Here is a 53383-nt window from a genome sequence, read left to right as displayed (position 1 = left end):
GCGAACACCGCCTCGGGATCGCGGTTCCAGTGCCAGTGCCAGCGGGTCTTCGCGAGGCACTTGAGCTTGCGTCCCGTCGACAGCGACGGCTCCGACGAGAGCACGTCGTACTCCTCGTTGCGGATCACCGCGTGGTGTTCGGCGTACAGTACCGCCGCGAGCAACACCGGGAGCTGGCAGTCCTCGGGGAGATAGCGGATGCCGGCGACCCCCTCCCTGTATAGGTCCTCGGTTCGTCGCATCTCCTCGGCCATCGCGTCGCGGAACGACTCGGAGTACTCGAGGCGCTCGACCTGGCTCTCCGGAACGTCGTGGGCTCGAAGCGTCTCCAGGGGGAGGTAGATTCGGTCGCGCTCGAGGATGTCCTCGCGGACGTCCCGCAGGAAGTTCGTCATCTGAAACGCCTCGCCGAGTTTGACCGCGTGGGGGAGAGCCGTCTCGGGCTCGTCGGGCTCCATAATCGCGGTCATCATCACACCCACGGAGGCTGCCGAGCCCCGCATATACCCCTCGAGGTCGGCGTAGGTCTCGTACCGGTCGGTGTCGATGTCCGACTCCATCGCATCGAGGAAGGTGACGATCTCCTCGTCCTCGATTCCGTAGCGCTCGCAGAGTTCGCGAAACGCCTCGAGGACCGGATCGTCGGGCTCGGCGCGACCGAGGGCCTGTGCGCGGAGGGACTCGAGTTCGGCGCGCTGGTCGGCCGCCGGGACGTCCGCAGCGTCGTCGACGATCTCGTCTGCAATACGAAAGAACGCGTACAGAACGTGCGTCGCGTTGCGGACTCGCTCTGGAAGAAACCGCGTCGCGAGATAGAACGTCCTGCCGGTCCGCTTCTGGATCGCCTTGCCCGCGTCGATATGTTCCTGTTGCATTTGCGACTCCGTTCGTCCGACAGCTCCCGCCTCCACGGCGCTCCCGGACGACGAACAGGAATGGCTATACGTGAGATGCGTATAAAACTGCTAGCCCTCACAGGGCTGGGGTTCGGAATCGAAGGGTGTCGAAAGCGGAGGATGCTGCCGGCTCGAGCGGAGACTACTGCTCGTGGCTCCCCTCGAGGAGTTCGTCCGCGAGCATCGGGATGAACGCTCCGATGTCGGTGACCATCCCGATCGCCTGGGCACTACCCCGATCCAGTAGCTGGGTGACGGTCGCGGGGTTGATGTCGACGCAGACGGTCTTCGTGGTCGAGGGAAGGCAGTTGCCGACGGCCACGGAGTGCAACAGCGTCGAGAGCATGAGCACGAGATCGGCCTCCTGGGCCTGCTCGCGGATCGCGTCCTGGGCCTCGATCGAGTCGGTGATCGTGTCGGGCAGCGGGCCGTCGTCACGGATCGAGCCCGCGAGCACGTAGGGGACGCCGTTCTGGACGCACTCGTACATCACGCCCTCGTCGACGACCCCCTCCGCGACCGCTTCCTCGATTCCGCCCAGGCGGGCGATCTCGCTGATCGTGTAGATGTGGTGCTTGTGGCCCTTCCGGGGGTGCTCGAGGCTCTCCGTATCGACGCCCAGCGAGGTGCCGTACAGATCGCGCTCGAGGTCGTGGACGGCGAACCCGTTGCCCGCGCTGATCGCGTCGACGTAGCCCGCCCGGACGAGGGCGGCCAGCGCGTCCCGCCCGCCCGAGTGGACGATCGCCGGGCCACAGACCGCGAGGACGGTTCCGTCGTTGGCGTTGACCTCGCGCATCTCGTCGGCGATCTCCTCGATGAGCGACGCCGAGGGGCGCTCGCTCGAGACCCCGCCCTGCATGAACCCGAACGAGCCGCCACCGCCGTTGCGGGGGCGCTCGGGCGGGTCGACTCTGATCCCGGTTTCGCCGGTGACGACGAGGTCGCCCGCGTCGATCGCGTTCAACACCTTCGTCCGAACCCGCACCCCCTCCTCGCGGTCGACGACCAGCGCGCAGTCCATCTCGACGCCCTCGACGTCGTGCCACTCGCCGTCGACGCGGACGGCCGTCGGGTGGTTCGTCGTCGAGTAGAAGTCGACCGGGACGATTCCGTCTCCGGGCGCGGCCTCGAGGGTCGCGTCCCGAGGATCGGCTACGGTCGCCCCCTGCTGGTTGAGTTCGTGGAGGATCGCCCGCAACTCCCCCTCGGTGTCGGCCATCACCCGCATCCGGCAGTAGGTCTCGGCGTGTTTGTGTCGGCCGACGTCGAACTCCTCGACCTCGAACTCCCCGCCCATATCCATCACGGCCCCGAAACAGGCCCCCATCGTCCCCGAGTCGATGATGTGTCCCTCGAGCTCCACGGTTCGCGCGACTGTCATTGCCGTCCCGTTGGCGAGCGGGGACCGTCAATCTGTGCGTCTCGGCTCGCGAGCGAGTCAGCCCGGGATCAAGCTATATGGGACTCCCTCACGTACGGTACCGTATGGCATCCACACTCGGCAAGTCGCGGTGTCGAAGCTGCGGGTTCGAGGCGCCCGGCGGCGACGACGCCTGGGTCCGACTCGAGGTCCCGAAGCTCGGTCGGATGACCCAGTGTCCGGACTGCGGGAGCACAGACGTTATGACTCATCGGTGAGGGAGACAGACTCTTGGCCCTCACCATCCTACGGGGCCGTATGAGTAACGAACCCGACGTGCCGACCGACGAGGGGGAGTGGCAAGAGGAACTCACCGAGGAGCAGTACCGCATCCTCCGCGAGGCCGGCACCGAGGCGCCGTTCAGCGGGGAGTACGTCGACCACAAGGCGGACGGCAGCTACGCCTGCGTGGGCTGCGGTACTACCCTGTTCGACTCGGAGACGAAGTTCGACTCGGGCTGCGGGTGGCCGAGCTTCTCGGACGTCGACGACGACCGCGTCGAGACCCGTCCCGACAACAGCCACGGGATGCGACGGACGGAGGTCCTGTGTGCGAACTGCGGGGGCCACCTCGGGCACGTCTTCGACGACGGCCCCGAGCCGACGGGCAAGCGCTACTGCATCAACTCGGCGGTGCTCGAGTTCGACGGCGAGTAGCCCGAAGCGGGCGACGTCGCCCCGTAAACGGAGGGCCCGAAGCGAATGCAGGCACTACCCTTTTCGAACGCACGCTCCCACCACCGTCTATGTCGAGCGAACGCCCAACCGCCGAGGAGCTGCGACAGGGACTGACCGTCGAAATCGTACAGGAAGACCAGGACGTCCACTCCGAGGACACCGAGCCGCTGATCGGCGAGGTCGGCACCGTCTACGAGGACACCCCCGACGGGCCGCGCGTCGAACTGCAAAGCGGCGTCGTCGGCCACGTCCAGTCGATCGCCCCCGACGAGTAACTCTCGACGCTGTTTTACCTCGGGCCGCTCGAGTTCGTCCCGAGTAGTCGATGAGAGGATCACGCTGGCTCGAAGTGGGCCGTCACGTCGCCGCCGTCGCCAGACAGCGACAGATCAGCGTCAAGTCGGCGGGACTGGCCTACCACGCGTTCAACACGCTGGTCCCGCTCGTTATCCTCGTGCTCGTGGGCGCGACGCTCGTCGACGCCCTCGAGCCGATCCTCGAGGGCGTCGCCGAGACGTTCGGCCTCGAGGACGCGCTGGCCGACGCGGATCTCGAAGAGATCGCCGGCGACCGCGGCGACCGGATCCGCGCGGCGTTGCTCGCGCTCGCGATCTTGCTGTGGAGCGCAGCCCGTGCGTTTCAGGCGATAAACAGTGCGTTTACCGGTATCTACGGCTCTCGAGAGCACCAGTCGTACGTGGGGAGCGTAACGACCGTAACCCTCGTGACCGCGGTCAACACCCTGCTCGCGACGGTCACGATCGCGCTGGGAGTCGTCCTCGTGGGCGTCGTCGGGATCAGCCTCCCGGTCCAGGCGGGCGGGCTGCCAGCGGCGATCGCGAGTTCGATCGGGCTCCTCATCACCCTCCCGCTGGTCTTTTTCCCGATGTACTACCTGTTCCCGCAGACCGACGTCTCGGTGCGGGAGGTGTTGCCGGGGACGGCGTTCGCCGCCGTTACCTGGGCGGCGCTGGCGGTCGGCTTTCGGATCTACATCGCGACCTCCGAGAGCGTCGTCCTGTTCGGGATCGCCGGCGCCATCCTGCTGATCCTGACGTGGGTCTACCTCGGCGCGCTCTGTCTGCTGGTCGGCGCTATTATAAACGCGGTGCTCGCCGGCCGCGTCGATCCCGACGAGGAGTGGCTGCCACCGGAGGAACTCGAGCTCCCCGATCGCTGATCGCCGATCACGTCACCGATAGCGTCCCGCGCTCACACGCCGCTCCGACGGCGACCGACCACTCGTGGGTGCCCCGTCCGAGGCGCGTTCCCGCGTAGCTCGCGTACGCGTCGGCGCTCTCCCCGGGAGCCAGCGTCGGCGTCTCGAGTTCGTCCTCGACGCAGCCGACCTCGAGGGCGATCGGCGTCGACACGGTCTCCTCGCCGCGGTTGCCCACCGTAATCAGGAACTCGGCGCGTCCCTTCGGAGCGGGAATCGACCCCGGGAGCGAGACGGATAGCTCGAGCGCGGGCGCGGCGGTGGCGGGGTCGTCGACGGACTCGCGGCCCGACTCCTCGTCGGATCCCTCGAGCTCGTCACCGGACTCGTCGACCCGGCCCTCTTCGTCCGCCCCTTCGGCGTCCGTTCCGTTATCGTTCGAGTCCGCGTCGGCTCCGTCGTCGGCGTCCTCGTCGCCAGTGCCGACGGCGCTGATCGCGCTGCCGGCGACCAGCGCGAATCCGCCCGCGATCACGCTCCGTCGATACGGCTCTATCATACACGGCACATCTCAACTACCGCATATCAGTATCCAGTTAATACAGATGATTGGGATTAATAGAACAATTCACATAGGTTCGGAACCGAACACCAGTTCGGTTCCGCCCCGCCGAACCGCGTAAAACATCGTGAAACGAGTGAAACGGCCCGAATCGTTCCCGCGCTATCGGTCGGTTCCGCGAACCGCGGCGCGTATCGTCCGCGCTCACCGCGACCCGATCCCGTCGAGCGCCTCGAGGTCGTCGACGTCGTCGTGGGCGCGAACGGCGACGCTCACTTCGGACGGCTCTCGATCCTCGACGGTAACCACGAGGCGCGTGTCCGGCTCTACGGGGTCGGACCGTGAACGGCTGTCAGTTCGTCGGACCGATACGTTCTCACCGACGGGGACCGAAGCGACGACGAATGGCTTCCGTACGGACCCGCGGCGATTCACGGCTCCTCGTCGCCGAGACCGGCGCCGAGACGCCGATCGAGGATCGCGCTCGTGAACTCGAGCCGGGCGAGGTGCGCTCGGCTCCCGACGTCGGAACCGCACTCGAGACGTTGTCGGCGACCGAGATCGACTGCGTCGTTACCGCACAGCGACTCGACGGCGCGACGGGGCTCGAACTGCTCGAGCGCGTCCGCGAGCGCGATCCGGTGGTGCCGGTCGTGCTCGTTCCCGAGGCGGGCGACGAGGGGCTCGCGAGCGCGTCGGTCGCCGCGGGGGTGACCGAGTACCTCCCCCGTCGCGACGTCGACGACCTCGAGGCGACGATCGACCGCGCGCTCTCGACGGGAACCGCCGAGCGCCGACGTCGCGAGCGAGCCCGGCAGTTCGAGTCGATCTTCGCGGATCCCGACGCTTACTCGTGGATCCTCGAGCCCGACGGCCGGATCCGTCGAGCCAACGAGGTCGCACTCGGGGCGCTCGACGCCGGCCCCGAGGAACTCGAGGGGCGTTCGTTCTCGTCGCTGGCGTGGTGGGACCCCGACGGAGCGATCCGCGAGGCGATCGATCGCGCGGCGGCGGGAACGATCGCCCGCCGGGAGCTCGAGGTGACCCTCGACGCCGAGGGCGATGCGGAGCCCCGTACCCTCGACGTCACGGTGCGGCCGGTTCGGGACGAGAGCGGCGCCGTCGTTTCGCTGTTCGCCCGCGCGGTCGACGTCACCGAGCGCGTCCGCCTCGAGACCGAACTCCGTCGATCCGAGGAGCTCCACCGGGTAACGCTCAACCATATGACCGACACCGTCCTCATCACCGACGAGGAGGGGCGGTTCACCTACGTCTGTCCGAACGTCCACTTCATCTTCGGCTACACGGACGAAGAGATCCACGAGATGGGGACGATCGACGAGCTCCTGGAGCCCGATCTGTTCGACAGGGAGGAGCTCGCCGCCGAGGGGGTGCTGACGAACATCGAGTGTACGGCGACCGACAGGGCCGGCCGGGAACACAGCCTGCTGGTCAACGTCCGCGAGGTGTCGATCCAGGACGGCACGATGCTCTACAGCTGTCGGGACATCACCACCCGGAAGCGCCGCGAGGAGGCGCTGACGGCGCTGCACGGCACCGCCCGCGAGCTGCTGTATGCCGAGACCGAGCCCGAGATTGCCGACCGGATCGTCGCCGACGCGACCGACGTCCTCGACCTCGATGCCAGCGCGGCGCTGCGGTTCGACACCGACGAGAACGTGTTGCGGCCGGTGGCGGCCTCGCCGGGGATGGATCGGCTGCACGGTCCGCTTCCGACCAGGCGGGCGAACGACGACAGCATCACCGGACAGGTCTTTCTCGCCGGCGAGGCCCAGTTCTTCGCCGACGTTCGGGAGTCGCCGACGCTGTCGGATCCGACCACGGAGCTGCGGTCGGTGGGGTTCGTTCCGCTGGGCGATCACGGCGTTTTCGTCGTCGGCTCGCCCGAGGTCGGGGCCTTCGACGAGGTCTCGCGGGAGCTGACCGAGCTGCTCGCGGCGACCGCGGAGGCCGCCCTCGACCGGGTCGAACGGGAGCGACGTCTGCGCGACCGAGACCGGGAGCTCAAGCGACGGAACCGCCAGCTCACCCGCCTCAACCGGATGAACGAGATCATCCGGGAGATCGACGCCGCGCTGGTCGGCGCCGAGACCCGCGAGGAGATCGAACGCGCCGTCTGCGAGCGGCTGACGGCGGCCGAACGGTTCGCGTTCGCCTGGATCGGGACGGCCGACGCCGCCGGCGAAGTCCTCGAGTCGAACGCCCACGACGGCAGCGGTCGGGGCCGGGAGTACCTCGACACCGTCTCGCTCTCGCTCGCCGAACCGACCGAACCCGCGGCGCGGACGGCGGCCAGCCGGGCGGTGACCGTCGTCCCGAACGTCGTCGAGAACCTTCACGACGAGCCGTGGCGACGAGCCGCCCTCTCGCGGGACTACCAGTCGGCCATCAGCGTGCCGCTGGCCTACGACGAGTTCACTTACGGCGTGCTGACCGTCTACGCCGATCGACCCGACGCGTTCGACGACACCACCCGCGCGGTGCTCGCGGAACTCGGGGAGACCATCGCTGCCGCGATCGCCGCGGTCGAGCGCAAGCGAGCGCTGCTGTCGGACTCGCGGACCCGACTCGAGTTCGACGTCGCCGACGAGGAGTTCGTCTTCGCGCGTCTGGCCCGCCAGCTCGACTGCGTGCTCTCGTTCGACGGCGGCGTTCGCCAACACGAGGGGACGGTAGCGGTGTTCGTCACCGTCGACGGCGCTCCCGCGGCCGACGTCGCGGCGGCCGCAACCGATCTCGTCGCCGTCGAAAGCGCCCAGGCCGTCGGCGACGGCGACGGATCGACGGTGCTGCTCGAGCTCTCGCGGCCGTTCCTGGCGCTTCGGCTCGCCGACCACGGGATCGTCCTCCACCGACTCGAGGCCACGCCGGAGACCGCGCGACTGGTCGTCGACGTGCCGGGCAGCGTCGATCCCGCCGCCAGCGCCGACGTCGTCGCGAACGTCTTCTCCGCCGTCGAGCTTCGCTCGAAGCGCACCGTCGATCGAACGGCGCCGCGGGACCTGCGCTCGGAGCTGCTCGAGCGACTGACCGATCGCCAGCTCGAGGTGGTCCAGATGGCCTACTACGGCGGCTACTTCGAGTCGCCCCGAGAGCGCTCCGGGGCGGAGATCGCCGAGACGCTCGGCATCTCCTCGGCGGCGTTCTACCGCCACGTGCGGCGGGTACAGCGAACGCTCTTTACCGTGTTATTCGAGGAGATCGGCCTTCCGGCGGCGCCATCTGTAGGGGTTGAATAGTGAACCCCAACCGAGGTGAGGGGCTAGCTATCTGACGAACACGCTCATCCTAATATCCCTTTTATTGTTAGTATACGAGCTCGATCGAACCGCTCGTCACACCACTCATGAAGGACGTCAAACTCGATCCGAACGAGGAATCGACATACGAGTGTTTCGACTGCGGGACCGTCGTCGTCAGCGCGACGGCCCCCGGGAGCTGCCCCAGCTGCGGCGCGGACATGCGAAACCGAGGGACACCGCTCGAGTGAGCGACGGGACCGCTACCGGTCCTCGAGGTATTCGACCGCCTCCTCGTCGGTGACCTGGCCGAACTCCCGGTAGAACTGGCCGACGGCCCGGAAGTTCCCCGGAGCGACGAGCGCGATCACCGCGTCGGCTTCCGACTCGAGGTCGGCGACAGTGTCGGGCGAGCCGACCGGAACCGCGAGGACGACCCGTTCAGCGTCGGCCTCGCGGATCTGTCGCAGACAGGCGATCGCGGTCGCCCCAGTTGCGACCCCGTCGTCGACGACGACGACTCGTTTTCCCGCGAGTTCGGGCAGGGGTTCTCCCCCTCTGTAGCGATCGGCTTTCTCCCGCGCGTTCGTCGCTTCCCGCTCGCGGACGTCCTCGAGGTACGACTCCGGGACGCCGAGGCGATCGACGAGGTCGTCGTTCAGCCAGACGCTGCCGTCGCTTGCGACCGCGCCGATCGCGAGTTCGGGGTTCGACGGTGCACCGAGCTTCCGGGCGACGACGACGCCGAGATCGGCCTCGAGGGCGTCCGCGACGGGTCGCGCAACCGGGAGCGCGCCGCGGGGGATTCCGAGGACGACGTCGGCCTCGACCCCACGATCCTCGAGTTCGGCCGCGAGTCGGTCGCCGGCGTCGGATCGATTCGCGAACATAGCTGTTCTACGACGCCGACGTACTATGGCTTGTCGTCACACACGCTGACCGGTACGCCGGCGACCGGGAGACGCCTGCCGAACGGCTACCCCGCTGCCGACGAACGGTGAGGTATGGGACGACTGCAGCGGACGCTCTCGAACATTAGCGAGGAATCGGGGACGGACAACGGCTGCGTCGGCATCGTCGCCGGCGGCGTCGACTACCCGAACCAGCCAGCGGTCGTCGGTCGGGCCGCGCTCCGAACCGGCTCCGATCACGTTCGGACGGTGGTCACCGAGGAGATCTACGAGATCGTCGCGAGCCACGATCCGAACCTGCTCGCCAGCAAGTACGAGGGCGAGCGGTTCGACGCCGTCGCCGTCGAGCGCGTCGTCGAGGTCAGTGAGTGGGCCGACGCGATGGTGATCGGCCCCGGCTTCGCCGACGCCGAACCCGACGCGGTTCGCGAGGCGATCGATCGGATCGACGTCCCGATCGTCGTCGACGCGATCGCGATCGAACCCGCGCTCGAGGCCGATCTCTCGAACGCGATACTGACGCCCAACGAGTCGGAAGAGGACGCGATCACCGACGCCTACGACTCCCTCGAGGCGTTCACCAGGGAAACCGGCGCCGTCCTCACGTTCACCGGAGACACCGACGAGATCGTCGCCCACGGCGAACGGATGGAAAACCGGACCGGAACGTCGGCGCTGACCGTCGCCGGAACGGGCGACACGCTAGCGGGGATCACCGCCTCGCTGCTGGGACAGGGCTCCGACCGCGAGGAAGCCGCCGAGCTCGGCGCGTGGATCCTCGGGAAGAGCGGCGAACTCGCGACCGCCGAAAAAGGTCCCGGCGTCCTCGCGACCGACGTCATCGAGAAGATTCCGGATACGATCCGCTGATCGACTCGTTCGGAAGCAGGCTTTTGCCGTCCCGTCCTCGAGTCGAGGACGTCATGCTCGATCCGCAGGAGTCCGAAGAGATCGCTCACCCGTTGGTCGCAGCCGTCTACGACACCGTCGTTCCCGACCGACTGCTGTTCAGGAGCCACCGGGAGTACCTGACCGCGGAGCTCTCGGGTCGCGTCCTCGATATCGGGGCCGGTACCGGAGCGAACTTCCCGTACGTCGCCGACGGGAGCGACGAGATCGACTACGAGGCGATCGAGCCCGATCCACACATGCGCCGACAGGCCGCCGAGAAGGCCCGCGAGGTCGGCTGCGAGGTCACCCTGCGGGACGCCCGCGCCGAGTCGCTGCCGTACGCCGACGACAGCGTCGACGTCGTCCTCTCGAGTCTCGTCTTCTGTACGATCGCCGACCCCGACCGCGCGCTCGAGGAGGTCGCCCGCGTGCTGAAGCCGGGCGGCGAACTGCGCTTTCTCGAGCACGTCCGGGCCGACGGCTGGCGGGCGACGGGCCAGGAGCTGCTGAACCCGCTCTGGAGCCGTGCGGCGGGCGGTTGTCAGCTCACCCGAGACACCGTCGAACGGTTCGTCTGCGACGACGCCTTCGCCGTCGAGAGTCTCGAGCGCGTCGGGGTGGGGATCTTTCCCGCGACGCCGATCGTCCGCGGCACGCTTTCCCGGCGCCGCGGCGGCCTCTGTGGCTGACTCCGGGCCAGCTTTATTGCGACGGAACCCGGCCGTAGAGCCATGACCGACGACAGGCTGCGGATGACGCCGGGGCCTACCGAGGTTCCCGAGCCGGTCCGGCAGGCGATGGGGGAACCGACGCCGAATCCGGATCTCGAACCCGAGTTCTTCGAGTTCTACCGCTCGCTGACCGACAAGCTCGAGACCGTCTACCGGGCGGGCAACGAAACGGGGGGCGACGACCGGGACGTCGTCGTCCTCGGGGGCGAGGGGATCCTCGGACTCGAGGCCGCGGTCGCCTCGCTGGTTGGTCCCGGGGACCGCGTGCTCTGTCTCTCGAACGGGCTCTACGGCGACGGCTTCACCGACTTCGTCGAGAACTACGGCGGCGAGGCGGTGATCAGCGAGGTTCCGTGGCACGACACCCTCGACGGCAACGTCGTTGCGAACGTCCTCGACAGGGACGGCGAGTTCGACGTCGCGACGATGGTCCACTGCGAGACGCCGACCGGGTCGCTGAACGACCTCGAGGGGATCCTCGACGTCCTCGCGGACCACGACGTGCTCTCGATCGTCGACGCGGTCTCCTCGGTAGGCGGGACGCCGGTGCCGACCGGGAAGATCGACGTCTGTCTCGGCGCGAGCCAGAAGTGTCTCAGCGCGCCCCCAGGGCTGACAACCTGCGCCGTCAGCGACCCGGCCTGGAGGCGCATGGAGTCGGTCAACAACCCCTCGCTGTACGCCGACCTCGAGCCCTGGCGGACGGCCGCCGACGAGGAGTGGTTCCCCTACACCCACCTCGCCTCGAACCTGTACGGGCTCGACGCCGCCGTCGACCTGCTGCTCGAGGAGGGTCTCGAGGACGTCTTCGCGCGCCACGAGGCGGCCGCGTCGGCGTGTCGATCCCGCGCGGCCGACCTCGGTCTCGAGCCGTACCCGACCAGCGAGGCCGACTGCTCGCCGACCGTCACCGCGCTCGCGGTCGAGGGCCGGGCGACGGAACTCCAGCAGGCGGTCCTCGAGGAGCACGACATCCTGCTGGCGACGGGGCTTGGCGACCTCGAGGACGACGTTCTTCGAGTCGGCCACATGGGTCACAACGCACGAATCGATCGTGTCGAACGGACGATGGACGCCCTCGCGGACGTCCTCGGCTGACGGGTCGGCGGACACCGAACCCGGAGCCTGCAGGTGGAACCGTTTCCTCGGAACCGCCGCTATACCTACGCATGGACGAACCCGACAAGGAGCCGACGGAGAAACCGACAAACGACAGGGAGGAAGCCGAACGGGAGGGGAAGTGGATGGCTCGCAACTGGATCGGCATCGCCGTCGTCTCGATCCTCGCGTTGCTCGTGCTCGCTGTCGGTATGATGCAGGCGACCGGTCTCGTGGACGTCTTCGCGCCCGTTGCCGACTCCGAGACCGGACAGTGGGCCGCCTTCGGCGTGCTCGCACTGATCGTACTCGCGCTGGGCGGTTGGAGCTGGCGCGCGATCGTGAGCTAACCCCGACTCTTCTCCCGGCCGCGGATCTGATATGACGTTCCATGACACGCTGACGCCGGACAGAAACCCGTTTAGGCGTCGCCGCACCAGACCACGCAATGAGTTATCGGATCGGACTCGTCGGCAAACCCTCCGTCGGCAAGTCCTCCTTCTTCAACGCTGCGACGATGAACGACGTCCCCGAGGGGGCCTACCCGTTCACGACCATCGACCCGAGCGTCGGCGAGGCGTACGTCCGCGTCGAATGTGCCGCCCCGGAGTTCGACGAGGAGTGTACGCCGTCGGTCGGCTACTGCGACGACGGGACGCGGTTCGTCCCGACGAAGCTCGTCGACGTCGCCGGGCTGATCCCCGGCGCCCACGAGGGCAACGGGCTCGGCAACCAGTTTCTCACCGACCTCAACGAGACCGACGTGCTGGTCCACGTCGTCGACTTCTCCGGCGAAACCGACCTCGAGGGCGAACCCACCGAGGGCCACGACCCCCGCGACGATATCGACTTCTTAGAGGAGGAGCTCGACCAGTGGTACCTCGGCATCCTCGAGAAGGGGATCAACAGGTACGAGTCGGGGTATACGACCGAGGACGACGCGATCGAGGAGGAACTCGCCGAGCAGATGAGCGCGTTCAAGACCAACGAGGACGAGATCAAGCGCCTGATCCGACGGATCGGGATCGGCTTCGAGCCCGCCGAGTGGGACGCCGACGACAGGCTCGCGCTCGCCCGCGAGATCCGCACGGAGACCAAGCCGATGCTGATCGCGGCGAACAAGATGGACACGCCGGAAGCGCAGGAAAACTACGAGGAGATCACGAGCGATCCCGACTACGACCACCTGACGATCGTCCCCTGTAGCGCCCACGCCGAGAAGGCCCTGAAGTCCGCCGACAAGGCCGGCGTCGTCGACTACCGACCCGGCGACGACGAGTTCGAAATCACGGGCGATATCTCGAGCGAGCAGGAACAGGGCCTCGAGGAGATCCGCGACTTCCTCGATCAGTACGGCGCGACCGGGGTCCAGGCCGCCCTCGAGACGGCGCTGTTCGACGTCCTCGGCGTCGTCCCGGTGTTCCCGGGTGGCGCCAACGGTCTGGGCAACGAGCGCGGCGAGGTGCTGCCCGACTGCTACCTGATCCCGCCGGCCTCGACCGCCGAGGAGTTCGCCTACAGCCTCCACTCCGATATCGGCGACGGTTTCCTCCACGCCATCGACTGTCGGTCGAACCGCCAGCTCGGCAAGGACTACGCGGTCGAATCGCGGGACGTCCTCGAGGTCATCACGACCAACTGATCAGCGACCCCAGGCGAGCCGATCGCCGATCGAGCCGAGCCTGTCGGCGACCCCCGAGAGCCGGGCGCCCGGCGAGAGACGCCTGAGCTCGTCCTCGTCGACCTCGATGCGCGCCTCGCCGTAGGGGTCGCGCTCGGCACGCTCCTCATCGTCGCGGTCGGCGTTTGCCGCCTCGAGCGCGGTCGAGACCCCGCAGCGACCGCAGGACTCGCGTTCCTTGGCCATACGCGAGAGTCGGGCTCGAGCGACTAAAGCGTACTCGCTCGCCGAGTCCGTGCCGACGGACTTTTGCTCTCGGCGTGGTAGCTCCAACCATGGATACCGACGGGCCGCCGGAGCCCGACCTCGAGGAGCCGTCGGGCGAGCGCTCGGCGGAGGTTCCCGACTGGGACGACGAGTACGTCGACCGGGTGAGCGACCGGCTGTTGCACAACTACGACCTCGAGAAGGCGTATCGGGTCGACGGCGAGCGATTCACGCTGTACGGTCGGATGGAGCTGCGGAGTCAGAAACACTTCCTCCACCCCTCGATCTCGATCGGCGAGCACGGCTCGACCGAGCACCTGTTCGTGCGGCGTCTCGAGTCCGTCGACGAGCGGGCGCTCGATCGGTTCGTCGACCTCGGCGAGGGTCTGGCCGAGGAGTGGATCGACACCGACGAGGAACACTTCTCGACGGACTTCACGTTCGTCGCTATCGCACCGTCGATTCCTGACGACGTCCGCGAGCGCATCGACGACTTCGACGGTCGAACCCTCCTGAAGTTCGGCTACAACGGCCACTACGAGATCAACCTCGTCGCCGTCGCGCCCGACGACGAGGAGCTGGTCGCAAGCGAGAACGCCGACGTCGCGACCGCCTTCCGCCTCTGGGAGCCGATCGAGTACGAGGAGCCGGGTTTTCTGGATCTGCTCTCGAGGCGGCTACAGCTGTAGTCTGCTATCACCGCCCCCGATTTCACCAGTCTTCGAGCGCGGCTGCTGTCCGGATTCGAGGCCGAAAAAGTCGCGAGCCGGCGCTCAGTCGTCGTCGGCGCCGACGTCTGCCGCGACGCCGTCGTCGGCGTCCTCGAGCGCCTGCAGGTTGTCGTAGCCGATCTTGAACAGCGACAACGCGAGCCCGATGAGGATCGCGATGAGGACCAGCTGTACGACCGCCGACGCCTGCCCGAGCAGCCCCGTCTCGGCTTCGGCGGTGATACCGAGCAGCCGACCAGCGAGGATCTGGTAGAGACCGACCCAGCTGAGACCGGCCACCGTGATGACTCCCATCAGCGCCATCGGACCGCCGGTCGAGATCAGCTGTTTGGACCGGTCCCAGTTTGCGAGCCAAACGGTGCCGGTCAGCAGCGCCAGCGACGCCAGCAGCTGGTTCGCGCCGCCGAACAGCGTCCAGAGGTCCTCCCATCGACCGCTACCGAGCAGGAAGAACGCGACGACCGCGATGATCGACGTGTTGACGTAGCGGTTCGCCGCGTACTCCTCGACCTGGGTCTCCGGCGTGCCGACGATCTCCTCGACCATGTATCGCCCCAGTCGGACGGCCGTGTCCATGCTCGTCAGCAGGAAGCTCGCGAGCACGAGCGCCATAAAGGGCGCGGCGTACTGGAAGGGGATCCCCAGGGTAGTGAGGATCGCGCCGCCACCGGTCGCGAAGTTCGGCAACGCGAGTCCGATCCCGCCGTCGGCGGCGGGGATCGCCATGACCGCCACGGCACAGAGCGCGACCGCAGCCAGCAGTCCCTCCGCCAGCATGCCGCCGTAGCCGATCAGCTTGGCGTCGCTTTCCTTGTTCAGCTGCTTCGAGGTCGTCCCCGAGGAAACCAGCGAGTGGAAGCCGCTGATGGTTCCACACGCGATAGTGAGGAAGAGTAGCGGGAACAGCGGCATCAGCGGGATGAGCCCCTCGGCCGCGAGGGGACCGCCTTCACCGAAGAAGCCGTACCAGGCGCCGATCGCGATGTCGAGGTCCAGTTGCGCGCCCGTCTCGGGATGGACCGCGTCGGTCCCCATCCCCGTTATCAGGGTGCCGACGATAACCGCCAGCAGTCCCCCGCCGACCCCGGTGTACAGCAGGAACGACGAGAGGTAGTCGCGGGGCTGGAGCAACATCCACACCGGCAGGACGCTCGCGGCGCCGCCGTAGACGAGCATCACCAGCACCCAGGCGCCGATGTTGGTACTCTCGAGCAGCGCCGGGATAATCGCCGGTGCCGAATCGAGCAACACGATCGTTCCGTCGGGGTAAGCGCCGGCCTCGGCGGGCGGCACGAGCGCGAGCGGATACTGGATGCCGATCCAGACCGACGCGAAGACGCCCGAAACGAAGACTACCGTCCCGACCGAGAACGGCAGCCCGAGCTGGTAGAGCCAGACACCGAACAGCAACGCGAGCGTGATGTAGATGATGCTCGCGGTCGCGGCCTGGGGATAGGCGTCCAGCACGACCCCGATGACCAGCGCGAACACCGCCACCACCAGGATCGTCAGCAGGAACGCGAACCACAGCAGCATGTTCTTTCCGCGTTCGCCGACGTACTGACCGATGATGTAGCCGATCGACTTCCCCTCGTGTCGCAGGCTGCTCGACAGCGAGACGAAGTCGTGGACCGCCCCCATCAGCGGGTTGCCGATCGCGACCCACAGCACGGCCGGAAGCCAGCCCCAGATCAGCGCAGCTGTGATCGGTCCAACCACGGGTGCACCGCCCGCGATACTCGAATAGTGATGCCCCAACAGCACCGGCTTCTTCGCCGGTACGTACTCCTGTCCGTCTCGATACTTGTGTGCTGGCGTCTCTCGACTGTCGTCGAGCCCCACGAACTGCGACAGGTACCGCCCGTACACGATGTACGAGACGGTAAACGTCGTCAGCACCAGTGCCACGATCCAAATTACACCTACCATGGTATCCTTTCTCGGACGGGTGGTTGCGGGGAGGCACTATAAATATAATTCATTGAGTTCAGATCGCGCACGACGGCAGCAAATTGCGACACATTTGTGAAGTATTTATTCCGAAGAAGGTGGGTAATCCGACACGTGGGCGGCGAAAGCGGGTCGCCGGCCCCCACCAGCACCCCTCACTCGGTTCGCGCGCGCTCGCTCGCACTCGCGTCGACGTCGATCTCGAGGTCGGCCGCGACGTCCTCGAGCAGGCTTCCCCGCACCTCCTCGACGCGGGTCTCGATGGTGGCCACCACGGGCGGCGCGAGTTCCCCCTCGATGCGCTCGAGGCGATCGCGTTCGGTCGCCACCCGCTGGCGCAGATAGCGTGCGCCCCGCCCCTCTTCGTCGGGGTCGGGCTCGGGTGTCAGCCGGTTGACTACGAGTCCGCGAACCGGTAGCTCCGCCTCGCCGAGGGTCTCGAGCGAGCGCTCGGTCTCCCGGATCGAGAGCTCGTCGGGGTTCATCACCAGGTAGAAGCCGGCGTTCTCGCGCAGGGTCTTGCCCGCGAACTCGAAGCGCTCCTTGCGCTCTCGCAGCCGGGCGAGGATCGGATCGCCATCCATCACCCGCCGTGGCTCCTGGTTGCCGATCGCGGCCTTCTCGTAGAGGTCGATACTGCGCTCGCGTTTGTCCATCAACCGCTCGATCCAGCGCTCGAGTAACTCCGGCAGGGCGAGCAGTCGCAGCGTCGACCCCGTCGGCGAGGTGTCGAAGACGACCCGGTCGTAGGGCTCGGCCGACCGCATCACGTCGACGAACCGATCGAACAGCGCGGCCTCGTAGGCCCCCGGCGTCTGATGAGCCATCTCGAGTTGGACGTCCACCTCGTTGACCATCGCCGCCGACAGCTGCGAGTTTAGCTGGCGTTTCAGCCCCTGCAGGTGGTCCTGTACCTCCTGTTCGGGATCGATCTCGAGCGCCGAGAGCCCGTCGTACCCCTCCACCGGGCGGGGCTCGTCGCCGAACTCCTGGTCGAAGACGTCGGCCGTGCTGTGGGCCGGGTCTGTCGAGACGACGAGCGTCTCGAGTCCCGCGTTCACGCACTCGAGGGCGTACGCGCTCGAGACGGTCGTCTTGCCGACCCCGCCCTTCCCGCCGAAGAAGACGAACTCCGTCATCAGAAGTGGTACTGGTGGCCCTTGCGCTCGATCACCGACCCCCGGTCCCAGAGCCGTCGCTCCCAAGCCTCGTACTCGTCCTCGAGGTAGGGCAACAGCTCGGCCGTGTAGTACGACACCGGGCTCGGGATACCGAAGGCGTCGGGGAAACACGCCAGCATGAACGCATCCTCCTGGTCCTCGGCCTCGGCCTCGACCTTCTCGTAGGCGGGGTGAGTGATCATCCCGTGGTAGAGTCCCCGGAGCCACTCCTCGAGGGTTTCTCGGAACCGCGCGATCCGCTCGGCGAGCGTCATTGTCGATGATCCTCGGGGCTCGAGGCTAAAAGGTGTCGTGCTCTCGCCGTCCTCAAGCCGACGCACCTTAGTCGCCGAGTTCCAACACACCCGTATGTCAGCGATTCCCGTTACCGTCCTCTCGGGCAGCCTCGGCGCCGGCAAGACGACGCTGCTCAACCACCTGCTTCGCAACGCCGGCGACCGCGAGCTCGCGGTCCTGGTCAACGACATGGGGGAGGTCAACGTCGACGCCGAACTCGTCGCCGAAGGGTCGGATCTCGACGCCGGCGGCGTCGCCGAGCTCTCGAACGGCTGTATCTGCTGTGAGCTCCAGGACGACCTCGAGACGGCGGTCGTCCGTCTTGCTCGCGAGCGAGCGTTCGATCACCTGATCGTCGAGTCCTCGGGAATCTCCGAACCCGAGCCCGTCGCCCGACTCTTTACCACCAGCTCGCGGGTCGCCGCCCGCTACGAGCTCGACGCGCTCGTGACGGTGCTCGACACCCGACTCTTCCTCGACGCCTTCGCGGGCGAGGACGTTCCCGAACGGCGCACCGACCCCGACGAGGACGACCGCCCCCTCTCGGACCTGCTGATCGAGCAGCTCGAGGTCGCGAACCTCGTCTTGCTCAACAAGGCCGACCTCTGCGAGCCCGCGGAGCTCGAGGAGGCCGAGGCGCTGGTCCAGGCGCTCCGGCCCGACGCCGACCTCCGAAGAACGGAGTTCAGTGCGATCGATCCCGACGACCTGCTCGGCGTCGACCTGTTCGATCCCGGCCAGCTGGGCGAGGGCGCGGGGTGGCAGCGGGCGCTCGAGGGCGCCGAGGACGAGAGCGAAAGCTCCGAAACCGACGAGCCCGGCCACGATCACGACGAGCATGGACACGACCACGACTGCGACCACGACGAAGGCCACCACGACCACCGCCACCCCGACGAGGTCTACGGCGTCGACTCGCTGACGTTCCGGGAGCGGCGCCCGGTCCATCCCGAGCGCTTCGCCGCGTTCCTCCGGGAGCTGCCCGACGACGTCGTCCGATCGAAGGGCGTCGCGTGGATCGCCGGCAGCGACGCGAGAGTAGATCTCTCCCAGGCCGGCCCGTCGGTTCGGGCGACGAGCGACGGTCCCTGGATCGCCGCGCTTCCGGAGGTCCAGCGCGATCTCTACCGGTCGAACCGCCCCGACCTCGCGTGGCACGACGAGCACGGCGACCGCCGGACCGAACTCGTGTTCATCGGAACCGACCTCGAGGGCGAACCGTTGCGCTCGAAGTTACGGGAGTGTCTGGTCACCGACGAGGAGTGGGAGCGGGCGGAAGCGCTCGAGAACCCCTTCCCGGAGGAGGACGACGAACCGGTCGTTCTTCGCGAACCGTAGAACCCGTCAGCCGTCGCCTCAGGGCCTTCAAAACGCGTCAGTCGTCGCCTCGAGGGCTCTAGAACGCGTCGGCCATCGCCTCGAGCGCGCGCTCGAGTTCGCCCTTGCGCTTCCAGGCGGCGATCCGGTCGCCGAACGGCAACGGGGCCGCCAGCGAAACCGACGACCGAAACGCGACCTCGGTGCCGTCCTCGCGCTCGTCGAACTCGAGCCAGGTCTCCATCTGCTCGAACGGTCCCTGCTCGCCCTCCTGGGTGTAGTACAGCGCGTCCTCGCGGTACTCGAATCGCAGCGGGAGCCGCATGCCGGGCCCGCTGGCGACGACGATCGTCGCGTCGCCCTCCTCGTGGACGTGGTCGACGGTGAAACTCCCCTCGGCCTCGACGATCGCCGGCGGGTCGAACCGCGATGAGAGCTCGACCGCCGTCGCGTCGATCCGTCGAGAGACCGTGACTTCCCGCATACGCTACCGTTCGCCGGAGCCGGCATAAGTGTCGGCCTCGGCGACCGACGGAAACGGCTAAGTGAGCCACGTTCGCCTACTCGGATATGGCCGATCCCGACGCCGACCGGAACGGGTTCCGCGAGGGACTCGAATCATCCCGAGGCGATCCGCGCGTACTGCTGGTTCTCAACGCGGTGCTGTCGCTGCTGTTCGGCTGGATGATCGTCGCCGGCGCGGCCGTCGTCGGGCTGGTCGAGGTCAGTCTCACGACCGTCGTCGCGGTCGCCGCCGGGCTGTTCGTGCTCACGCTCGTGATGACGCGACCCTGAGCGACTCGTCGTCCGTTGTCAGGACCTCCGAAACCGACGCACCCACAGCGCCTGTAGCGGAACGATCAGGATCGGCGTCAGAAACGCCGCACGGAGGCTGACGGCGGCGACGCCGATCGAGAGGAGAAAGACCGCCGGCCCGATCAGCCCCCGGATCGCGACGGCACGCCCGACGCGCGGCGTGATCCCGTCGCTCGTGAACCCGCGACGGTAGGCGTACCACCAGAGCGCCGTCAGCGAGAGGCCGACGAGCGCGAGGTTGCACGCGTACAGCGTCCACGCGAACCGGGTCCCGTAGATCCCGACCAGTTCGGTCGGGAACGGGATGAACGAGACGAACAGCAGGAAGACGAGGTTGCCGTACAACAGCCCGCGGTCGTGGCGCTCGATCCGCTCGAAGAGGTTGTGGTGGACGATCCAGTAGAGGCCGACGACGGCGAACGAAAGCAGGTAGCTGAACAGCAGCGTCTCCTGGTCGGCGAGCGCCGCGGGAAGCTCCGTGGCCGCGCGATCCGCGGCGACCTCTGGAATCTGGAACTGAAGCACCAGCAGCGTCAGTACGATCGCGAACAGCCCGTCGCTCAGCCCGTCGATTCGGTCGGTGTCCTCGCCCTCGAGGAGGCGAACGGTCGGCATACTCCCGGAGACACCGTGGACGAGCATAACCGACCGTCCCGGACTCGGTGACTGCAACGTGGCCCTCCCTTTAGGCTCCTCGAGGTGGTGTTCGCACCATGCCACGACGGATCTCTCGAACGAACCTGACCGACGTCGTCCTCCGCGACTGCAGACGACTGCTCCTCGCGGCACGCGGTCGGTTTTTCACGCGGCCGAAACCGCTCGAGCCGGCGCTGCTCGTCTCGCTGTCGTCGTCTGACGTAGAACGGGTACTCGGCGAGTGCCACTTCGCGCCGAACTGGGACATGTCCTTTGCGTACTTCGGGGAGGTCTGCAACCTCAGACGCGTCGAGTACGTCGCCGACCACCCGAGCGGCTACGAGTGGTGGCAGGTCCACGTCCGTGGATATCATCACCCGGAGGGGCTCGAGCTGACCGCGCACTTCGAGACCGATCCGAGCGAATCACCGGACGCCCACGTCGACCGGGTCGGGATCGACGTCGACCGCGGGCTCGAGGAGCTCGAATCCGTCCTCGAGGCGAGCGACGTAGCCTCCCGGTCGCTCGAGTCGACCGAGGTCGCCGCCCTCGGGTAGCTTGAGGCCGCGACTGGAGCCGACAGGTACTCACGAACCCGGCGACACTGTGGGAACAACGAATGCGGAACGCCCTCCCCGACTACCGGCCCACGAAACCCGAGATGGCGGTGTTCGTCTCGGGGATCACCAGTATGGGCCTCGAGATCCTCGCGGTACGGATCGTCGCACCGCAGTTCGGCAGTCACATCTACACGGTCGGCGGCATCCTGACGGTCTTTCTAGCCGCGCTGAGCCTCGGTTACTGGCAGGGCGGGAAACGAGCGGCGCTAGCGACCAACCGCGAGATGTCCTGGATCATGCTCGGAACGGCGGTGTACGTCGCCGTCGTCGTCTACGGCAGCGACTTTCTGCTGGCGTACACGTCGACGCTGGCGATCCCGCCGCGGTACGCCTCGCTGCCGGCCGTGATCGTGCTGTTCGGGCCGCCGACCTACTTGCTCGGCTTCATCAGCCCTTACGCCGCACAGCTCTCGCAGAAGCAGGGCATCGGCGAGGCTTCCGGGCACGTCTACGCGCTCGGCACGATCGGGAGCATCCTCGGCTCGGCGGCGACCACGTTCGTCCTCATCCCCTACCTGAGTGTCGCTCAGATCGGGCTGCTGTTCGGGCTGACGCTCGTCGCCACCGCGCTCGCGCTCACGCTGCCGTCGCTCCCGCGAAACTCGACGGTCGCGAGCGTCGTCGTCGTCCTGTTGCTCGTCACCGCGGCCGGCGGCGGCCCCGTCGCCTTCGACCACCGCGGCGACGTCGTCCACGAGAGCCAGACCCCCCACCAGCACCTCGAGGTCGTCGACGACGGTGACGACGTCCGGACGATGTACCTAGACGGCGCCCACCACAGCGCGATGGACCTCGAGGAGCCCGATCGGCACGTCTTCGCGTACACGAAGTACTTCCACCTGCCGATGCTCATGGTCGACGACCCCGCCGAGGTCGACGACGTCCTCTTTATTGGCGGGGGCGGGTACACCGGTCCCCAGGACTTCGAGGACCGGTACGACGTCGACGTCGACGTCGTCGAGATCGATCCCGAGGTCACCGAGGCTGCGGAGGACTACTTCGGTCTCGAGCACGGCGAGACGATGACCAGCCACGCCGAGGACGGGCGGCAGTTCCTCCAGGGCGCCGACGACGAGTACGACGTGATCGTACTGGACGCCTACAAACAGGATCAGGTGCCGTTTCACATGACGACCGAGGAGTTCATGGAGGTGACCGCCGATCGGTTGAGCGACGACGGCGTCCTCCTCGCGAACATCGTCTCGGCCCCCAGTGGCTCGGCCTCGGAGTTCTACCGCGCGGAGTACGCGACGATGGAGGCGGCGTTCCCGGAGGTCTACAGTTTCCGGACCTCCGACGAGAACTCGGTCCAGAACATCCAGCTGGTCGCAACCAAGGACGGTGAGGCGCTCTCGCAGGACGACCTCGAGGCGCGAAACACCGAACGCGACCTGGGCGTCGACCTGAGCGACGAGATCGACCACTATATGACCGACCCCGAGACCGACGACGTCCCCGTCCTGCGCGACGACCGGGCGCCCGTCGATAGCCTGCTCGACCCGATGCTGGGTCAGCGGTACGTCATCGAGGAGACCGAGTCGTCGGAGCCGACGACGGCGAACCCCGCCGTCGTCGCCGGAGCGAGGTAGACGACGATCGCCGAAAGCGGTAGAAGAACGATAGGGCTCGGGAGTGACGTGGCGGTATGGCCGACGGAACTGCGGAGTTCGACTTCCTCGTGATCGGGTCGGGATCGGGACTGGACGTGGCAAACGCGGCCGCGAACCGCGGACGGTCGGTCGCGGTCGTCGAGAAGGGACCGCTCGGCGGGACCTGTCTCAACCGCGGCTGTATCCCCTCGAAGCAACTGCTGTATCATGCCGAGGTGATGGAGACCGTCGAGCGCGCCGACGAGTTCGGCATCCGTGCCGACGTCACCGACGTCGATTTCGCCGGTATCGTCCGCGAGGTCACTCGGGACGTCTCGGAGAGCGCCGAGTCGATCCGCAACGGGCTCGACGCCTCAGACCAGCACACGCTGCTGGACGGTGAGGGCCGGTTCGTCGACGATCGAACGATCGAGGTCGTCGACGGCCCTGACGCCGGCGAGCGCGCGCGGGCCGACACCGTCCTCGTCGCCGCCGGGACGCGGCCGTGGATCCCGCCGATCGACGGCGTCGAGGACGTCGACTACCTGACCAGCACCGAGGCGCTACAGCTCGAGACGCCGCCGGAGCACCTCCTCGTCGTCGGCGGAGGGTACATCGCGGCCGAACTCGCCCACTTCTTCGGCACCTTCGGGAGCGACGTCTCGATCGTCGGCCGCCGCCCGCACCTGCTCCCGCAGGCGGACCGGGAGGTCGCGGCCGCGTTCACCGAGCGCTACGCCGATCGGTTCGACGTCTATGCGGGGTACGAGGCCGTCACCGCCTCGGAATCGGACGGTGCGGTGACCGTCGAGGCGCGACCGTACCCCCCCGCGTGGGCGGCTCCCGACGAGCGCGAGCCCGTCTCCGTTACCGGCGACGCCCTGCTCGTCGCCGCGGGCCGGCAGCCGAACGCGGACCTGCTGCACCCGGAGGCTACCGGCGTCGAGACCGACGCCGCGGGGTTCGTCGAGACCGACGAGTACCTGCGGACGACCGCGGACGGGATCTGGGCGCTCGGCGATATCGTCGGCGAACACCTGCTGAAACACAACGCGAACCACGAGGCGCGGGCCGTCGTCCGGAACCTGTTCGGCGACGAACTCGAGCCCGTCGACTACACGGCGATGCCGTTCGCGGTGTTCGGCTCGCCCGAGGTCGCCGGCGTCGGCGCTCGAGAGGGCGAGCTCCGGGACGCCGGGCTGGAGTACGCGACGCGAACGTACCGGTACGAGGACACCGCCCGCGGGAAGGCGATGAAGGTCGAGGGGTTCGTCAAGGTGCTGATCGACCCCGACGGGACGATCCGCGGCTGTCACATCGTCGGGCCGGAGGCGTCGAACCTGATCGAGGAGGTCGTCGTCGCGATGAAAGCCGGCACCGGAACGGTGTGGGACATCCGCGAGTCAGTCCACGTCCACCCCGCGCTCTCGGAGGTCGTCGACCGCGCGTTCGCCGGGCAGTTCTCTCACCGCGGCGGGACGGACGACCACGGCGGTCAGCACCACCACAGCCACGACGGCCATCACGAACACGATCACGACCACGAATGACTGCTCGAGACGCCGAGGCGTAGCCCCCTCGAGTGCCACAAACGATATCCGGACCGTTCCCGTCGACGTAAACGATGGCGACGGAATCGGAGACGGCGTCGCGACGGACGAAGCTCGGGCTGGCCGGACTGGCGAGTCTCTGCTGTCTCGGCCCCGGAGCGACCGCCGTCTCCGGCGGCACTCTCGCGTACGGGCTGGCAGCCGGCGGCGCCCAGCTGCTCGTCACCGCGCTCGCGCTCGGCGTCGTCGCGCTGATCGTTCGACGCCGGCGCTGTTCGACCTGTCGCGACTAGCGGTCCGCTCGTCGTCGACCAAGGGCGCCACCGAAACACTGCGTCTCACAGCTCGGCGAGGACCGTGTCCGCGGCGTCGAGGTACGACTCGAGGTGGCTCCCGTCGTGGGCGAACGAGAGGTGGTGGCGCTTGTACGGGTTCGGCGTAAAGAACTGTCCGCGCTCGCGCATCCCGGCCGCGAACGCGCGGAAGCGTTCCTCGTCGAGACCGAGCACGTCCTCGTAGGTTCGCGGCTCACCGTCTACGCCGAACTGCACGCTGAAGATACTTCGGTGGCCGACCACTCGTCCCTCCACGCCGTGATCCTCGAGCAGCTCGCTCAGACCGTCGCGGTAGCGGTCGCCGAGGGCCGTGAGATACCCCTGGACGTCCTCGTCGACGATCGTATCGATCGTCTCGCGAGCGGCGGCGAGCCCCGGCAGGCTCCCCGAATACGTCCCGCTGATGACGACGCCGGACTCGTTGTCGCCACCCGCCTGCGCCAGCAGGTCCCTCCGGCCGCCGACGGCCGCCACGGGGTAGCCGTTGCCGAGCGCCTTCGCGACGCAGGTAAGATCGGGCGTCACGCCGAACTCCGCTTGCACACCGCGGGGCGAGTGTCGGAACCCACTGATGACTTCGTCGAACACGAGCGGGACGTCGTGGCTCTCGGTCACCTCGCGCAGTCGCTCCAGAAACGCCGGTTCCGGGAGCAGACAGCCGACGGAGTGGGGGATCGGCTCGAGGATAACGGCCGCGAGTTCGTCGCCGTGCTCTCGGAAGACGTCCTCGAGCGCGTCGGGGTCGTTGAACGGCGCGACCAGCGTGTTCTCGACGGCCGCCGGGAGCATCCCGTCGGATTCGGGGTAGCGCTCGCCGACGCGGTCGGCGGGCGGGTAGACGCTGACGTCGACGTAGTCGTGCCAGCCGTGGTAACAGCCCTCGAACTTCAGTATCTTCTCGTTTCCGGTGGCCGCACGCGCGAGCCGAATCGCGTGATAGGTCGCCTCGCTGCCGCTGTTACAGAAGTTCACCATCTCGATGCTTGGAACGAGACCGACGAGGCGTTCGGCGACCTCGACCTCGAGCGGCGTCGTGCCCGCGCCGTACAGCACGCCGTCGTCGATCGCCGCTCGAGCCGCCTCGTCGACGCCGTCGTGTGCGTGGCCGAGGACGATCGGTCCGAATCCGAGGTGGTAGTCGGTGTACCGCTCGCCCGAGACGGTCGTCAGCGTGGCGCCCGACGCCGATTCGAAGGCGACGTCGCCCGTGTCGTACGCTTGTGCCCGCAGTCCCGTTTGTGCGCCGCCGGGAATGAGCTCGCGTGCGCGGTCGACGAGTTCGCTCATTGCTGCGGCGTCGTTCGGATCGTTCATCCTCGGGTCGTTCTTCGGGAGCACAGTTAGGCGTTTAGACGTCGCTCGGTGCGACGGACTGCACTCGTCGCACCGAACACCTGCGACGCATCTCCCCTCGATAACGAACGATCGACGAGCCGGCTCGCAGTCTTCCCGAAATAGTTCGAAACAAAGAACCCCAAAAGATCTTGTATGACTGGAAGATATATATGAAAGAATGAAACGCCGACAGGTGATCGCCGGTGCGGGAACGGTCGGACTCGCGGGTCTCGCGGGCTGTCTCGGGACGGTCGGGCTGGACAGACACGAGGCAACGCCGGCCGGGATCGATCCGGAGATCCGCGAGGAGACGGGCTACGAACGAACCGACGTCGACGAACTTCGCCTCGAAGAGACGGTCAGCGTCTCAGTCGTCTCGCAGGAGCTCGTCTTGGTCAACGCGCTCACCGAGTACGAGAAGACCATCGATATGGGGTTGCTGGGCGAACACCAGGGCGCGGAGTTCGTCGTTCTCTCGAGCCCACAGGTCGGGATCGCCGGCCGACAGCTCAATCCGATCGGGGAGCGCTCGGCGAGCGACCTCGTCGACCTGGTCGTAGATACGTACGACGGACTCGGAAGCGTCGACCACGACTCGGACGAAGAACTGACCGTGCTCGAGCAGCCGACGACGCTGTCGACGTTCACCGGCGAGGCCGAGTTCGACGGGCGAACCGTCGACGTGAACGTCCTCGTCACCGAGACCGTCGACGCCGGCGACGACCTGGTTGCGACGCTCGGCGTCTATCCGACCTACCTCGACGACGAGGGCGAAAACCTTCGATCGCTCATAGGCGGTGTGCTCGAGGAGTTGCCCGACCGAGACTAACTCGGCGTTTCAGAGCCCGGCACCCGACGGCGCGTCCGGCAGTTCGTACTTCTCGCTCTCGATTCCCAGCTCCTCGAGGGCCGCCTCGAGGTGGCGCTCCTCTGCGAAGTCGGAACCGTCCTCGACGCGCAGGCGCTGGGCGGTCGCCAGTACCTCGCCCCGGCGATCGTCCGGCACGTCGAACTTGTCGGTTGCGAGCTCGATCGTCAGCCCGTTGTGATCGCGGGTGTACAGCGAGTGGAAGATACCTCGGTCGAACTCGTTGTAGCCCCGCCCCGCATCCTCGAGCGCTTCCTTGGTCTCGATGAACCGCTCGGGCTCGACTGAGAAGGAGATGTGGTGGACCGAGCCAACCTGGTGGCGCAGGGGCTGTTCGTTGGACTGGCGGTCGTCGCTCACGAAGAAGGTGAGGATCCGCCCGTCGCCCGTATCGAAAAAGAGGTGCGTCGACTCCGGATCGTCGAGGTTGGGCTGTCTGAGGACCAGCGGCATCCCCAGCAGGTCGCGGTAGAACTCGATCGTGTCGTCCTCGTTGCTGCCGATGAGGGTGATGTGGTCGGTGCCGGCGAGCTGGATCGGGCTGTCGGGTCGGTCGGCCGTGATCTCGGGATCGTCCGTCATCACCTCCTGATAGGTACCCTGGGAACGTAAACGGTCCCCAAGACCGGGAGGGGTGAGGACGAAACGGACCCGTGATCTCGCGGCGGGCTCGGAAGCGGCCGCGGACCGAGCCGCGGGCAGACCGATCCGACCCGGGGCCCGAACGATTATGCGCGGGGTCGGGCACGTATACGCCATGCAAACGGCAGTGATCGTCGACGCGGTCCGGACCCCCTTCGGCAAGCGAGACGGGTCGTTCAGGGATACACACCCCCAGGATCTCGCGGCCGCACCCCTCGAGGCCCTCGAGGCGCGCAACGGGTTCGACCCGGAGTCGGTCGAGGACGTGATCTACGGCTGCGTGACGCCGGTCGACGAGCAGGGACTCAACATCGGTCGTATCGCGCCGATGGTCGCGGGCTGGGGCGACGGCGTTCCGGGCGTCCAGCTCAACCGGATGTGCGGCTCGGGCCAGCAGGCGGTCAACTTCGCGGCGACGAACGTGATGGCGGGCCAGCACGACGTGTTGGTCGCCGGCGGTGTCGAGCACATGACCCGCGTGCCGCTGGGCTCGGACGGCGTCGACGGTGTCGCCGGGGAGAGCGCCGTCACCGACACCTACTTCGAGCAGTTCGACGAGCTGACCCACCAGGGCGAGGGCGCCGAGCGAATCGCCGAGAACTACGGGTTCACGCGCGAGGAGCTCGACGAACTCGCGGTCGACTCCCAGCGACGCTGGGGCGAGGCGTGGGAGGACGGCCGGTACGACGACCAGATCGTACCCGTCGAGACGGAACTGGGCGGTGAAGAGACCGTGGTCAGGGCGGATGAACACCCTCGCCCGGAAACCGACCTCGAGACGCTCTCGAATCTTCCCCTCTCGTTCCGCGAGGAAGGCGACGGCGCCCACCACCCTGGAAATTCTTCGGGGATCGTCGACGGCGCGTCGGCACTACTGATCGCGAGCGAGGAGGCCGCCGCGGCTCACGGCTGGGAGCCCATGGCCCGGATTCGACAAACGGAGGTCGTCGGCGTCGACCCCGTGACGATGCTGACGGGGCCGATCCCCGCGACCGAGCGCGTCCTCGAGCAGTCGGCCTACGAGCTGGCCGACGTCGACCTGTTCGAGGTCAACGAGGCGTTCGCGTCGGTCGTCGCCGCCTGGCTCGAGGAGACGGGGGCCCCCTGGGAGCGAACCAACGTCAACGGCGGTGCGATCGCCCACGGCCACCCGCTGGGGGCGACGGGCGCTGCCCTGCTGACGAAGCTGGTCCACGAACTCGAGCGAACGGGCGGGAACGTCGGGCTCTCGACGATGTGTATCGGCTTCGGCCAGGGGATCGCGACGATCGTCGAGCGGGTGTAGGGACGGTGTTCGGAGCCATCGCCGAATCGCCGGCGGTTCGAGAAGCAGTACTCCTGCTGGTCGTGCTCCCGCCGCTGATCGGGGCGGTCAGCTACGGTCTCGGCGACGGCGTCGCTTCCGGCGCGGCGTTCGGTTTCTGGACGGCCGTCGTCGTGAGCGCGCTGATCGTCGTGTGGGGCCCGATGACGTCGTCCGATTCCGAGAGCTAGACGGGGGACGCCGGGCGCCCGATCCACAACCGACGCGGGGAGCGACATCCGGTACCGTCCCGCTCCGAGCGGGCCAGCGTAAAGTAATCTCGCCGCGACCGTTCGGGTATGCGACTCGACGGCGTTCGAATCCTCGATCTCTCGAGGCTGTTGCCGGGCCCGTACGCGACACAGCTGCTGGCGGACTCCGGAGCTGAAGTGGTGAAAGTCGAAGACACCGGCGCGGGCGACTACGCCCGCGCGATGGAGCCGCTCACCGACCGCGGCACCGGCGCGATCTTCGAGATGGTGAACCGGGGGAAACGAAGCGTCGCGATCGACCTCAAGAGCGAGGACGGCCGAGCGGCGTTCTACCGGCTCGTCGAGGAGAGCGACGTCGTCCTGGAGAGCTTTCGCCCGGGCGTCGTCGACCGACTGGGGATCGACGACGAGACCCTCCGCGAGCACAACGAGGAGCTGATCTACTGCTCGCTCACGGGGTACGGCCAGAACGGTCCCTGGGCCGATCGGGCGGGCCACGACCTCAACTACGTCTCGATCGCGGGCCTGCTCGACATGACTCGCGAGTCGCCCGACGCGAAACCCCAGACGCCGGGCTACCCGATCGGCGACATGGCCGGCGGCCTGTTCGCGGCCTTCGCCATCGTCGAGGCCGTCCTCGCACGGGAACTCGGCAACGCGGACGGCGAGTACGTCGATATCGCGCTGGCCGACGTCGTCGCCTCCTTCTCCCAGGCGGTCGCCTACCAGTCGCTCACCGGCGACCCCGCCGAGCCCAGACCGGGCGAGACGCCGCTAACGGGCGCGCTGCCGTGGTACGACAGCTACGAGACCGCCGACGGGCGGTGGCTGGTCCTGGCAGCCCTCGAGCCGAAGTTCTGGCGGACGTTCTGCGAGGCCGTCGACAGAGAGGACCTCGTCGCGGAGCACGGCTCGGACGATCCCGACGTACGGGCGGCCCTGCGAGCCGAACTCGAAGGCCTCTTTCGCCAGCGAACCCGCGACGAGTGGGAGGCGGCGCTTTCGGACGTCGACGCCGCCGTCACCGGGGTCTACGCGCCCGCGGAGGTAGACGAGCACCCGCAGTTCCGGGCCCGCGGGCTCGTCGAGCGTCCCGAGGACGCACCGCCTCGAATCGGGTTTCCGGCCCGTCACCGCGAGACGCCGACGGAAACGAGCGAGACCGTCCCCAGGCAGGGCGAACACACCCGTCGGTACCTCGCCGAGGTCGGCTACGACGAGGCGGCGATCGAGCGACTGTTCGAGTCCGGCGCGGTTCGCTGATCGCGCGAGGAGGGGCTACTCGAATAAGTCGCCGTGACGGCGGGCCAGATCCGTGTACGCCCCCGAGGAGAACTCCTCGAAGATCGCCTCGGGGTCGATCCCCGTCTCCTCGAGGGGCGTGACCTCGGCTGGAACGCCGCGGACGAACGACTCCGGCGGGATCGCGTACTCGTCAGGGATCACGGTCCCCGCGGCGACGATGCTGCCGGACCCGACCGTCGCATCGGTGTTTAGGGTCGCGTTGAACCCGACCAGTGCGCCCGTCTCGACGGTCGCCTCGTTGAGGACGGCGCCGTGTCCCACCATCACTCGATCTTCGAGCGTCGCCGCGTGCAGCGTCGCGTTGTCGCCCACGTGGGTCCCTTGCCCGATCCGAACGGGACCGACGTCGCCCCGGAGGACGACACCGGGCCAGACGCTCGCCTCGGCCCCGACCTCGACGTCGCCGACGAGGACGGCGTCTCCGCTCACGTGGGCTTCGTCGTCGATCGACGGACTGGAGCCCTCGAACTCGTAGGTTCGACTGTCGACCATAGTCGATCGACCACGACCGGGATCTTAAGGCTCGTCGTCGGAACGCCGACTGTCATCGGACCCGACGGGAACGACAGCGGGCTCGGCGCGGGCTCTCGGGATAACGGCCCACGCGATACCGCCAGAGTGCGGCGACGTCGAAGGATGCAAGCTCGGGATTTATACTCACCAGCGATGGAGCCAGGCTGGAAACGCATGAGCCAGCCAGACACACCGATCCGAACGATGTTCGACGCCCAACGAGCCGCGATCGAAGGGAGCCAGCAGTTCGTCGAGCAGAGCTTCGCGACCCGCGGAACCGTCAGCCGGATGACGCTCACCGGAGTCAAGAGCCAGGAGTCGCTCCAGCGCCAGCAACTCGAGCTCGCACGGGCGATGGCCCACGGAACGATTGGAACGATGACCGCGATGGTCCCGGGCGGGAACCAGGAGCCGATCCAGGAGGGAATCGATGAGAGCTTCGACCAGCTGAAAACCACCCACGCGGAGTTCTACGACGCCCTCGAGCGCGAATTCGAACGCGACGTCGAGAGCGTCGACGAGCTCTCCGCGGAGTTCGTCGACGCGACGGAGGCGAGCACCGAACGACTGCTCGAGTCCTCGCGCGAGCTCGAGGACCGGACCGTCGAGAACGTCGACGACCTCGCCTCACAGCTGCGCGACCAGCTCGAACGAACCCGGGAGCTGCAGGACGAACTCGAGACGCAGTTCGAGCACCGAACCGAGGACGTCGAGGAGCTCCTCGAGAGCCAGGCCGAGCAGATCGACGCCGTCCAGGAGCAACTCGAGGAGCGAGCCGAGCAGGCTCGAGACGCCGGGGGAACGTCGATCGAGATCGACTCCGACCGCGCGCTCGAGGAGATCGACGGCATCGGGACGACGACCAGCGAGCGACTGTCCGAGATGGGGATCACGACCGTCGACGACCTGACGGAGTCCGATCCGGAGGCCGTCGCCGAGGTCGCGGCGGTCTCGACCTCGCGGGCACGGGAGTGGATCGATCAAGCCGAAGCCTAACCGCAACTGGTGGCGTTCTCGCGCTACGTATGGGTCAAATAGGTAACGGCGCAGTGATCGATGCCTCCGGTAGCTGTCAAGAGATGTCTGCTGAATATAGAGGACGTATTCAGCACTCGGCGACGGTTTATTTCACCTATTTTGTGTCAAAACAGCCATTCAGTCGAACATGCGAAGTGAACGTCTATTATGACCAGAAAGTTAATTTCTGCTCATGTCAACTGTTCATCTATGACTGGCGACAGGAAGGATACAAAACCGCCCGACGGAGAAGAGGAGAAAGAAGGGAAGTACGATAAGTATATTGATAGAATATTGGATGTTTTCAGTATATTTTAGCTGGACCTGCCGCTGTGCTCTTCACCTACATAAATCAATCTCGACCGTCTCAATGGAACCAGTTTCTCGTGCAAGACTCGCGCTCTGTATTCAGCACGGCTCTTTCACCATCTCTATTAGCTGATCGAAGAGGTGGCATTAGGTTCATACGCTCGACGTAACGACTCGACCGGTCGGATCCGGTTTCGATACTGAATCACGAAACTCGCCTTGCGGCTACCTCCCCTCACTCGAGCTCGGGGAGCACCTTCCCGCCGAAGTCCTCGATAAACAGCTCCTGTTCGCGGGTGACGTTGTGCAACAGGAGCTTGTCGATCTCGAGTTCGAGATCCCGCTGCAGCCACTCGAGGTGGTCCTCCGGGTCGGCCGAGATCCGGACGCTCGCTTCGACCTGCTCGCGGGTGACCTGCTCGCCCAGTGCGTCGAACTCCTCGGGGGTGCGCAGCTTCTGGGTAACCGATCCCGGCGCGCAGTTGGTGCGCCACTGGTCGTAGGCGCCCTCCAGCGCCGCGTCGTCGTCCTCGTCGTAGGCGAGTTGAACCTTGAGGGCGATCGGTTTCTCCGGGGCGTTCTCGCGGAACGCCTCGATCCGGCTCTCGAGACCCTCGTGGTCGGGCGTCGCGATCGTGATCAGTCCCCCGACCCACTCGCGAGTGCCGAGCCAGCGGGCGGTCTCCTCGGAGAGGGCGGCGCCGAACAGCGGCGGAGGGGAGTCGGGTCGGGTGTACAGCGTCGCCTGCTCGACGTCCACCCGACCGTGGTGGGTGACCTCCTCGCCGCCCCACAGCCGGTGCATGACCTCGGCGCACTCCTCGAGGCGGGCGTTGCGCTCGTCCTTGACGGGCCACTCCACGCCCGCGACCCCCTCGTTCATCAGCTGGCCGCTCCCGACGGCGAACCAGAATCGCTCGGGGTACATCTCCCGGAGCGTCGCGGCCGCCTGCGCGATGATCGCCGGGTGGTAGCGGTAGCCGGGCGCGTTGACGGTGCCGAACGACAGCGAGGTCCGCTCCATCGCCGATCCGAGCCACGACCAGACGAACCCCGACTCGCCCTGGCGCTCGCTCCAGGGGTGGAAGTGATCGGAGGCAAGCACCTCGTCGAACCCGTACTCGTCGGCGAGCTCGACACACTCGAGCAGGTCGCTTGGTGCGAACTGCTCATGAGAGGCGTGAAAACCGATCTCGGCCACGGTTCACACCTCCGGGTCCGTCCGGGATCGCCCCTCGAGGCGTCGATCCGGCTCGGTCCCTCGAGACGGACGGCTCGCGACGAGCCAGGTGCCGTCGGCGAGTCGGCTGGTTCGAAGCTCGCTCCGGCTGCGGTCTACGGGCGACTCGAGGTCGTCTCGTTCGGGCGTCTCGCTCATACTGGCGCTGTCACCGTCCGTCGCCTAAACCCCGCTCCCTGAATGTGCCTCCCGCGGGCCGGCAGTATTTCCGGATCCGCCCCCTCGAGACGGTATGCTCGTGCTCGGCGACGCACACGCCTCCGATCCGGACCGACGGGAGACGCTTCTCGACCACTACCGCAGACTCGAGCCCGACGCCGTCCTGCAGGTTGGCGACCTCGAGTGCTACGAGCTGCCGGCGCCGACGTGGTTCGCCGCGGGCAACAACGAGGAGTTCGACACGATCGAGGCGTTGCGAGCCGGCGAGACCGCGGGAACCCGGAACGTCCACCTGCTGGCGAGCACGGCGGCGACCGTCGAGGGCGTCCGCGTGGCGGGGCTGTCGGGCAACCACGCACCGACGAAGTACGACCTGCCCCGATCCGAGCTCTCCGGGGACCGACGCCGACACTTCACTCGCGAGGACGTCGAGCGGGCGGCCGAGCTCTCGAACGTCGACGTCCTCCTCGTCCACGAGGCCCCGACCGGACTGCTGTCGTACGGCTACGATCCCGGCTGCGAGCACGTCGACGACCTGCTCGAGGTGCTCTCACCCGATCTCTGTCTCGTGGGTCACCACCACCGCCACCGCGAGGCCGAGATCGCAGGCTCCCGCGTCGTAAGCCTCGCGCCGGCCTGGGAGCGCTACTACGAACTCGATCCGGAGACGCTGGCGCTCGAGAGCCACGGGATCGACTCGAGCGAGTAGTTATCCCTGCCGGGGCGCGACGCGCTGGTGCATGAAGTTTCGAAGCCGTGCGTTGTACGTCTCCGGTCGGTGGAGATTGCAGATGTGACCGACCCCCGCGAGCACCTCGATCCGCGCGTCCTGTGCAGCGGCCCCGTGCTCGCGCTCGCCGCGACGCATGACCTTGTCGTGCTCGCCGTTGACGATCAGCGTCGGCCCGGGGTACGTCGAGAGCTTCTCCCGGAAGTTCACGCCGCGGACGTCCGGCCCCGCATCGCCGAACTGCTTGGGGTAAAACCCCGCGTCGATGATCGCCGCCTCGATATCCGGCGGCAGGTCGCGGTTGCGAACCCACCGCGTCGCCAGCCGATCGACGGCGCGCTTGCCGATATCGGGACGGGTGAGCAGGCGCGCGAGGGTGCCGTTGGCTCGCGTCACCAGCCGCATCCCGCCGACGGGGTTCGCGCTGCTGCCCGTCAACACCAGCCCGTCGACCTGCTCGGGGTGGCGGGAGGCGTACTCGGTCGCCACGTAGCCGCCCAGCGAGAGGCCGACCAGTACCGCGCTACCGTCGGTCGCGGTCTCGATCGTCTCCTCGAGGCGGTCGATCGCCGGCTCCATCCGGAACGTCTCGTCGGCGAACGTCCCGTGTCCGGGCAGATCGAGCGCGACGACCCGGTACTCGTCGGCCAGCGCCCGTCGCTGGGGGAGCCACATCTCCTTGGTGAACATCGCGCCGTGAACGAAGACGATCGCCTGTGCGTCCGCGGGACCGTCGACGTCGACGCCCTCGAGATCGCTGCGGTCGAATATCACCATCGTCCGTCGGCGTACGACGACGATACCGTTAGTTCCCGGCCCGGCAACGACAACCGAAAGCCGCCCCCGACTCTCGGTGTAAACCTCAGTGTGCGATATCAAATGCGGTCGAGATGGCCCTTCTGGTGCTCGAGAAGGCGATCCGGACGGTCGCTCGCACTCAGTGGTTCTCCGTGTCGGCGTCGTCGCGACGGTCGCCGTTCGAACGGTCCGTCCGGCTCGGCTCCTCGTCGACTGACACCTCGACCTCGGGACCACGGTCCGGATCCGACGGGTCGAGTTCGGCCTCCGGCTCTCGCTCCGTCAGGGCGTCGGGGTCCGCTTCGGCGCCGCGATCGGTCGGCTCGGCTGCCTCGAGCGCGTCGGTCCCGTCTCCGGACGACGCACGGTCCCGATTTTCGACGTCGAACTCGAGCGAGCGATCGGGCTCGAGAACGAGCCGGTCTCCCTTCCGCTCGGCTACGGCGGCTAGCTCGAGCGAATGCGTCTCGTCGGGACCGGTCGCCATGGCTGGAGCCGTCGAGGCCGGACCGTCGGCCGCGGGCGGAGGACAGACGCGGACGACGGCGCCGTCGACCGCGGCGACGACGCCGACCGTCTCACTGTCGGCGGTCTCGACTCGCGCACCGATATCGGCGTCCGTGAACGTGTCGCACATAGAGGCGACCTCACGGCAGCCGGAAAAGAGCGTGGTGCCTGCAGGAGTCGGTCTCGAGGAAACTGAACGTGGTGGGCCTCCGCGGTCGAACCCGGGACGCCAGCGGTAGAAGGGAGTTACTCCGTCGCGGCGGAGACGTCGTCCGTCTCGGTCTCGGTCTCCGGCGTCGGTTCGCCCGTCGGCCGAACGAACTCGCGCTCGAGGAGGATCCGCGTACTACTGATCTCCCGGACGTCCTCGGCCTCGAGAACGAAGGCCTCGCCGACCTCCATCCGGTCGAGGCGGATCAGGATCTGGTCGAGCGCGTCGGGGCTGGGCTCGACGCGGGCCTGCTCGCCGCCGACCGACGCGACGGTGCCGATCACCTTACCGTCGGCCCGCTCGACGAGTTTGCCGAGGTCCTCGCTCGTGAACGTTCCCTCCTCGACGTCGTCCGCGTCGTCGAGGTCGGTGCCTGCGCCGCCCGCAGCGGCCGCCTCTGACGAGGAAACGGCTGTCTCGGCTTCCGGCGATGCGTCGGCCGCCTCGTCTTCCGCGGAGGCGTCGGTCGTCTCGTCCTCCGGGAGGACGTCGGCCGTCTCGACGGCGACGTCGCTTCCGAGCTGTTCGCTCCACTTCGAGGAGACGATCGGCGCGACGGCGAGAAACACCATCATGACCATGAACAGCGCCAGCATGGCGGTCGCGACGACCGTGACGCCGTACGTGGCGTCGAACGCGACGATGTTCGAGGCGATACTCGCTGCGGTGCCACCGGTAGTGACGGGACTCATTGACGTTGGTCCTCACATCGCGATCCGCTCCTATGAGGATTTCTTTTCTCTGTCGTCCCGCGGGCTCCACTCACATCGATCGAGAGTCCTCCTCGAGCGCTCTCGTCCCGGTTATTCGATCGGGAACCGAAGAATCGCGCCGATCCCGTCGAAGACGTCGGCGAACCGGTCACCGTTCGGGAAGTCGTCGGGTACAACCAGCGCCTCGCCGCCTTGCTCCTCGGCGCGCTCGCCTAACTCCTGGATCGTCGTCCCCTCGAGCGTCGTCGAGAGCAACAGCGTGTCGACGGCCTCGTACTCGAGGGCGTCGTCGACGTCCGCGCTGCCGTACGCGACCGCGTCGGAGCCGACGTCGTCGAGGAACTCGGCGAGCGCCTCGCTGACCGCCTCGCGGTCGCGCTCGTCGATGGCCTCCTGGCCGCTCTCGGCGAGGCGCTCGAGACCCTGTTTCGTGGCGTACTCGACGGCGAACTCGCCGGCGACCAGGTCCTCGAGTCGGTGGTCGAGATCCGTCTCCTCGCGGAAGCGTTCGATCGTTCCGGTCGTCCCGCCCAGCAGCAACCCGTCGATCTCGTCATCCTCGAGGAACGTGACGGTCGTTCGCTCGGCGACGTCGTCGAAGAACTCTCGTTCCCGGTGTTCGCGGTCGCGCTCGAAGCGTTCGGCCGACTGGCCGCCGGCGCCGGACTTGTCCGGGACGTCGCTGTCGAAGACGTCGATCTCCTCGACGCCCTCGTCGTCGAGTCGGCCCAGCGCCGCGCCGCCGCGCTCGACGACGAGGAGGCCGTACGTTGCCGACGGCTCGGTGACTGACTCGAGCGGCGAGAGGTCGAACTCGTTTGCGTGTGCGTAGATCGACTCCTGGATCTCGACCGGGGGGTCGTCGAACGTCGCCGTCAGCAGGTCGCCGTCGGGCTCGCCGGCGTAGACGAGAAGGCCGTTGTCGGGGGTCTCGTCGTACTCGTCGAGCCGATCCCTGATCGCCTCGAGGGCGTCGACGAGCGGCTGCGGGGACGACTGCTCGTCGAGCTGGGTCGCCTCGGCGTAGTCGGTCTCGACGGGTTGGCGGGCCTCGCCGATGGAGTCGCCAGGCGGAACCGCGAGCGAGACCAGGATATCCCGGTCGGCGGAGACGTTCGAGAGGCGATCGAGTCGTTCGTGGAGGTCGTAGTTCGAGAGTGACATAGATTCGAAGATCAGTTCGAGACGACGCGAGACGCGCCCTCGAACCTGAACTACCCGCCTCTACGGGGAGCGACCGATTAGGAAACCGGCCAGCGCTCTCAAGCACGCGGCCTCAGTCGGAGCGGGAGAGTCGGGAGTCGTTCGGCACCGACGCCCGATCGGTCGATTCCGAGGCGTCGGATCGAGAACGCTCGAGCGGGAGCCGAGCGAACAGCCGCGAGCGGACGTCGACCGACTCGCTGCCCAGCACCGCAAAGCCCGCGAAGATCGTCAGGAACCCGACGACCGCGAGCGGGGCAATCCGTTCGCCGAGGATCGCCCACCCGCCCAGCGTCGAGACGACGGGGACGACGTAGAATACCAGGTTGGCCTCGATCGCACCCGTCTCGTCGAGCAGCGCGAAGTACGCGAGGTAGGCGAGGACGCCGGCGAAGACGCTGACGTACGCCAGCGCAGCGATCGCACCGGCGCTCCAGGTGATCGACGCCGCCGACTCGCCCGCGGCCAGCGACAGCGCGTGGGAGAGCGCCGCGGCGAGGGGCAGCCCCCAGGCGATCCGGACCGAACTCGAGAGGGTCGCGTCGACCCGTCGGATGAGGACGGCACCGAGGGCGGCGCTGGCCGCTCCGGCGAACAGGATCGCGCGCCCGAGGGCGTCGCCGCCGACCAGCATCGCGGGATCGGGGCTGACGACGAGCGCGACGCCGACCAGACCGAGCCCCATCCCGACCGCCCCGCGAGCGGAGAGGCGCTCGCTCGAGAGGAGTACGGCTGCGAACACGGGCGTCAGGATCGGGTTGAGACTGAAGACGATCGCACCGACGGCGCTGGTGGCGTACTGCTGGCCGACGAACAGAAGCGAGTTCGCCAGCCCGATGACCAGCCCACCGGTCGCGAGGATCCCGATGACGTCGCCCGTGGTCGTCGGGATAAGGTCCTCCCGCGAGAACCGGACGGCCGCGTACGCGACCATGATGAGGGCCGCGATGTCGAACCGCAGCGCCACGAACAGCAGCGGCGGGAAGTACTCGAGGCCGGCTTTCGCGGCGACGAACGTCCCCCCGAAGAAGAGACTCGCGAGTGCGAACAGGACGATCGTTCGTTTGTCGATCACCGACTGAACACCTCCGCGAGATCGAGCGTAGATGGTGTGGGTTCGAGAACTTCCATCCTGACATCGAGTACGAACGCAGCACGTATAGGCTCGTTCGTAAAATATTTCATATCGAGAAAGGCAGAGGTCCTGCGCGGAGATTTCATAGTATGAAACTCTTTCACAGTGCGAAACCGACTTACACTCGGAGGACCCAGCGACCGTATGGAATCGACGCTCGAGGAGATCGAGTTTCTCGCCCTGTCGGCGAACCGCGTCGAGGTCCTCGGACTTCTCGCCGACGGACGGCGGACTCGAGGCGAACTGGGCGAGGCGACCGGCGCCTCGCAGGCGACGCTCGGACGCATCCTGGGCGACTTCGAGGACCGATCGTGGATTCGACGCGACGGTGACGCCTACGTGGCGACGGCGACAGGGCGACTCGTCGCCGAGGGGTTTACCGACCTCCGGGAAATCCTCGAGGCCGAGATGAAACTCCGGGAGGTCGTCGACTACCTTCCGACCCACGCAATGGACGTCGACCTGCAGCGGCTGGCGGATGCGACGATCACCCAGCCCTCACAGATGCGGCCGAACGCGCCGCTGTCCCGTCTGCTCGAGCTACTGCGCGAGGGCGAAGAGGTTCGAACGTTCTCCCACGCGTTCAACGAGCAGACGCTGACGGTCGTCCAAGAGCGAACGGCCGCGGGCGACCAGCGGTTCAGGGGCGTCTTCTCCCGACGCGCGATCGAGGCGCTCGCCGAGGAGTCGGGGCTACGGGACCGACTGCGGTCGCTCGTCGAGTCCGACCGGGCCGAACTCAGAGTTCGGGACGAGGGGGTCCCGATCGCGGCGATGATCGTCGACGACGTCGTCTACCTGCTCCTTCGCGACGAGAACGGCGTCCTCCGGGCGTCGGTCGACACCGACGATCCGGCCGTCCGGGCGTGGGCCGAGGACACCTACGACCACTACTGGCGAACCGGCGAGCCGCTCGAGGCCGAGGCGCTGTCGCCCTGAGCGGTTACCGTCCGGTTCTCTCGGTGAGCGCGTCGACCCCGTTAGTTCGTCTCCTTCCAGTCACCGACCTCCCGATTCCCGAACTCCCCCTTGGCCTGGCGTTCGTGGGGCCAGAGCACGATCACTAGGACGGTCCCGTAGAACGCCGCGACGATCCCCAGAACGAGGACGCCGGGAAGCGCTCCGATCGACGCGGTTTCGACGACACCCGTCTCGCCGACGTAAGCGGTGATCCGGAAGAGCCAGGCCAGCAGCAGGACCGTCACGAGCGCGAGGTAGATACGCCGGAGCCGGTTTGCCACCGCCTCGAGCATCGTGATCTTCATCGTCGGATTCCGGTAATCGTCGCTCAGTTCGCTCCGCCAGTCCTCGTGTTCAGACTCTCGGGAGGGGTCGAGCGCGTCGGCGAGCAGGTTCTCCTGGTACAGTCGAACCCGCGACCGATAGACGTCGTAGTCGCGGTATCGACGCGCCTCGATCAGCAGGAAGGCGGCGACGGCCAGCACGCCGACGAGGATCACGTAGTGTGGGTTGTCGGGACTCGAGAACGCCCAGGTGAGGATCGCAGCCATCACCGTCACCGCCCAGGTCGTCGTCTGGTCGAGTCGGCCGCGCCAGGTCGTCTCCCGATCCAACTCCCCGCGGTAGGCGTCCCCGAGGACGGCACTCGTCTCAGAGACGTCGCTCGCGATCTCGCCGCCGAGATCGTCTTCGGAGATCGGTTCGTGATCGGTGCTCTCTGACATTGCCCTCTACGAGGTCTTCGCCGCGGAGGACGAAGTACGCTTCCGAGGGGCTCGAGGCGAGCGTCGAAAACTGGTGGTTCGTACGGTCCGTCGTCGCTGTCCCGGCGATCGCCGTTCGATCGGAGCGCCCACCGGTAAAACGGACGGCGATCCCGTATCAGTCGTCGTTCCGGCCGATCGTCGGCCAGGACACGGACTCGAGGACCGCCTCGTCGAACAGCGGACTCTGCTCGCCGGGGACGAAGGTGTCTAACACCATCTGGACGATGTAGGCGGTGTCTCCGGCGTCGAATCCGACGTCCCCGGCCACGACGTACACCACGGTCGTCGCCGGGACGATTATCACCGCGGCGCGCTGAATCGCCAGCAGTACCGACTTCGGCAGCGGCGGCTTGTCGTCGAGTTCGTACTCGAGGTCCATCTCCCGTCCCGTTCGGTCGACATCTGTGGCTGCCAGGTTGCGAACCGCCGCACAGAAGGTCTCGCAATCGCGATCAAATTTCGCTGACTACAGCCACTATCTATCCACTATCGTGTACAGAATCTGGGATCGTGTCGGCCTCGACGGAGTCAGGCACGTCGTGGACGATCACCTCGCCGTCCTCGACGGTGATGTCGAGGAGACTGGTCGCCTCGTAGGGGGTGTCGTCGAGCGCGGAGTCGCCGACCTTCCGCATGACGACGACGACGTCGACGATCTCGGCGCCGATCTCGTCGAGGGACTCACAGATCGCGGCCAAGGTACCGCCCGTCGAGAGCATGTCGTCGAGGACCACCACGCGGTCGCCCTCGGCGACGTCGTTGATGTACATCTCCGACTCGGAGTACCCCGTCTCCTGGTGGAGCGACACCTCGCCCTCGAGCCCGTAGGGGCGCTTGCGGATCACCACGAGCGGAATGTCGGTCTGGAGCGAGACCGCGGTCGCGAGGTGGATCCCCATCGCTTCGGGGGCGACGATCTTGTCGACCTCGAGGTCGGCGGTCCGCATGACCTCGACGACGACCTCCCGCAGCAGCGCGGGCTCGAGCTGGGGGACGCCGTTGCTGATCGGGTGCACGAGGTACTCGTAGCCGTCCTTGTCGATGATCGGTGCGTCGTCGAGCGAGGCGAGCAGGCGTTCCATAGCGTGGGTTCGGCCAATCCGAGTAAAAGCTGTTCGTTCTCGGAAGCCGACCGACGGCCGCTATCGGCCGAGAATCCACCAGTTCTCGAGGCGATCCGTCACGACGTCGGTGACGTCGGTGAGGTAGGGGAGTCCCCAGCGCGCGACCACGATCGCGCCGATCGTGTTGAACACGATATCGGTCATCGTATCGTCCAGTCCGTGCTGGGCGAGGGGCATCTCGAGGCCGGTGTAGGCGGCGACGACGTCGAACCCGAACTCGCCGATCTCCCAGAAGACGCCGAACGCGAGGACGAACACCACGATGGTTCCCGGAACGAGCTCCGGCGGCAGGTGGATCTCGTCGCGGTGCTCGTCGAGGGTGCGGACGGCGACGTAGCCGACCGCGCCGACGAGCGTCGCCGAGAGGGGGTGGGTGAGGTTGTGCCACCAGAACGACCGGTCGTAGATATAGAACGAACCGATCGCGTGCATGAACACTACCGTCGTGATCCAGAGGGTGAGCCCCGCGTCGAACGGGATCCCGTACCGCCGGCGGAGCAACGTCGGCAGGAACGTCACCGCGAGCATCGCGGCCGCGTTGGAGATCACTCCCGGATCGAACGTGACGACTCCGTAGCCGAGGATCGCAGCCATCCCGAGCCGCAGCACCTGGACGAGCCCGTGCTGGGCGCGTCCGGAGATCGGAAGCCGTTCCTCGAGGGGTGGGTGGCCGTCGATATCGGCTTCGCTCGCAAAGACGTCCTCCTCGATCCCGTCGACGGGCGCCGAGACGAGCTCCTCGCCCGGGAAGCGACGGTAGTAGCGATCGAAGCAGGCGCCCGCGAGGAGCCCCGCAATGGTCGCGACGATCAGGAGCCACATCGCCTCCGTATTGCTTGCGAGGAGGTCGGTTCCCGCGACGAGATCTACCGTCCACGTGAGCACCGTCCAGGTCGCCGCGACCGCCGCCGACAGCATCGTGACGAACGCGATCGCGAGCCACCGCTCGAGGCGAATCTCGGTCAGCGCGTGCACCTCGAGCGTGAGCGCGAGCGCGATCGTCGCCGCGCCGCCGTAGATGACGAGCTGGCGGCTCCAGAGCTCCGGTGCGACGATGGCGGCGAGCAACGGTGCGATCGCGGCCGCCGTCACTTCCCAGGGGAGGGCGGCACGCGTCGACCGGAGCGCGATCAGAGGGACGACCGCGACGGTGACGACCGTCGTGGCGAACAGCACCTCGTGGACGCGCCCCTCGAGGAGCGCTCTCGCGCCGATGAGGACCACGGCGACGATCGCGAGCCAGGAGATCGCGGCGTTCGACCGCTCGCCGTGAAACGCGCGGGTTGGTGTTCGTGACATCGTCGGAGGGGTCGTTCGTCTCGCGTCGCAGACGAGTGGCAGCGACGGCGACGGTGGCGAGTTCGGATTTCGGTACGTTCGATTCGGAAGAAAGCGCGGGGCTTGCAGAGTCCACCCCGGGAAACCGTTACGGCTCCCGCCCCGAGCGTGGTCCCCTCCCGTGAGTCTGCGACCGACGGTGGACGCTTGCTCGAGCGCGCGACGGCCATATCCGACGAGCGGTCGAACAGGACCCAACCGATGATGGCGCCGACCCACGCGTTCGCGGGACTCGTGCTCGCTGCCGTTCTCGCGCTCGTCGCGCCGCAGTTCGCGTTCGTCCTCGCGGTCGCGGCGATCGCCGGCGGCGTCTTTCCCGATCTCGATCTGTACGCGGGCCACCGGCGAACGCTTCACTTTCCTGTCTACTACTGGCTGCTCGCGGTACCGGCATCCGTCGTCGCGGTGCTCGTCCCGACCGACGCGACCATCGCCGTCGCGATCTTCCTCCTCGCGGCCGCGTTGCACTCGCTCATGGACGTCTTCGGCGGTGGCCTCGAGCTGAAACCCTGGCGGGAAACGTCCGACCGGGCGGTCTACAGCCATTACCACGGCCGCTGGCTCGCGCCGCGGCGCTGGGTTCGGTACGACGGCGCGCCGACCGATCTCGCGCTCGCCGGCGTCCTCGCCGTTCCCGGGCTGGTGGTCTTCGACGGGACCGTCCGGACCGCCGCGATCGCACTGCTTGCGGTCGCGGTCGGATACGCGCTCGTCCGAAAACCCCTCGTCGTGGTCGCCGAGTGGCTGCTCGAACGACTCCCCGAGCCCGTCCTCGAGTCCCTTCCCGAGCGGTTCCTGCCGATCGAGGACTCGGACCTCGAACGGGTCAGGGACTGAGGCGCCCGTTCGGCCACGGGAACGCCGGACCGTCTCCGCGAGCCCCGCCGTCTCGACCGTCGACCGTGCTCCCGTGAGTCGGGCGGGTGATTACGAGCGGTGCTGGGATCCGAGGTCGTCGGCCGCGATGATCGCGTCGCGGACCTCGTCGACGCTCGCGTCGAAGGCGTTGTGAATCGTCTCTCCCTCGGCGAGCGCGGCGGTCGCGACGCGCTCGAGGTCGTCCTCGGCGGGATCGTCGACGCCGAGTTCGCCGAGCGTGACGGGAAGCTCGAGCGCGGTCGAGAACTCGATCACGTCGTCGACGAACGCGTCGTCGCGTCCTTCGAGGACGAGCTGGGTAATGATCCCGAAATTGACCTTCTCGCCGTGGGTCGCGTGGTGGGTATCCTCGAGCTGGGTGAGCCCGTTGTGAACGGAGTGGGCGGCCGCGATGCCGCCGTTCTCGAACCCCAGGCCGCTCAAAAGGGTGTTGGCCTCGGTCACCGCTTCGACGCTCTCGGTGACGATCCCCTGCTCGACGGCCCGCACCGCCGAGCGGCCGTGTTCCCGCAGGAGGTCGTAACAGAGCCGAGAGAGCGAGTGGGCGGCGTGGGTCGGTCCCTCGTCGAAGAAGTTCTCGCCGTCGGCCCGCCGGACCGCGTCGGCCTCGAACCAGGTCGCCATCGCGTCCGCGATCCCCGAGCTGAAGAAGCGAACGGGAGCCCCCGCGATCACCGCCGTGTCGACCAGCACCAGATCGGGGTGGTCCGTGTAGAACCAGTAGCGTTCGAACTCGCCCTCGTCCGAGTAGATCACCGAGAGCGCCGACGTCGGTGCGTCCGTCGAGGCGATCGTCGGCACCGAGACCATCGCCCCGCCCGCGTTCTCCCGGACGGCCTTGGCCGTATCGAGGGCTTTCCCGCCGCCGGCGCCGACGATCGCGTCCGCGCCGGCATCGCGAGCGATCTCGGTGAGGCGGTCGATCTCGGTTTCGGAGGCTTCGCCGCCGAACTCCTCGAGGACCGGTTCGACGTCGGCGTCCTCGAGGCTCGCCTCGGCCCGATCGCCGACGATCTCGAGGACGTCCGCGTCGGCGAGCACGAGCGCCGACTCCGCGGCGGGCTCGAGGCGGTCGCCGAGCTGGTCGAGGGCGTCGCGGCCCTGTACGTACGCTGCCGGTGATTTGAACGATCGAATCATGCGAGGATCTCGCATCACGCAGGAACAAATAGGCGTTTCCTCGGAAACCGACAGGTCCGAGATGGACGATCGGGGATACCACTGTTAGGCCCGCCCGTTAGGTGCGTCGTCGACCTAATCGCTGTAATGACCGAGGTTTCCGTAGTCGGCGGCGGGATCGGCGGGCTCACCGCGGCGCAGGAACTCGCCGAGCGCGGGTTCGACGTGACCGTCTACGAGGCCAACGACCGGTTCGGCGGGAAGGCCCGTTCGATGCCGATCGACGACCCCGACGGACTGCACGGCGAGCACGGGTTTCGCTTCTTTCCAGCGTTTTACCGCCACGTCGTCGATACGATGGAGCGAATTCCGGACGGAACGGGTAGCGTCGCCGACAACCTCGTCGAGACCGAGGCGACGCTGATCGCCAGCACCCACCGCCCGGATCAGGTCGCCGAGACCGGAAATCCCGAGTCGCTCCGCGAGTGGCTCGAGGCGCTCCGGCCGGCGTTCGCCGAGGACCTGCCGTCCGAGGACGTCCGGTTCCTGCTCGAGCGGCTGGCGTACCTGCTGACCGCCTGCGAGAAGCGCCGCGAGGAGGAGCTCGACGACGTCTCCTGGTGGGAGTTCATCGACGCCGAGAACCGCTCGCAGGAGTTCCAGGATCGGCTCGCCTTCGCCACCCAGTCGCTGGTCGCGCTCCGACCGGAGGTCGGTAGCGCTCGAACGATCGGGACGATCTACATGCAGCTGCTGTTCGGCCAGCTCGATCCGAGCAGGCCGACCGAACGGATCCTGAACGGACCGACCAACGAGGCCTGGATCGATCCCTGGGTCGCGTACCTCGAGGACCTCGGCGTCGAGTTCCACCCGGCGACGCCGGTCCGCGGGTTCGAGGTCGACGGAGGACAGGTCGCGGGCCTCGAGCTGGTCGACGGGAGTCGGGTTCGGAGCGACGAGTACGTCCTCGCGGTTCCCGTCGAGGTCGCTCCCGAGTTCGTGACGCCGGAGCTGGCTCGGGTCGCGCCCGAGCTCGACCGGATCGACCGCCTCGAGACGGCCTGGATGAACGGGATCCAGTTCTACCTCCGCGAGGACGTCGAGCTGACCCGCGGCCACCAGGTGTACGCCGACGCCCCCTGGGCACTGACGTCGATCTCCCAGCGCCAGTTCTGGACGGGGTACGATCTCGACGAGCGCGGCCCCGACGAGGTCGAGGGCGTGCTCTCGGTGATCGCCTCCGACTGGGATACACCCGGAATCGTCTACGGCAAGCCCGCGCGGCGGTGTTCCCGCGAGGAGATCGCGACGGAGATCTGGGAGCAGCTCAAGCGCCACCTCGACGGTCCCGAGACGCGGCTCACCGACGACCTGCTGGTCGACTGGTTCCTCGATCCCGCGCTCGTCGAGACTGGCGGTGTGTCGGGGACCCGTGGCGAGGCCGTCGAGGGCGTCGAGAACCGCTCGCCGCTGCTGATCAACACGGTCGGTGCACTGCGAAACCGGCCGCCCGCGGACGTCGGCGTTCCGAACCTGACGATCGCGAGCGACTACGTCCGGACCAACAGCGACCTCGCGTCGATGGAGTCGGCCAACGAGGCCGGGCGCCGGGCCGCGAACGCGATCTGTCGGCGCCACGGCGCTCGCGAGACGGCGCGGATCTGGGAGCTCGAGGAGCCCGCGGTGCTCGAGCCGTTCAAGCGCCAGGATCGGATCCGGTACCGCCTCGGGCTGCCCCACCCTGGGGAAGTGACCCAGTCGCTTCGACGGGTGACGGGCCGGCTGAGCGGTCGGGCCTGACGGGCCGCGAAAGCGTCCGCTCGGTATTTTGGTGATCGCCGTCGAACGTCTCCGTATGGCTACCGACGAAACGGCCGTCCGAACCCTACTACTCGTTCTCGTCGTCCTGTTCTTGCTGCCGGTTTTGCTGATGCTGCTGGCCGTTCCGATGATGGGGCTGTGGGGAGGCGGTCACATGTGGACCTGGAACGGAACCGCAGGGATCGGGTGGCTCGCAGTCTTGTTGTGGCTGTTCCCGCTGGCGGTGATCCTCGGCGTCGGCTACTTGCTGTATAGGGCTCTCGTCGGCTCCTCGAGCCGTCGCTCGGATCCTGCACTCGAGGAGCTGCGAGTCGCGTACGCTCGCGGGGAACTCTCCGACGAGGAGTTCGAGACGCGTCGAGATCGGCTCCGGCGCGAGGACGAACGGCCCTGAACCGCGTCGCTCGATGGCAGTAACGCATCAGACCGCACACCGGTCACGAACGCGAGTTCCAGCCCCATCGCCGTTCAGTCCGAGCGGCTGGTCACCCGCAGTTCGCCGTCGACCTCGTAGAGGTAGCCCCGCTCGAGCAGCCGCGTGATCGCGTGCTCGGCGTCGACCCGCTCGAGTGCGAGCTCCTCGATTTCGGTGAGGATCGAAACCGCCCGCTCGCGGTCGATCGACGGAACACCGTCGTGGTCGGCGCTCGAGTCGACGATCCGGGTCGACAGCACCTCGTACGCGTCCGTAATCCACGTCGGAAGCGGCGGGCGCGGGTTGTCAGTGAGAGACACAGTCAACTCTCCGTTAACTATACTTATCAACGTCGTACTACTTAATTGTACCCGCCGAATTCGTGTCGTGCGCACGCCAGCGTCCGATCAGGGCTGTTTCGATCCGATATCAGTATCTTCGTGTTCGGTCTCGCCGTGTTCCGCCAGTTTCTGCTGGGAGTCGAAGGTCTCCTGGCAGACCGGACAGGGGAACGCGCTCGATTCCTCGACGTCCTCGTCGTCTCGCGGGTCCATTACCATGTGCGTTCGTCACAACATCGTCCATAATAATTGTGAACGTTGCACACGAGGGTGTGGTCCGGTCGCCGGTTCGATTGTGGGGCCGGTTCCGGCGCGGAATCGAGCGCAGACGACTCGTCGTCGCGTCGAGGACCAGTGGGGCCGGTCTCTCGAGCAGTCCTCAGTGACCGACTCGCGCCGGATCGGGACGTTCCGACCGCGTTTATTGATCGAACTAAGCTATTAGTCCTATTCTGACTTCTAATTCATCAACTGACAAAGACCACAAATCTTTACCTCATCCGTTCCGGAGAGAGTCGGTAGATCATGCAACGACGTACCGCGCTCAAGTCGATAGCGGCGACGGCGACCGGACTGGCGTTTGCGGGGACCGCCAGCGGCGACGACGACAACTACCGACCGCGGGGGCCGTGGGGGACGACCGACGATCAGGAAAAACTGCCCTACGCCTCCTACTACACGAACGAACAGCTCGCCGACCGCCTCCAGGGGCTCGACCGCCGCAGCGACCGCCTCGAGCTCCGCCAGATCGGCGAGTCCGCCGGTCGCGAAGATCCGATCTGGGAGGTGCAGATCGGCGATGGCGACGAGAGTCTGCACATGATCAACGGGATCCACGGCGACGAGCCCTCGGGGCTCGAGGCCACCGTCCAGGTTCTCCAGACGCTCGCGATGGGGAACTCCCCGGAGGTCGCGGACATCCTCGACGAACTCTCGCTGACGATCATCCCGGATATGAACCCCGACGGCAACGAGTTCCGCGGGGACGACGGGCTGGCTGAGGGGAATAGCTCCGACTTCTACCAACGGCGGGCGAACACGACCGAGTGGGACGGCGAAACCGCCGAGATGCCGAGCTACTATTACGACCACTGGGACGTCCCGGGCTACGACCTCAACCGGGACTTCCCGGTTATCCCCGACTTCGATCCCGACGAAGACGAGAATCTCGGTATCTGGGATGGACGTTCGTACGGTATCCCGATCGACGAAATCGACCTCGAGTCGCAGGTCGATGACCCCCCAGAGGTCATCTGGGGAAGTGGGCTGAACCTCAATCCCGAAACACGCGCCACCATCGACTCGTTCCTCGAGGCCGATCCCGACTGGGCCTTCACCCACCACCACCAGGGGACCCCGATCGATCCGGACTCGAGCGACGAGAACGGCCCCGACTGGCAGACCTCGATGAGCGTGATGGCTCCCCAGGGCGCGGCCTACGGCGACGTCTCCGACGACATCGACGGTCCCGAGGACGGCAACGTCTTCATCACTGAGGACGCCGAGAAACGCTCGCTCCAGTCGGCCGTACTGGCCAAGGACGCGGCGGGACTCGCGGGCGGCGGTCGGATCGACAAAGTCAACCGCTTCCCCTACGGGCCGCTGTGGGGGAGCTACGAGGAGGTGCTGCCGCTGTACACCGACGCCGCGGCGCTGCTGTACGAGGTCTCCCACCAGAGCGAGGAGCGCGGCCAGAAGGGCGAAGGGTTCAAGGTCAAACTCACCCGCGACGTCTACCTCGAGACCTTCCGCCGGATCGCCGACGGTTCGATCCACGATATCGACGAAATGCGCTACTTCGACGAGATGTCGGTGCCGACCGAGAACGCCGAGAACCCCCACACGCAGTAAGCGGTCCGGGCGTGGGCCCTCGGCTCCGGACGACCGTTCAGGATCGGCGCCGGCTGTCGGGCGCAAGCGCGTCGTCGTACACCCGCTCGAAGAGCGCCTCGAGTTCGTCCCGGGTCGGCTTTCGGGGATTGTTGTCCGGCGAGCCCGAGTCGAAGGCGTCCTGGGTCATCCCCGGGACGACGTCGAGGTACGTCTCGCGGTCGGGAACCTCGCCGAACTCGTCGAGGTAGCCGGTGAGCGAGATATCCTCGCAGAGCTGTTCGACGCCGTCGCTGGCCCACCGTGCGGCGACGCGGTCGGGGTCGCCCTCGTCGGCGACCCCGAGCATCCGGGCCACCTCGGCGTACTTTTTGGGCGCGGCCAGCTGGTTGAACTCGACGACGTAGGGGAGGATGAGCCCGTTCGCCAGCCCGTGTGGGATATGCAACTGTGCGCCGAGCGGGCGGGCCATCCCGTGAATGAGTGCCACCGACGAGTTACCGAAGGCCTTGCCGGCGTGGAACTGGCCGATCATCATCTCCGAGCGGGCCTCGATGTCGTCGCCGTTGGCCCAGGCGGCCGGTAGCGAGTCGACGATGCGTCCCATCGCGTTGCGAGCGTACTCGTCGGTGAGCGGGTAGCTCTCGACCGAGGTGAACGCCTCGATAGCGTGAGCGAAGGCGTCGATTCCGGTGAACGCGGTGTGGCTCTTCGGGAGCGAGCGCGTCAGTTCGGGGTCCTCGATGGCGACGTCTGGAACGATGTTCTCGGAGACGATGATGAACTTCGTGGCGGTGGACTCGTCGGTCAGCACGGCCGTCCGGGTCGTCTCGCTGCCGGTTCCCGCCGTCGTGTTGACCGCGATAATCGGCGGCGCCGGATTCGGCACGCCTTCGTAGCCCGCCTTGTCGACGCCGAACTCCCGGAGGTCGCCGTCGTTGGCCGCGAGGATGCCAACCGATTTGCCGACGTCGATGGAGGAGCCGCCCCCGAGCGTGACGATGACGTCGCAGTCTCGGTCCTCCCAGACCTCGAAGGCGTTCTCCACGTTCTCGACCGTCGGATCGGGCCTGACGCCGGTGTACAGCGCCGTCTCGACGCCGCTCGCCTCGAGGTTCTCGACGATTCGCTCACCGTGAATGTCGTAGATCATCTCGGAGGCGACCACGAGCGCCGTCTCTCCGTGTCGGCCGGCGTACTCGCCGACCCGCTCGCTGGCGTCGACGCCGAACAGCGTCTTTCCCGGTGAGACCACAGTGCGCGTTCCGTGCGTGAGCTCGGACATGCGTTGTGCCAACGCAGAGCGCGTTCAAGAAGGTTCTCCATTATAAATAACAACAGGAGTTGTTAATCGAGGGTCGGAGCCGTTCACCCGCCGGTCACGGGCGGCGTGATCGAGAGCGTGTCGCCGTCGGCCAGCTCGGTCGCGCCGCGTTCGAGGTGGGTCACGTTAGTCCCGTTTCGTAACACCGTGACGCTCCGAGCGATCGTCCCGTCGTCGGCGAGCAACGTCCCCTCGAGGTCGGGATGGTCGTTCTCGAGCGTGGCAAGCACGTCCCGAACGGTCGTTTCCGGGTCGAACTCACGAGTCGTCGTCCGCTCGCCGACGGCCTCGCGAACCATCGCGAAGTACCGGAGTTCGAGCTCCATCAGTCGGCGACGCTCTCGGCGACGTCGGCCAGGTCGAGTCGATCGACGGTGTCGGTCGTCGGGTGGCCGTTGTCGTTCCAGCCGCGGAACTCGTAGTACTCGTCGAGCATTCCCTCGAGCTCCTCGGGCGGGCAGTACATCCCCTCCGAGGGGCCGTCGGGAATCGGCTCGTGCATCGTCCGGTGGGGGAGCGTGTCCGTCCCGCGGTCGGCGACGCCGCGGGCGACGTTGATCAGGCGTTCGACGTTGTAGATCCGCTCACCGATCGCCTCGACGTCTTCGGTCGAGAGCTCCCAGCCGGTCGCGAGGCTGATCGCCTCCGCGTAGCGCTCGTTGACCCGGGCGCCCCAGCCCGCTTCGCTGACGAACCGACACTGAGTCAGCGAATCGCCCAGCGCGGTGAAGTGCTGGGTTCGGGCGGCGAACTCGGGGGTTCCCTCGGTCGTCTCGTCGTGGTTGCCGTCGTACTGGAGGGTGGGTCGGGTGTCGTGGTGGGAGCCGCCCCGCGTCGCCGTCGCGTAGCCGATGCTCATCCCCTTCAGTCCGCGCGCGGAGTGGGCCGCGAACTCGAGACCCTTGGCGCCGTAGAGGTAACGTTCGGCCTCGTCGTCGAGCGACTCGGCCAGCCGGAACGAGCCCTCGGCGAGGTCGTCGCCGAAGTCCTCGCGCTCGGCCGTCTGCCGGGCGAGTTCGACCAGCCCGTCGGCGTCCCCGAACTCGAGGTGGGGCGAGTCGTCGTCGTCGAGCAGTCCCTTCTCGTAGCACTCCCGGGCGAACGCGACCGTGACGCCCCACGAGATCGTGTCCATGCCGAGGCGGTCACAGAGGTCGTTGGCCTTGATGACGCGCTCGGGGTCGTAGACCTCCTGGAGCGTCGCCGTCCCGAACAGCGATTCGAACTCCGGGATCTTCCCCTCGGTGATCCCCTCGGCCTCGACCGAGACGTGCTTGCCGCACTTGACCGCGCAGTTCGAGCAGGTGGTGTCCTCGGTGACGTACTCCTCGCGCAGGGTCTCGCCGCTTACCGCCTCGGCGTCCTCGGCGTCGGCCTGCTCGGTCTGCATGTTCCGATGGCCGAGTTTCCCCATCTCGTTGATCGGGTTGACCAGCCCCGCGGTGCCGTACTCCTGGAGCATCTCGGTCTCGTCCATCAGCCGCCCCATCTGTTGAACCGCCCGCCCCTGCAGGTCGCCGGCGGGTTCCGGCTGGAAGTCGCCGCCCTGGACCGCGATGGCCTTCACGTTCTTCGAGCCGAGTACCGCGCCTGCGCCACCGCGGCCGGCGACGCCCTCGCGCATCTTCGATTCGTGGACCAGACAGGCGTACCGGACCTGGTTCTCGCCTGCCGGCCCGTTCGCGAGGACGTGCGTGTCGTAGCCGACGTCCTCGCGCTCGCGGATCTCCTGGCACGTCTCGTAGGTCTCGGTTCCCTCGAGGCCGTCGGCCGACTTCACCTCGGCCCCGTCCTCGTCGATGAGTACGTAGGAGTGTTCCTCAGCCGTCCCGTGGAGAACGACCACCTCGAACCCGGTCGTTTTCAGCGCCTGCGGTAACGTACCGCCGAAGGTCGAATCGAAGAACCCGTTCGTCATCGGGCTCACGAAGCCGACGACGCCGCGCGACGTCGACTGGAACGGGGTGGCGTTCATCGGCCCGACCGCCAGCGCCAGCACGTTCTCCGGATCGAACGGATCCGCGTCAGCGGGCACGTGTTCGGCGACCTGTTTGGCGACGAACCCGTTCCCGCCGAGGAATCGCCGGGCGTCCCGGGGGTCGATCGATTCGATCTCGCTATCGCCGGTTCCGAGGTGGACGTGCAGGATCTCGCCGCCGTACACCGAGGGGAGCGTCTCGGACATTGATACGAATACCGTACGGCGGAGGCCCCCTTAATTCATCGGCGATGTTCCCGCGTGCCGAGTGGATTGCGACGGCCCCCGGTGTGTCGAGGGGACCCAGTGGACTCCTGCTCGGTTAACACAGGGGGTGTCCGCTCGCCCACGCACGCACTGGACTTTTCCGGACGGCCGCGGTACGTTCTCCGTGACTCGACTTTCGACCATCGTCATCCTCGTCGGCGTCGCGAGAGTCGTTCCGCTCCCGCCCCCGCTTGGGATCGTGCTCGGTGCCCTCCTGACCGTCGTCGGCGTCGGACTCAGACGGTTTACCGAGAACTGATACGTTCGCCGAGATAAGCCGGCCCCAGAGCCAAGTAGCTCGTTCTCGAATCGATCCATAGAATGAGCGAGGGGCGAGACCTGCCCACGGTCCTCTTCGATCCCGAAGTAAACAGATCGATCAACGAGGCGCTGCCTCGGGCCGTCGTCGAGGCCTTCGGAGTCATCACCACCCTTGGTGACGGGGCGACGCTGGTCGCCGTCGCGGCCCTGCTGTACTGGTTCGGCGCCGCCGAGGACCGCCACGATCGGGCGATGGTGCTC

At 67.2% G+C, this 53383-nt stretch carries 60 protein-coding genes and 1 pseudogene (2 of these 61 only partly in view); 31 read left to right on the top strand and 30 right to left on the bottom strand.

The window, feature by feature from the left end; translation table 11 throughout:
- Together QA609_RS06620 and QA609_RS06615 are read right to left on the bottom strand one after the other, a co-directional pair.
- Window positions 1-875 carry the 5' portion of a phytoene/squalene synthase family protein gene (locus tag QA609_RS06620; protein ID WP_278301799.1) on the bottom strand. The gene continues 76 nt to the left of window position 1, outside the view, so the window shows 875 of its 951 coding nt (coding positions 1-875); its start codon is at window positions 873-875; its stop codon lies off the left edge, out of view.
- A gap of 163 nt (window positions 876-1038) precedes the next feature.
- On the bottom strand, window positions 1039-2280 hold the full coding sequence (locus tag QA609_RS06615; protein ID WP_278301798.1) for a TIGR00300 family protein: 1242 nt from the start codon (window positions 2278-2280) through the stop codon (window positions 1039-1041).
- A gap of 104 nt (window positions 2281-2384) precedes the next feature.
- Between QA609_RS06615 and QA609_RS06610 the strand changes: the two genes are divergently transcribed.
- From QA609_RS06610 to QA609_RS06595, 4 genes are all read left to right on the top strand, one after another.
- Window positions 2385-2537, top strand: coding sequence for a hypothetical protein (locus QA609_RS06610; protein WP_278293091.1), 153 nt, complete (start codon window positions 2385-2387; stop codon window positions 2535-2537).
- 40 nt (window positions 2538-2577) lie between these two features.
- Window positions 2578-2976, top strand: coding sequence for a peptide-methionine (R)-S-oxide reductase MsrB (msrB, locus tag QA609_RS06605; protein WP_278301797.1), 399 nt, complete (start codon window positions 2578-2580; stop codon window positions 2974-2976).
- 89 nt (window positions 2977-3065) lie between these two features.
- Window positions 3066-3272 (top strand): YwbE family protein, encoded by a 207-nt coding sequence (locus QA609_RS06600; protein ID WP_278301795.1) that lies wholly within the window; start codon window positions 3066-3068, stop codon window positions 3270-3272.
- A gap of 50 nt (window positions 3273-3322) precedes the next feature.
- Window positions 3323-4177 (top strand): YhjD/YihY/BrkB family envelope integrity protein, encoded by an 855-nt coding sequence (locus QA609_RS06595; protein WP_278301794.1) that lies wholly within the window; start codon window positions 3323-3325, stop codon window positions 4175-4177.
- A gap of 7 nt (window positions 4178-4184) precedes the next feature.
- Here the strand turns inward: QA609_RS06595 and QA609_RS06590 are convergent, their stop codons facing one another.
- Window positions 4185-4715: a hypothetical protein gene (locus QA609_RS06590; protein WP_278301793.1), complete on the bottom strand. Its 531-nt coding sequence runs from the start codon at window positions 4713-4715 to the stop codon at window positions 4185-4187.
- Window positions 4716-5122: 407 nt separating this feature from the next.
- Here QA609_RS06590 and QA609_RS06585 point away from each other — a divergent pair, with 407 nt between their 5' ends.
- Entirely contained in the window at window positions 5123-7978 is a 2856-nt protein-coding gene (locus QA609_RS06585; RefSeq protein ID WP_278301792.1) for a bacterio-opsin activator domain-containing protein, read from the top strand.
- A gap of 107 nt (window positions 7979-8085) precedes the next feature.
- Window positions 8086-8229 (top strand): rubrerythrin-like domain-containing protein, encoded by a 144-nt coding sequence (locus QA609_RS06580; protein WP_005556561.1) that lies wholly within the window; start codon window positions 8086-8088, stop codon window positions 8227-8229.
- 12 nt (window positions 8230-8241) lie between these two features.
- On the opposite strand, the gene QA609_RS06575 is transcribed toward QA609_RS06580, so the two are convergent.
- Window positions 8242-8868, bottom strand: coding sequence for a phosphoribosyltransferase family protein (locus QA609_RS06575; protein ID WP_278301791.1), 627 nt, complete (start codon window positions 8866-8868; stop codon window positions 8242-8244).
- Between the two features lie 114 nt (window positions 8869-8982).
- Here QA609_RS06575 and QA609_RS06570 point away from each other — a divergent pair, with 114 nt between their 5' ends.
- The 5 genes from QA609_RS06570 (at window position 8983) to QA609_RS06550 (ending at window position 13251) form a co-directional block, all read left to right on the top strand.
- Window positions 8983-9759 carry an NAD(P)H-hydrate dehydratase gene (locus QA609_RS06570; RefSeq protein ID WP_278301790.1) on the top strand — a complete coding sequence of 259 codons (777 nt, stop codon included), beginning with the start codon at window positions 8983-8985 and terminating at the stop codon, window positions 9757-9759.
- Window positions 9760-9812: 53 nt separating this feature from the next.
- Window positions 9813-10469 carry a class I SAM-dependent methyltransferase gene (locus QA609_RS06565; RefSeq protein ID WP_278301789.1) on the top strand — a complete coding sequence of 219 codons (657 nt, stop codon included), beginning with the start codon at window positions 9813-9815 and terminating at the stop codon, window positions 10467-10469.
- Between the two features lie 42 nt (window positions 10470-10511).
- Window positions 10512-11609, top strand: coding sequence for an alanine--glyoxylate aminotransferase family protein (locus QA609_RS06560; protein WP_278301788.1), 1098 nt, complete (start codon window positions 10512-10514; stop codon window positions 11607-11609).
- 71 nt (window positions 11610-11680) lie between these two features.
- Window positions 11681-11959: a hypothetical protein gene (locus QA609_RS06555; RefSeq protein ID WP_278301787.1), complete on the top strand. Its 279-nt coding sequence runs from the start codon at window positions 11681-11683 to the stop codon at window positions 11957-11959.
- Between the two features lie 98 nt (window positions 11960-12057).
- The gene (locus tag QA609_RS06550; protein ID WP_278301786.1) at window positions 12058-13251 is read left to right on the top strand and encodes a redox-regulated ATPase YchF; all 1194 of its coding nucleotides are present in this window, start codon (window positions 12058-12060) and stop codon (window positions 13249-13251) included.
- Here QA609_RS06550 and QA609_RS06545 read toward each other — a convergent pair whose 3' ends face one another.
- The gene (locus tag QA609_RS06545) at window positions 13252-13476 is read right to left on the bottom strand and encodes a hypothetical protein (protein WP_278301785.1); all 225 of its coding nucleotides are present in this window, start codon (window positions 13474-13476) and stop codon (window positions 13252-13254) included.
- A gap of 89 nt (window positions 13477-13565) precedes the next feature.
- Between QA609_RS06545 and QA609_RS06540 the strand changes: the two genes are divergently transcribed.
- Window positions 13566-14186: a hypothetical protein gene (locus tag QA609_RS06540; protein ID WP_278301784.1), complete on the top strand. Its 621-nt coding sequence runs from the start codon at window positions 13566-13568 to the stop codon at window positions 14184-14186.
- An 84-nt stretch (window positions 14187-14270) separates the two neighbouring features.
- On the opposite strand, the gene QA609_RS06535 is transcribed toward QA609_RS06540, so the two are convergent.
- The 3 genes from QA609_RS06535 to QA609_RS06525 form a co-directional block, all read right to left on the bottom strand.
- Window positions 14271-16157, bottom strand: a complete 1887-nt coding sequence (locus QA609_RS06535; RefSeq protein ID WP_278301783.1) for a carbon starvation CstA family protein — start codon at window positions 16155-16157, stop codon at window positions 14271-14273.
- Between the two features lie 176 nt (window positions 16158-16333).
- Window positions 16334-17317, bottom strand: coding sequence for an ArsA family ATPase (locus QA609_RS06530; protein WP_278301782.1), 984 nt, complete (start codon window positions 17315-17317; stop codon window positions 16334-16336).
- Window positions 17317-17613: a hypothetical protein gene (locus QA609_RS06525; RefSeq protein WP_278301781.1), complete on the bottom strand. Its 297-nt coding sequence runs from the start codon at window positions 17611-17613 to the stop codon at window positions 17317-17319. The genes QA609_RS06530 and QA609_RS06525 overlap by 1 nt, the downstream gene beginning before the upstream one ends.
- Window positions 17614-17707: 94 nt before the next feature.
- On the opposite strand from QA609_RS06525, the gene QA609_RS06520 reads away from it, so the two are divergent.
- A complete protein-coding gene (locus tag QA609_RS06520; RefSeq protein ID WP_278301780.1) occupies window positions 17708-18973 on the top strand; it encodes a GTP-binding protein in 1266 nt (421 codons plus the stop codon).
- A gap of 58 nt (window positions 18974-19031) precedes the next feature.
- Here the strand turns inward: QA609_RS06520 and QA609_RS06515 are convergent, their stop codons facing one another.
- The gene (locus QA609_RS06515; protein ID WP_278301779.1) at window positions 19032-19436 is read right to left on the bottom strand and encodes an SRPBCC family protein; all 405 of its coding nucleotides are present in this window, start codon (window positions 19434-19436) and stop codon (window positions 19032-19034) included.
- A gap of 86 nt (window positions 19437-19522) precedes the next feature.
- Between QA609_RS06515 and QA609_RS06510 the strand changes: the two genes are divergently transcribed.
- Window positions 19523-19747: a hypothetical protein gene (locus QA609_RS06510; protein WP_278301778.1), complete on the top strand. Its 225-nt coding sequence runs from the start codon at window positions 19523-19525 to the stop codon at window positions 19745-19747.
- Between the two features lie 18 nt (window positions 19748-19765).
- Here the strand turns inward: QA609_RS06510 and QA609_RS06505 are convergent, their stop codons facing one another.
- Window positions 19766-20383: a TMEM175 family protein gene (locus QA609_RS06505; RefSeq protein WP_278301777.1), complete on the bottom strand. Its 618-nt coding sequence runs from the start codon at window positions 20381-20383 to the stop codon at window positions 19766-19768.
- 98 nt (window positions 20384-20481) lie between these two features.
- Between QA609_RS06505 and QA609_RS06500 the strand changes: the two genes are divergently transcribed.
- From QA609_RS06500 to QA609_RS06485, 4 genes are all read left to right on the top strand, one after another.
- On the top strand, window positions 20482-20961 hold the full coding sequence (locus QA609_RS06500) for a hypothetical protein (RefSeq protein WP_278301776.1): 480 nt from the start codon (window positions 20482-20484) through the stop codon (window positions 20959-20961).
- 62 nt (window positions 20962-21023) lie between these two features.
- Window positions 21024-22613 carry a fused MFS/spermidine synthase gene (locus tag QA609_RS06495; RefSeq protein WP_278301775.1) on the top strand — a complete coding sequence of 530 codons (1590 nt, stop codon included), beginning with the start codon at window positions 21024-21026 and terminating at the stop codon, window positions 22611-22613.
- A gap of 56 nt (window positions 22614-22669) precedes the next feature.
- Entirely contained in the window at window positions 22670-24163 is a 1494-nt protein-coding gene (locus QA609_RS06490) for a dihydrolipoyl dehydrogenase (RefSeq protein WP_278301774.1), read from the top strand.
- A 74-nt stretch (window positions 24164-24237) separates the two neighbouring features.
- Window positions 24238-24456 carry a hypothetical protein gene (locus QA609_RS06485; protein ID WP_278301773.1) on the top strand — a complete coding sequence of 73 codons (219 nt, stop codon included), beginning with the start codon at window positions 24238-24240 and terminating at the stop codon, window positions 24454-24456.
- A gap of 45 nt (window positions 24457-24501) precedes the next feature.
- Here QA609_RS06485 and QA609_RS06480 read toward each other — a convergent pair whose 3' ends face one another.
- Window positions 24502-25812: an aspartate aminotransferase family protein gene (locus QA609_RS06480; protein ID WP_278301772.1), complete on the bottom strand. Its 1311-nt coding sequence runs from the start codon at window positions 25810-25812 to the stop codon at window positions 24502-24504.
- Window positions 25813-26011: 199 nt separating this feature from the next.
- On the opposite strand from QA609_RS06480, the gene QA609_RS06475 reads away from it, so the two are divergent.
- Complete coding sequence (locus tag QA609_RS06475; RefSeq protein ID WP_278301771.1) at window positions 26012-26662, top strand: DUF6517 family protein; 651 nt, start codon at window positions 26012-26014, stop codon at window positions 26660-26662.
- Between the two features lie 9 nt (window positions 26663-26671).
- On the opposite strand, the gene QA609_RS06470 is transcribed toward QA609_RS06475, so the two are convergent.
- Window positions 26672-27283, bottom strand: coding sequence for a VOC family protein (locus QA609_RS06470; protein WP_278301770.1), 612 nt, complete (start codon window positions 27281-27283; stop codon window positions 26672-26674).
- Between the two features lie 175 nt (window positions 27284-27458).
- On the opposite strand from QA609_RS06470, the gene QA609_RS06465 reads away from it, so the two are divergent.
- From QA609_RS06465 to QA609_RS06455, 3 genes are all read left to right on the top strand, one after another.
- Complete coding sequence (locus tag QA609_RS06465) at window positions 27459-28628, top strand: thiolase family protein (RefSeq protein WP_278301768.1); 1170 nt, start codon at window positions 27459-27461, stop codon at window positions 28626-28628.
- A gap of 5 nt (window positions 28629-28633) precedes the next feature.
- Window positions 28634-28837: a hypothetical protein gene (locus QA609_RS06460; RefSeq protein WP_278301767.1), complete on the top strand. Its 204-nt coding sequence runs from the start codon at window positions 28634-28636 to the stop codon at window positions 28835-28837.
- Between the two features lie 108 nt (window positions 28838-28945).
- Window positions 28946-30121 carry a CaiB/BaiF CoA-transferase family protein gene (locus QA609_RS06455; RefSeq protein ID WP_278301766.1) on the top strand — a complete coding sequence of 392 codons (1176 nt, stop codon included), beginning with the start codon at window positions 28946-28948 and terminating at the stop codon, window positions 30119-30121.
- Between the two features lie 15 nt (window positions 30122-30136).
- On the opposite strand, the gene QA609_RS06450 is transcribed toward QA609_RS06455, so the two are convergent.
- Window positions 30137-30655: a gamma carbonic anhydrase family protein gene (locus QA609_RS06450; protein WP_278301765.1), complete on the bottom strand. Its 519-nt coding sequence runs from the start codon at window positions 30653-30655 to the stop codon at window positions 30137-30139.
- Between the two features lie 225 nt (window positions 30656-30880).
- On the opposite strand from QA609_RS06450, the gene QA609_RS06445 reads away from it, so the two are divergent.
- Window positions 30881-31672 (top strand): helix-hairpin-helix domain-containing protein, encoded by a 792-nt coding sequence (locus QA609_RS06445; RefSeq protein ID WP_278301843.1) that lies wholly within the window; start codon window positions 30881-30883, stop codon window positions 31670-31672.
- 565 nt (window positions 31673-32237) lie between these two features.
- Here QA609_RS06445 and QA609_RS06440 read toward each other — a convergent pair.
- Together QA609_RS06440 and QA609_RS06435 are read right to left on the bottom strand one after the other, a co-directional pair.
- Complete coding sequence (locus tag QA609_RS06440) at window positions 32238-33203, bottom strand: TIGR03885 family FMN-dependent LLM class oxidoreductase (protein ID WP_278301764.1); 966 nt, start codon at window positions 33201-33203, stop codon at window positions 32238-32240.
- A 3-nt stretch (window positions 33204-33206) separates the two neighbouring features.
- On the bottom strand, window positions 33207-33380 hold the full coding sequence (locus QA609_RS06435) for a hypothetical protein (RefSeq protein ID WP_278301763.1): 174 nt from the start codon (window positions 33378-33380) through the stop codon (window positions 33207-33209).
- A 94-nt stretch (window positions 33381-33474) separates the two neighbouring features.
- Here QA609_RS06435 and QA609_RS06430 point away from each other — a divergent pair, with 94 nt between their 5' ends.
- Window positions 33475-34110 (top strand): metallophosphoesterase, encoded by a 636-nt coding sequence (locus tag QA609_RS06430; RefSeq protein ID WP_278301762.1) that lies wholly within the window; start codon window positions 33475-33477, stop codon window positions 34108-34110.
- Here QA609_RS06430 and QA609_RS06425 read toward each other — a convergent pair whose 3' ends face one another.
- The 5 genes from QA609_RS06425 to QA609_RS06405 all read right to left on the bottom strand — a co-directional run bounded on the left by QA609_RS06425 (window position 34111) and on the right by QA609_RS06405 (window position 38638).
- A complete protein-coding gene (locus tag QA609_RS06425) occupies window positions 34111-34908 on the bottom strand; it encodes an alpha/beta hydrolase (RefSeq protein WP_278301761.1) in 798 nt (265 codons plus the stop codon).
- 160 nt (window positions 34909-35068) lie between these two features.
- Window positions 35069-35566: a hypothetical protein gene (locus QA609_RS06420; RefSeq protein ID WP_278301760.1), complete on the bottom strand. Its 498-nt coding sequence runs from the start codon at window positions 35564-35566 to the stop codon at window positions 35069-35071.
- A gap of 116 nt (window positions 35567-35682) precedes the next feature.
- Complete coding sequence (locus QA609_RS06415) at window positions 35683-36339, bottom strand: hypothetical protein (RefSeq protein ID WP_278301759.1); 657 nt, start codon at window positions 36337-36339, stop codon at window positions 35683-35685.
- Window positions 36340-36450: 111 nt separating this feature from the next.
- Window positions 36451-37524, bottom strand: a complete 1074-nt coding sequence (locus tag QA609_RS06410) for a Vms1/Ankzf1 family peptidyl-tRNA hydrolase (RefSeq protein WP_278301758.1) — start codon at window positions 37522-37524, stop codon at window positions 36451-36453.
- Between the two features lie 112 nt (window positions 37525-37636).
- Entirely contained in the window at window positions 37637-38638 is a 1002-nt protein-coding gene (locus tag QA609_RS06405; protein ID WP_278301757.1) for a DMT family transporter, read from the bottom strand.
- A 204-nt stretch (window positions 38639-38842) separates the two neighbouring features.
- Between QA609_RS06405 and QA609_RS06400 the strand changes: the two genes are divergently transcribed.
- Complete coding sequence (locus tag QA609_RS06400) at window positions 38843-39637, top strand: transcriptional regulator FilR1 domain-containing protein (RefSeq protein ID WP_278301756.1); 795 nt, start codon at window positions 38843-38845, stop codon at window positions 39635-39637.
- Window positions 39638-39678: 41 nt separating this feature from the next.
- Here the strand turns inward: QA609_RS06400 and QA609_RS06395 are convergent, their stop codons facing one another.
- The 4 genes and pseudogenes from QA609_RS06395 to QA609_RS06380 form a co-directional block, all read right to left on the bottom strand.
- Window positions 39679-40383 (bottom strand): DUF2270 domain-containing protein, encoded by a 705-nt coding sequence (locus QA609_RS06395; RefSeq protein ID WP_278301755.1) that lies wholly within the window; start codon window positions 40381-40383, stop codon window positions 39679-39681.
- 250 nt (window positions 40384-40633) lie between these two features.
- Window positions 40634-40827, bottom strand: a pseudogene (locus QA609_RS06390) (purine permease); the annotation flags it as partial.
- Between the two features lie 77 nt (window positions 40828-40904).
- Window positions 40905-41507, bottom strand: coding sequence for a hypoxanthine/guanine phosphoribosyltransferase (gene hpt, locus QA609_RS06385; protein WP_278301754.1), 603 nt, complete (start codon window positions 41505-41507; stop codon window positions 40905-40907).
- Window positions 41508-41567: 60 nt separating this feature from the next.
- Window positions 41568-42848 carry a hypothetical protein gene (locus QA609_RS06380; RefSeq protein ID WP_278301753.1) on the bottom strand — a complete coding sequence of 427 codons (1281 nt, stop codon included), beginning with the start codon at window positions 42846-42848 and terminating at the stop codon, window positions 41568-41570.
- 240 nt (window positions 42849-43088) lie between these two features.
- Here QA609_RS06380 and QA609_RS06375 point away from each other — a divergent pair, with 240 nt between their 5' ends.
- Window positions 43089-43724 carry a metal-dependent hydrolase gene (locus tag QA609_RS06375; RefSeq protein ID WP_278301752.1) on the top strand — a complete coding sequence of 212 codons (636 nt, stop codon included), beginning with the start codon at window positions 43089-43091 and terminating at the stop codon, window positions 43722-43724.
- 90 nt (window positions 43725-43814) lie between these two features.
- On the opposite strand, the gene QA609_RS06370 is transcribed toward QA609_RS06375, so the two are convergent.
- Complete coding sequence (locus QA609_RS06370; protein ID WP_278301750.1) at window positions 43815-44906, bottom strand: glycerol dehydrogenase; 1092 nt, start codon at window positions 44904-44906, stop codon at window positions 43815-43817.
- 126 nt (window positions 44907-45032) lie between these two features.
- Between QA609_RS06370 and QA609_RS06365 the strand changes: the two genes are divergently transcribed.
- Together QA609_RS06365 and QA609_RS06360 are read left to right on the top strand one after the other, a co-directional pair.
- Window positions 45033-46685 carry an FAD-dependent oxidoreductase gene (locus tag QA609_RS06365; protein WP_278301749.1) on the top strand — a complete coding sequence of 551 codons (1653 nt, stop codon included), beginning with the start codon at window positions 45033-45035 and terminating at the stop codon, window positions 46683-46685.
- Window positions 46686-46740: 55 nt separating this feature from the next.
- Window positions 46741-47100: an SHOCT domain-containing protein gene (locus QA609_RS06360; RefSeq protein WP_278301748.1), complete on the top strand. Its 360-nt coding sequence runs from the start codon at window positions 46741-46743 to the stop codon at window positions 47098-47100.
- 74 nt (window positions 47101-47174) lie between these two features.
- Here QA609_RS06360 and QA609_RS06355 read toward each other — a convergent pair whose 3' ends face one another.
- Together QA609_RS06355 and QA609_RS06350 are read right to left on the bottom strand one after the other, a co-directional pair.
- Complete coding sequence (locus QA609_RS06355) at window positions 47175-47441, bottom strand: hypothetical protein (RefSeq protein WP_278301747.1); 267 nt, start codon at window positions 47439-47441, stop codon at window positions 47175-47177.
- An 87-nt stretch (window positions 47442-47528) separates the two neighbouring features.
- Window positions 47529-47681: a C2H2-type zinc finger protein gene (locus tag QA609_RS06350; RefSeq protein WP_278301746.1), complete on the bottom strand. Its 153-nt coding sequence runs from the start codon at window positions 47679-47681 to the stop codon at window positions 47529-47531.
- Between the two features lie 306 nt (window positions 47682-47987).
- On the opposite strand from QA609_RS06350, the gene QA609_RS06345 reads away from it, so the two are divergent.
- Window positions 47988-49313 (top strand): M14 family zinc carboxypeptidase, encoded by a 1326-nt coding sequence (locus QA609_RS06345; RefSeq protein ID WP_278301745.1) that lies wholly within the window; start codon window positions 47988-47990, stop codon window positions 49311-49313.
- Window positions 49314-49350: 37 nt separating this feature from the next.
- Here QA609_RS06345 and QA609_RS06340 read toward each other — a convergent pair whose 3' ends face one another.
- The 3 genes from QA609_RS06340 to QA609_RS06330 all read right to left on the bottom strand — a co-directional run bounded on the left by QA609_RS06340 (window position 49351) and on the right by QA609_RS06330 (window position 52801).
- Entirely contained in the window at window positions 49351-50577 is a 1227-nt protein-coding gene (locus QA609_RS06340) for an iron-containing alcohol dehydrogenase (protein ID WP_278301743.1), read from the bottom strand.
- Between the two features lie 83 nt (window positions 50578-50660).
- Window positions 50661-50942 carry a ubiquitin-like small modifier protein 1 gene (locus QA609_RS06335; protein WP_278301742.1) on the bottom strand — a complete coding sequence of 94 codons (282 nt, stop codon included), beginning with the start codon at window positions 50940-50942 and terminating at the stop codon, window positions 50661-50663.
- Window positions 50942-52801, bottom strand: coding sequence for an aldehyde ferredoxin oxidoreductase family protein (locus QA609_RS06330; RefSeq protein ID WP_278301741.1), 1860 nt, complete (start codon window positions 52799-52801; stop codon window positions 50942-50944). Before QA609_RS06330 ends, QA609_RS06335 begins: the two co-directional genes overlap by 1 nt.
- Window positions 52802-52985: 184 nt before the next feature.
- On the opposite strand from QA609_RS06330, the gene QA609_RS06325 reads away from it, so the two are divergent.
- Both QA609_RS06325 and QA609_RS06320 read left to right on the top strand, forming a co-directional pair.
- Complete coding sequence (locus QA609_RS06325) at window positions 52986-53120, top strand: transporter (protein ID WP_278301739.1); 135 nt, start codon at window positions 52986-52988, stop codon at window positions 53118-53120.
- 62 nt (window positions 53121-53182) lie between these two features.
- On the top strand, window positions 53183-53383 hold the beginning of the coding sequence (locus QA609_RS06320; RefSeq protein ID WP_278301737.1) for a phosphatase PAP2 family protein. Its footprint extends 810 nt past the window's final position; the window shows 201 of its 1011 coding nt (coding positions 1-201); it begins with the start codon at window positions 53183-53185; the stop codon falls past the right edge of the window.

This window comes from Natronococcus sp. A-GB7 (assembly GCF_029688865.1).
Classification (GTDB): Archaea; Halobacteriota; Halobacteria; order Halobacteriales; family Natrialbaceae; genus Natronococcus.
This window is presented reverse-complemented; position numbering and strand designations above follow the sequence as displayed.

What these genes read in the sequence shown, in the direction of transcription:
- QA609_RS06615 (WP_278301798.1), bottom strand. Translation starts at nt 2,280, where the DNA reads ATGACAGTCGCGCGAACCGTGGAGCTCGAGGGACACATCATCGACTCG.
- QA609_RS06610 (WP_278293091.1), top strand. Translation starts at nt 2,385, where the DNA reads ATGGCATCCACACTCGGCAAGTCGCGGTGTCGAAGCTGCGGGTTCGAG.
- msrB (WP_278301797.1), top strand. Translation starts at nt 2,578, where the DNA reads ATGAGTAACGAACCCGACGTGCCGACCGACGAGGGGGAGTGGCAAGAG.
- QA609_RS06600 (WP_278301795.1), top strand. Translation starts at nt 3,066, where the DNA reads ATGTCGAGCGAACGCCCAACCGCCGAGGAGCTGCGACAGGGACTGACC.
- QA609_RS06595 (WP_278301794.1), top strand. Translation starts at nt 3,323, where the DNA reads ATGAGAGGATCACGCTGGCTCGAAGTGGGCCGTCACGTCGCCGCCGTC.
- QA609_RS06590 (WP_278301793.1), bottom strand. Translation starts at nt 4,715, where the DNA reads ATGATAGAGCCGTATCGACGGAGCGTGATCGCGGGCGGATTCGCGCTG.
- QA609_RS06585 (WP_278301792.1), top strand. Translation starts at nt 5,123, where the DNA reads ATGGCTTCCGTACGGACCCGCGGCGATTCACGGCTCCTCGTCGCCGAG.
- QA609_RS06580 (WP_005556561.1), top strand. Translation starts at nt 8,086, where the DNA reads ATGAAGGACGTCAAACTCGATCCGAACGAGGAATCGACATACGAGTGT.
- QA609_RS06575 (WP_278301791.1), bottom strand. Translation starts at nt 8,868, where the DNA reads ATGTTCGCGAATCGATCCGACGCCGGCGACCGACTCGCGGCCGAACTC.
- QA609_RS06570 (WP_278301790.1), top strand. Translation starts at nt 8,983, where the DNA reads ATGGGACGACTGCAGCGGACGCTCTCGAACATTAGCGAGGAATCGGGG.
- QA609_RS06565 (WP_278301789.1), top strand. Translation starts at nt 9,813, where the DNA reads ATGCTCGATCCGCAGGAGTCCGAAGAGATCGCTCACCCGTTGGTCGCA.
- QA609_RS06560 (WP_278301788.1), top strand. Translation starts at nt 10,512, where the DNA reads ATGACCGACGACAGGCTGCGGATGACGCCGGGGCCTACCGAGGTTCCC.
- QA609_RS06555 (WP_278301787.1), top strand. Translation starts at nt 11,681, where the DNA reads ATGGACGAACCCGACAAGGAGCCGACGGAGAAACCGACAAACGACAGG.
- QA609_RS06550 (WP_278301786.1), top strand. Translation starts at nt 12,058, where the DNA reads ATGAGTTATCGGATCGGACTCGTCGGCAAACCCTCCGTCGGCAAGTCC.
- QA609_RS06545 (WP_278301785.1), bottom strand. Translation starts at nt 13,476, where the DNA reads ATGGCCAAGGAACGCGAGTCCTGCGGTCGCTGCGGGGTCTCGACCGCG.
- QA609_RS06540 (WP_278301784.1), top strand. Translation starts at nt 13,566, where the DNA reads ATGGATACCGACGGGCCGCCGGAGCCCGACCTCGAGGAGCCGTCGGGC.
- QA609_RS06535 (WP_278301783.1), bottom strand. Translation starts at nt 16,157, where the DNA reads ATGGTAGGTGTAATTTGGATCGTGGCACTGGTGCTGACGACGTTTACC.
- QA609_RS06530 (WP_278301782.1), bottom strand. Translation starts at nt 17,317, where the DNA reads ATGACGGAGTTCGTCTTCTTCGGCGGGAAGGGCGGGGTCGGCAAGACG.
- QA609_RS06525 (WP_278301781.1), bottom strand. Translation starts at nt 17,613, where the DNA reads ATGACGCTCGCCGAGCGGATCGCGCGGTTCCGAGAAACCCTCGAGGAG.
- QA609_RS06520 (WP_278301780.1), top strand. Translation starts at nt 17,708, where the DNA reads ATGTCAGCGATTCCCGTTACCGTCCTCTCGGGCAGCCTCGGCGCCGGC.
- QA609_RS06515 (WP_278301779.1), bottom strand. Translation starts at nt 19,436, where the DNA reads ATGCGGGAAGTCACGGTCTCTCGACGGATCGACGCGACGGCGGTCGAG.
- QA609_RS06510 (WP_278301778.1), top strand. Translation starts at nt 19,523, where the DNA reads ATGGCCGATCCCGACGCCGACCGGAACGGGTTCCGCGAGGGACTCGAA.
- QA609_RS06505 (WP_278301777.1), bottom strand. Translation starts at nt 20,383, where the DNA reads ATGCCGACCGTTCGCCTCCTCGAGGGCGAGGACACCGACCGAATCGAC.
- QA609_RS06500 (WP_278301776.1), top strand. Translation starts at nt 20,482, where the DNA reads ATGCCACGACGGATCTCTCGAACGAACCTGACCGACGTCGTCCTCCGC.
- QA609_RS06495 (WP_278301775.1), top strand. Translation starts at nt 21,024, where the DNA reads ATGCGGAACGCCCTCCCCGACTACCGGCCCACGAAACCCGAGATGGCG.
- QA609_RS06490 (WP_278301774.1), top strand. Translation starts at nt 22,670, where the DNA reads ATGGCCGACGGAACTGCGGAGTTCGACTTCCTCGTGATCGGGTCGGGA.
- QA609_RS06485 (WP_278301773.1), top strand. Translation starts at nt 24,238, where the DNA reads ATGGCGACGGAATCGGAGACGGCGTCGCGACGGACGAAGCTCGGGCTG.
- QA609_RS06480 (WP_278301772.1), bottom strand. Translation starts at nt 25,812, where the DNA reads ATGAACGATCCGAACGACGCCGCAGCAATGAGCGAACTCGTCGACCGC.
- QA609_RS06475 (WP_278301771.1), top strand. Translation starts at nt 26,012, where the DNA reads ATGAAACGCCGACAGGTGATCGCCGGTGCGGGAACGGTCGGACTCGCG.
- QA609_RS06470 (WP_278301770.1), bottom strand. Translation starts at nt 27,283, where the DNA reads ATGACGGACGATCCCGAGATCACGGCCGACCGACCCGACAGCCCGATC.
- QA609_RS06465 (WP_278301768.1), top strand. Translation starts at nt 27,459, where the DNA reads ATGCAAACGGCAGTGATCGTCGACGCGGTCCGGACCCCCTTCGGCAAG.
- QA609_RS06455 (WP_278301766.1), top strand. Translation starts at nt 28,946, where the DNA reads ATGCGACTCGACGGCGTTCGAATCCTCGATCTCTCGAGGCTGTTGCCG.
- QA609_RS06450 (WP_278301765.1), bottom strand. Translation starts at nt 30,655, where the DNA reads ATGGTCGACAGTCGAACCTACGAGTTCGAGGGCTCCAGTCCGTCGATC.
- QA609_RS06445 (WP_278301843.1), top strand. Translation starts at nt 30,881, where the DNA reads ATGTTCGACGCCCAACGAGCCGCGATCGAAGGGAGCCAGCAGTTCGTC.
- QA609_RS06435 (WP_278301763.1), bottom strand. Translation starts at nt 33,380, where the DNA reads ATGAGCGAGACGCCCGAACGAGACGACCTCGAGTCGCCCGTAGACCGC.
- QA609_RS06430 (WP_278301762.1), top strand. Translation starts at nt 33,475, where the DNA reads ATGCTCGTGCTCGGCGACGCACACGCCTCCGATCCGGACCGACGGGAG.
- QA609_RS06425 (WP_278301761.1), bottom strand. Translation starts at nt 34,908, where the DNA reads ATGGTGATATTCGACCGCAGCGATCTCGAGGGCGTCGACGTCGACGGT.
- QA609_RS06420 (WP_278301760.1), bottom strand. Translation starts at nt 35,566, where the DNA reads ATGTGCGACACGTTCACGGACGCCGATATCGGTGCGCGAGTCGAGACC.
- QA609_RS06415 (WP_278301759.1), bottom strand. Translation starts at nt 36,339, where the DNA reads ATGAGTCCCGTCACTACCGGTGGCACCGCAGCGAGTATCGCCTCGAAC.
- QA609_RS06410 (WP_278301758.1), bottom strand. Translation starts at nt 37,524, where the DNA reads ATGTCACTCTCGAACTACGACCTCCACGAACGACTCGATCGCCTCTCG.
- QA609_RS06400 (WP_278301756.1), top strand. Translation starts at nt 38,843, where the DNA reads ATGGAATCGACGCTCGAGGAGATCGAGTTTCTCGCCCTGTCGGCGAAC.
- QA609_RS06395 (WP_278301755.1), bottom strand. Translation starts at nt 40,383, where the DNA reads ATGTCAGAGAGCACCGATCACGAACCGATCTCCGAAGACGATCTCGGC.
- hpt (WP_278301754.1), bottom strand. Translation starts at nt 41,507, where the DNA reads ATGGAACGCCTGCTCGCCTCGCTCGACGACGCACCGATCATCGACAAG.
- QA609_RS06380 (WP_278301753.1), bottom strand. Translation starts at nt 42,848, where the DNA reads ATGTCACGAACACCAACCCGCGCGTTTCACGGCGAGCGGTCGAACGCC.
- QA609_RS06375 (WP_278301752.1), top strand. Translation starts at nt 43,089, where the DNA reads ATGATGGCGCCGACCCACGCGTTCGCGGGACTCGTGCTCGCTGCCGTT.
- QA609_RS06370 (WP_278301750.1), bottom strand. Translation starts at nt 44,906, where the DNA reads ATGATTCGATCGTTCAAATCACCGGCAGCGTACGTACAGGGCCGCGAC.
- QA609_RS06365 (WP_278301749.1), top strand. Translation starts at nt 45,033, where the DNA reads ATGACCGAGGTTTCCGTAGTCGGCGGCGGGATCGGCGGGCTCACCGCG.
- QA609_RS06360 (WP_278301748.1), top strand. Translation starts at nt 46,741, where the DNA reads ATGGCTACCGACGAAACGGCCGTCCGAACCCTACTACTCGTTCTCGTC.
- QA609_RS06350 (WP_278301746.1), bottom strand. Translation starts at nt 47,681, where the DNA reads ATGGTAATGGACCCGCGAGACGACGAGGACGTCGAGGAATCGAGCGCG.
- QA609_RS06345 (WP_278301745.1), top strand. Translation starts at nt 47,988, where the DNA reads ATGCAACGACGTACCGCGCTCAAGTCGATAGCGGCGACGGCGACCGGA.
- QA609_RS06340 (WP_278301743.1), bottom strand. Translation starts at nt 50,577, where the DNA reads ATGTCCGAGCTCACGCACGGAACGCGCACTGTGGTCTCACCGGGAAAG.
- QA609_RS06335 (WP_278301742.1), bottom strand. Translation starts at nt 50,942, where the DNA reads ATGGAGCTCGAACTCCGGTACTTCGCGATGGTTCGCGAGGCCGTCGGC.
- QA609_RS06330 (WP_278301741.1), bottom strand. Translation starts at nt 52,801, where the DNA reads ATGTCCGAGACGCTCCCCTCGGTGTACGGCGGCGAGATCCTGCACGTC.